The organism is Methylomonas sp. LWB (assembly GCF_001856095.1).
GTDB lineage: Bacteria > Pseudomonadota > Gammaproteobacteria > Methylococcales > Methylomonadaceae > Methylomonas > Methylomonas koyamae_A.
The window spans coordinates 1-57,671 of sequence record NZ_MKMC01000011.1 but is presented as its reverse complement, the minus strand read 5'-3'; the positions used below and the strand labels follow the sequence as shown (position 1 = coordinate 57,671).

The window sequence follows — 57,671 nt, the reverse complement described above, 5'->3', positions numbered from 1 at the left end:
ACGTTTCACGCTTGATTGCCGACGGCGACTTGGACGAGGCGTTGCGGAACACGCAACAACTCATCCGGCAAAACCCAGCGGAGCCTAAATCCCGCATCTTGCTGTTCCAGCTTTATTGCCTGATTGGTCAATGGGACAAAGCCCTGACCCAATTGAACGTGTTAAGGGACCTGGACAAGTCCACCCTGCTGATGGTCGGCACTTACGAACAAGTATTGCAATGCGAGGCATTGCGCAAGGACGTTTTCGCCGGACTGAAAACACCACTGATTTTTGGCGAGCCGCGGGAATGGCTGGCTTTGTTGCTGGAAGCGCTAAAGCTGGAAAATAACGGCAACTATCAACAGGCCGCCCAGATGCGCGGACAGGCCCTGGAGCAGGCGCCAGCCACCTCGGGGAGTGTCGACGGTACGCCGTTTGCGTGGATCGCCGACGCCGATAGCCGGCTTGGGCCGTGTTTGGAAGCGATCATGAATGGTCGCTATTACTGGATTCCGTTTATGCAAATCGGCAAGATTCAGTTGGAGCCGCCCACGGATTTACGCGATTTGGTTTGGGTCCCGGCCCACTTTACCTGGGTCAACGGCGGCGAGGCGGACGGTTTGATTCCGACCCGTTATTCCGGGTCGGACGCATCCGACGACCCGCGGATACGCCTGTCGCGGCTGACCGACTGGCAAGCGGTCGCCGACGGAATCGTTCACGGACTTGGGCAACGTTTGTTGGCCACCGATGTCGACGATTACGCGTTGCTGGACTTGCGCCTGATCGAATTGGCTAGCGAGTAGGGGCAAGCGAAATGGCTGAATTGTTGCACTCCGAGCGCCTGCAACCCTCGTTGCTGGATCGTCTGACCGACGATGCGCCGGAGAATCGGACCGAGGCGCGCGAGCAGCGGGTGATGTCGTTGCGTCAGTTGCGGCAAAGCGTGCTGCGCGATTTGAGTTGGTTGCTCAACACGGCGGCACTGGAGAGCATGGTGGATTTGTCCGAAGTGCCGCATGCCGCGCGTTCGGTGATCAATTTCGGTTCGCCGGTGTTTTCCGGCGTGGCGGTGACCGGCATCGACGTGCGTAAGGTCGAAACCAAGGTTCGGCAAGCCATCGCTCAGTTCGAACCGCGCATTTTGGCCGACAGCCTCAGCGTCGAATTGATTAAGGACAGCGAACAAATGAGCAATAAAGCGCTGTCGTTTCGAATAGAAGGCGATTTGTGGGCGCAACCGCTACCCGTGCATTTGTATATCCGTAGCGATCTGGATTTGGAAACCGGGGAAATCACCGTGAAGGATTGGGACGGTTAGGCGATGGACCCCAAGTTGCTGAAATATTACAACCGCGAGCTGCAATACGTGCGCGAGGTCGGTGCGGAATTCGCGGCCGAATATCCCAAGATTGCCAGCCGTCTTGGTTTAGACACTTTCGAATGCTCCGATCCCTATGTCGAACGCTTGTTCGAAGGCTTCGCCTTTATGGCGGCGCGGGTGCAGCTCAAGGTCGATGCCGAGTTTCCCAATTTTACTCAGCAATTGCTGCAAATCGTTTACCCGCATTATTTGTCGGCAACGCCGTCGATGGCGGTCGTCGAGTTCAAACCGGATTTTGCCGAAGCGGCCTTGGCCGACGGTGCGACGATTCCCAAGGGGACGGTGCTGCGTTCGCAAATTGCCAAGGGCGAACAGACGGCTTGCGAATATCGCACCTCGCAAGCGGTGGAATTGTTGCCGCTACAGATTGGCCAACTCGAATACCTGCCGACCCTGGCGGCGGTTTCGAGTCATGGCGTGTCGGCCGGCAAATATGCCGTGCCGGTCAAGGCGGCGTTGCGCATCGTGCTACGCAGCTTGGGCGGTGCCAAATTCAATAAAATCGCGCTCGACCGCTTGCCGCTGTTTCTGCGCGGGGCCGGCAATATTCCCTATCGGCTCTACGAACAATTGTTGGCCAATGTCGTCGGCATTGCCGGAAAACACACCCGAGCCAATGCTTCCACGGTGCGTTATTTGGACGGTGGTCGTCATTGGGTGCGAGGAATGGGCTTCGAGCCGGAAGAGGCCTTACTGCAACAAACGCCGAGGTCGTTCGACGGTTATCGGATTTTGCAGGAATATTTCGCGTTTCCGGAGCGGTATCTGTTTATCGAATTGGATGGCTTGACCGAACTGGCGGCGGCTTGCGACGGCGAGGAACTCGAATTGTTCGTGTTGCTGGACCGTAGCGACGCTCAGTTGATTAACGTGCTGGATCAAAACAATCTAGCCTTATTTTGCGCGCCGGCCATCAATCTGTTCCCGAAGCGGACAGATCGGTTGCAGATCGATCAGCGCCAATCCGAATATCACATTGTCGTCGACCGCAGTCGCCCGATGGATTACGAAGTCTACAGCGTCGCCGAAGTGACCGGTTATAGCAAGGATCAGGGCAGCGAACGCGCGTTCCTGCCGTTCTACGGCTCGAAAACCGCTTACCAGGGCCACGGCGAGACCGCCTTCTACTCGCTCAGGCGCGTGAAACGGGTGCTGTCATCGAGACAGCGGCGTAAGGGCGTGCGCTCCAGCTATATCGGCAGCGAGGTGTTCGTCGCGTTGGTGGACGCCGCCGAAGCGCCGTATGCCGGCAATTTGGCGCAATTGGGGCTGGAGACGCTATGCACCAATCGCGACTTGCCGTTGGTGATGCCGGTCGGTCTCGGCGATACCGATTTTACGTTGCAGATTAGCGCCCCGGTCAAGGCGATACGTTGCATCGTCGGGCCTACCCGGCCGTTGCCGGCGGCCTACGAAGCGGACTCGGTCTGGCGTTTGGTGAACCATTTATCGCTGAATTATCTGTCGCTGATCGATACCGATCCGAAAATCGGCGCCGGCGCGTTACGCGAACTATTAAGTCTGTACGCCGACCAGCGCGAGCCGGCCGTCAAAAAGCAGATCGAGGGGGTGATCTCGGTCAACGCTAAAAACGTGGTCAGGCGTATCGATGCCAACGGGCCGATGGTCTTCGGCCGCGGGCTGGAAATTACCGTGGTATTGGACGAGTCCGCCTTCGAGGGCGGCGGTTATTTTCTGCTGGGTACGGTACTGGAACGCTTCTTCAGCCGCTATGTGTCGATCAATTCGTTCGTCGAAACCGTGATTCGTAGCACCGATAGAGGCGAGGTGGCGCGTTGGCCAGCGAGGATGGGATGTCGTCACACGATTTAATGGCCGAATTGATCAAGGACGCGTCGCGATTCGATTTTTTCGAGGCGATGCGCTTGATCGAGTGCGCCAATCCCGACAAGCCTCGGCTGGGAACCAGCGTTAAAGCCGTGGACGATCCGGTGCATTTATCGCAAGAGCCGGAGTTGGAATTCCCGGCTTCGACGGTGGCTCGCTACCACGCCGACGGCGCCAAGCCGCGCTTGGCGGTGAATTTCATGGGGTTGTTCGGTCCCAACGGACCGTTACCCTTGCATTTGACCGAGTACGCCCGCGAACGTCTCCGCCATCATCACGACCCGACCTTCGCGCGCTTTGTCGACGTGTTTCACCACCGGATGATAGGCCTGTTCTACCGGGCCTGGGCCAATGCTCGGCCGGAGGTGAGCTACGACAGGCCCGAGACCGACCGCTTCGGTTTCTACGTGGCGGCCTTGCAAGGCACGGCCGGCAACGCTTTTCAGGATCGCGACGCGCTGCCGGATCGGGCTCGGCTATTTTATGCCGGCCATTTTTCGGGACAGGCCAAGCACCCGGATGGCTTGCGGTCTATTCTTTCCGATATTTTACGGGTTCCGGTGCGGATCGCCGAATTCGTCGGCGAATGGATGGATATACAGCCGCGCGAACAGACTCGTCTGGGCTTGAGCATGGTCACCGCCGCGCTGGGACAGTCCGCCGTGATCGGTGCCAGCGTGTTCGGTTGTCAGCACAAGTTCAGAGTCGTGCTGGGGCCGTTGCCGTTGGTTTTGTATTTGGCGCTGCTGCCGGGCGGGATCTTGCTGCCGCAACTGGTGGCCATCGTCCGGCAATACGCCGGCGACGAGTGGGTGTGGGATGCTCAACTGAGTTTGCAGGCCGATCAAGTGCCGGCCGAGCTCTGCTTGGGGCAACCGGCCCAGCCGGCCGTTCTGGCCGAGCGCGGTGGCGGGCAGCTGGGCTGGAGTCTGTGGTTGGGGCCGCGCTCGACCTGCGCCGATGCCGACGATTTAACGCTTAACCCGTTCATCGCCGCTGTCGGCGCCCGATGAGCGATACCTAAAACGATAACGATGGGAACCAACGATGGCGGAAATTAGCCGAGTCAAGCTGTTCGGGAAGTTAAATAAGGTTTGCTACAAAGCCGTGGAAAGCGCGACGGTGTTTTGCAAATTACGCGGTAACCCTTATGTCGAACTGGTGCATTGGTTGAGCCAGTTGCTGCAATTGCCGGACTCCGATATTCACCGTCTGCTCAAGCATTACGGCTTGGACGGTTCGGTGATCGCCAAGGAAGTGACAGCGGCGTTGGACAAATTGCCGCGCGGTTCCACCGCCATTTCCGACTTCTCGCCGCACATTGAGGACAGTGTCGAGCGCGGCTGGGTTTACGGCACCTTGCTGTATGGCGAAAATCAAGTGCGTAGCGGGCATCTGTTGATCGGCATGTTGAAAACCAAGGCGCTACGCAACGAATTAATCGGCATTTCCCGCGAGTTCGACAAACTGAAACCGGACACCGTTACCGACGAATTTCCGAAAATCACCGCCGGTTCCCCGGAAGAAGGTTTGGCGGCCAGCGACGGCTCGCATATCGCCGCGACGCCCGGCGAGGCCAGCGGCGCGATCGCGCCGGCGGCGATGGGCAAGCAAGAAGCATTGAAGCAGTTTACCGTCGATCTGACCGAACAGGCCCGTAACGGCAAGATCGATCCGATTGTCGGTCGCGACGAGGAAATCCGCCAGGTTATCGACATCCTGATGCGCCGCCGCCAGAACAACCCGATCCTGACCGGCGAGGCGGGCGTCGGCAAGACCGCCGTCGTCGAAGGCTTCGCGCTGAAAATCGTTGCCGGCGACGTGCCACCGTCGTTGCGGGACGTCAGTTTGCGCACCTTGGATGTCGGCTTGCTGCAAGCCGGCGCCAGCATGAAGGGCGAATTCGAAAACCGTTTGCGTCAAGTGATCGAAGAAGTTCAGGCTTCGCCGAAACCCATCATTTTGTTCATCGACGAAGCCCATACTCTGGTAGGCGCCGGCGGCGCGGCGGGTACCGGCGACGCGGCCAACCTGCTGAAACCGGCATTGGCGCGCGGCGCATTGCGTACCGTCGCGGCCACGACCTGGGCCGAATACAAAAAACATATCGAAAAAGATCCGGCCTTGACCCGCCGCTTTCAAGTCGTGCAAGTTCACGAACCCGACGAAGCCAAAGCCATCGGCATGATGCGCGGTGTCGTATCGGTGCAGGAGAAACATCATCAAGTCTTGATTCTGGACGAGGCGCTGGAAGCCGCCGTCAAACTGTCGCATCGCTACATTCCGGCTCGGCAATTGCCGGATAAGGCGGTCAGCTTGCTGGATACCGCCTGCGCCCGTGTCGGCGTCAGTCAACACGCGGTGCCTGCGGAAGTCGACGATTGCCGCAAGCGCATCGACGCGCTGGAAACCGAACTGGCGATCATCGGCCGCGAGAAAGCCGTCGGCGTCGAAGTGGCGGGGCGCGAGGAACTGGCCAACGAAAAACTGGCCGCCGAACGCGAGCGCCTAGTCGGTTTGGAAGAGCGCTGGAATGCGGAGAAAGCATTGGTCGAACAGATTCTGGCGCTGCGCGGCAAGCTACGCGCAGCCGGGCACGCGGTGGACGGGGCCAGTGACGCCGAGGCCGGCGGCGAGGATCGCGACGCGTTGCTCGCCGAATTGAAAGCCCTGCAAACCCAGTTGCACGAACAACAAGGCGAATCGCCGTTGATTTTGCCGACCGTCGATCACCAGGCCGTGGCTTCGGTGGTGCAGGATTGGACCGGCATTCCGGTCGGCCGGATGGTCAAAAACGAAATCGAGACCGTGCTGAAATTGGCGGACAATCTGGAGCAACGCATCATCGGCCAACGCCACGCGTTGGAGATGATCGCCAAGCGCATCCAGACCTCGCGCGCCGGTCTCGACAACCCCAACAAACCGATCGGCGTGTTCATGTTGGCGGGTACCTCCGGCGTCGGCAAGACCGAAACCGCGCTGGCGCTGGCCGAGGCCTTGTACGGCGGCGAGCAAAATGTCATCACGATCAACATGAGCGAATACCAGGAAGCGCACACGGTTTCCACGCTGAAAGGCGCGCCTCCCGGCTACGTCGGTTACGGTGAAGGTGGCGTATTGACCGAAGCGGTCCGGCGGCGGCCCTACAGCGTCGTGTTGCTGGACGAGGTGGAAAAAGCCCATCCGGACGTACATGAAATCTTCTTCCAAGTGTTCGATAAGGGCTGGATGGAAGACGGCGAGGGCCGGGTCATCGACTTCAAAAACACGCTGATCCTGCTCACCACCAACGCCGGTACCGATTTGATCGCGAACCTGTGCAAGGACCCGGATCTGATGCCGGAACCGGAAGGCATCGCCAAAGCCTTGCGCGAGCCCTTGTTGAAAATGTTCCCGCCCGCGCTGCTGGGCCGTCTGGTCGTGATTCCGTACTACCCGCTCAGCGACGAAATGATAGGCGCGATCGCTCGCTTGCAGCTGAATCGCATCAAAAAACGCGTCGAGGAATCCCACAAAGTACCGTTTAGCTACGACGACGACGTGATCAAACTGATCGCCAGCCGCTGCACAGAACTGGAAAGCGGCGGCCGGATGATAGACGCGATCCTGACCAATACCGTGCTACCGAAAATCAGCGAGGAATTTTTGATCCGGATGATGGAAGGCACGCCGATCGAGCGGGTGCATGTCAAGGTCGAGGACGGGGAGTTTGGGTATGGGTTTGAATAAAGGCAGGCTGTCGTCATCTATCTTGCTTTAATCTAATTCGGAATACGGCTATGAGAATCATCTATACCAGCAATCTAGTAGCGCAACAGGGTGTTTACATCGATCAACTGCCTACCATAAATAGCTTCCCTGTTTTGGACCTATCACCCACCGCGTGGCCACGGCATGAAAAAAAAATGATGGAGTTGAAGAAACGTGAGGAGAGCGATGACGTGTGGATGGGCTCTCCGGATACCTCAGGCCGAGCACTTTGGACGTGCTGGGCGACTGGCGGTTGCGTACCTGTGGCGGCGGCGGAAGTCGATCCGGGGTTTCCGCGTAAGGTCCGCTGGATTTCGTTAACCCATTGTACTGGCGGTAATTTACCAAGTACCCTGACTCAGGGGGCGACAAACTGGGCTCGCGTCTATGTGATATTTGTAGTCAACAGCGGATCCCATTCGGGCCACAATGTGGAGATGCACGTGGAGGCTTATATCGACGCTTTGCCGGGGAAAGATCAAATTCCGCCTAATAATATCTTTGTGGTATACGGCCCACATGCCAGTCTAGCAATTTCGCCAACCGGGCTGGTTGGGGTCTTACCCGACGATCAGCCTCCAACCGCCTTGGCGCAACAAAACGGTAGTAGTTGCTGCAAATGTTACATAGCAACCGCAACCTGCTTGGCATTGGGATTACCAGACGATTGCGAAGAGTTGAAGACGTTGCGATGGTTTCGCGACAACGTTTTGCTCAAGACTGTCGATGGTACGCAGGATGTGGAAGCATATTATCGCGATGCGCCAAGTATCGTTGCCGAGATTGATCGGCGCACGAATTCATCGGACATTTACCTGGGAATTTTTCGCCAAGTTGTCCAGCCTGCCGTGGAAGCCATACGGCACCAGGATTACGAGGGTGCAAACGCCATTTTCAAACGTATACTAGGCGAGCACTGTCATCGGCGTGGGTCCCACTTTGGATCAACGGAAAGTATGGCGGACACGCTTGCTGCGCGAGATCATATTTAATAACGAATTTATATATGAATTCAACGGTTGGAGTAAACGGCGTACCCGGTGCGGGCCGGGGTTTGTAAACCGGCCAAGACTGTTTTAGGTTGGTTTAAAAATAATAGTGGTATACCCGCGTTACAAGGTGATTTGATTTTTTTAGCAAAGGATAAATATTATGATTAAAGATAGAGATTACAATTTGGCAAAAGCTAAATTAGTGGCAAATGGGAGCATGACTGCCGCTAAATCACACAATAAACACACGCAAGGAAAGGGTAGTCCCGAAGGTCATGGAAGATCTCTCCTCCATGAAGCGCAGGACGAATGGGGCGCGAATATTACACTAGCCCAAACTCAAGCTCTTGCCGATGCCGCTTACCAGATGGGTATTGATTGGCCATGATTAATATAATTCGTTTGCCGAAAATCTAGTAAATTTTACTCAAACTTTCGGCGGTGTTCATGTACAAAAGACGATTGATCAACTGATATTGGAGTGTGATAGAGCACTTGCAAAAGTTAAAATGTCGCCGCTTAGTGCCAAGGATAAGGTAACGGAATAGGGATGGGGTATTGCTATGTTTAAAGAGGCTTTATTGGCTTACATCACTTGGATTGGGGCAAAAGCGCCGGAAATCCCGCATAACGGAGTTTGGAGTCAGGCTAGTTAAGGGGGTAAATACTTCTAATCAATTCTGGAAATCTCAATTGGAGTTCAGTTCTGGGAGTATGAAATTTCGAATTGGATACAGTCTCCCTGTCGTAGCTCTGTGCGTTTTTCATCCATTCATGAGTCTTGTCAATGAGTTCTGATTCGTATTTAAAATAATGAATGACTTAGGGTTAATTTCACAATTGATATAGTGGGACGGGATTAAATGACTACCTGCCTAGACTACGCAAAAATCGCCATCGCCGCTTATTACAAAAGCGCCAACCAGTATTACGCCGAGCCTCCCGGTCATATGGTGGACGATTGGCAGGTTCAGAAATGGGAATCGGGGACTTGGTACGGTGACGGCTTTCAAGGCGGTATTTGGTGCAACAGCACCGACGTCGTGGTCGGTTGCTGTGGCACGAATCCGGGGCAAAAAGGAAAACTATTCTCCGATATTGGGGCGGACCTGAGAATCGGTTTGCGCATCCTGCCCAACCAATGTTCGTCGGCGCGGCAGATGTTGAAGGCCGCCAAGCAAATCGCCAACGGCCGGCGGTTGTCCTTAACCGGCCATTCGTTGGGCGGCGGTTTGGCGCAAGTGGTTGGCGTTTGGGAAGGCGTGCCGTTCGTGACGTTCAATGCGCCGGCGATGGCGCAAGTGATTAAGGCCGCGCACGTGAATATTCTAAAACCGCAAATGATGATTCGGACTTGGCAATCGAAAAGTGCGTCCGATTGCCCCGGCGTCAATTTTCGGATCGCCGGCGATCTAGTCAGCATCGAAGGTCTGGCCGGCGATCATGTCGGCATGGTGGTCGATTTGCCCAACGCCACCGGCGGCGGCGCTCATGGCAAAACCAATTGCTGGCAGGCGGTTTTGCAGACCGATTGGGCGAATATCGATCCTTTCGAAGCGCTGTAATGTTCGGCGCCCGCTAAGCGTATCCGGAGTCGCTTGAGAAATGCCAAGCACGTTTAGATTTCACTTGCTGGGATGACTTTTTGCAATCATTCGCCATCGGATTAGATCGACGTCGGCGACAGGAGACAACATGACAGGTGCGGTTACTTTACAAAAAGTGACGATACCCAAGGCGGTGCAAATCTGCCAGGATATTCAGCTCGACCCGGCGGCGATGCAATGCCTGGCGGCCGACACGACGCCGGTGGCGTTTTTGTTGGCTTTGATCGAACTGAAACTATTTCCGGACGCCGTACGTTTTCTGGCCCGGGCCTTGCCCAAGCGCGAGGCGGCCTGGTGGGCCTGTGTCTGCGCGCGTAGCTCGATTGACGACAAAACGCCGCCTGAAGTCGTAAAGGCTCTGGAGGCCGCCGAGCTTTGGGTTTACAAACCGACCGAGCCCAACCGGCGCAACGCGAACGCGGCCGCTCACAGCGCGTCATTTGAGAATCCGGCAGCTTGGGCGGCGATGGCCGCGTTCTGGAGCGACGGCAGCATGGCGCCGGAAGACGCGCCGTCGGTTCCGCCCGCCGATAACTTGACCGCCAAGGCCGTCGCCGGAGCGGTGATGCTGGCGGCGGTGCTCACTTATCCAGAGAAGGCCCAGGAGAAATACCGGTTTTTCCTGGAACAAGGCATCGACATCGCCAACGGCGGCAACGGCCGCATTTGGCAACCGACTTAATCAGGAGTAAAACCATGGGTCAGCCCGCCGCGCGCATCACCGATATGCATGTTTGTCCGATGTTTACCGGTCCGGTGCCGCACGTCGGCGGTCCGATATTGCCGCCGGGCGCGCCTACCGTGTTGATCGGCAAGATGCCGGCGGCGCGCGCGACCGACATGGCCGTCTGCGTCGGTCCGCCCGATACCATTGTCAAGGGCTCGGCGACGGTGATGATTGCCAACATGCCGGCCGCCCGGATGGGCGATAGTTGCGCTCACGGCGGAACGATCATCCTAGGTTGTCCAACGGTATTGATTGGCGGTTGATTCGCGCTCCAACCATTAAAACAGCGTTAGTTTTAGGATTTCAACATGGCTCTCATACAATCTCAACGTGCCGCAAAGGTGACTACCGCGCTCGGCGAAGGGGCCTTCGTGCTTTACCGGATGACCGGCACCGAACCGGTCAGCCGGTTGTTCGAATACGAGCTGGAATTACTGAGCGAAAGCGAAACTCTGGATTCTCAGGCCTTACTCGGTACCGGAGTGACGGTCGAACTGGCGCTGGAAGACAATGCCAGCCGGATCTTCAACGGTATCGTTACCCGGGTAAATCAGTTCGGCATGATAGGCGATTTGTATTACTACCGAGCCACCGTGCATCCCAAGCTATGGTTGCTGACGCGGGCCGCCAATTGTCGGGTGTTATCGCCGGCCATCGACGCCGATAGCGGTGCCAGCGAAGCCGCGCCGACCACGGTGCCGGAGATTGTCAAGAAAGTCTTGGCCCAGCACCAAGTCACCGATGTAATCCTGGATTTGCAGGAGACCTATCAGCCGCGCGAATTTTGCGTGCAATATCGGGAGACCGATTTCAATTTCATCAGCCGACTTCTGGAAGAAGAGGGTATCTATTACTACCACCGGCATAGCGTCGCCGGCCATACCCTGGTGTTATGCGACAACATGCTCGCCCACTTGCCCAGGCCGGTTAGCGCGACCGTCAAATACTACCCGCTGGCGAATCAAGGGGGGCGCGACGAGGAACACATGTTCGAATGGAGCATTAGCCGGCAAATCCAAACCGGCAAGTACTCGTTGAACGACTACAACTTCGAGACCCCCTCCGCCGATTTAAAAAACTCGACCACCATTGCGGGGACGCATGCCGGCGCGGACAAGGAGGTTTACGATTACCCCGGCGAATTTGCCGTGGGATCGGCCGGCGAGCGCTATTCCAAATTGCGGATGGAAGAAGTCCGCGCCGAACATGAACAAATCGTCGCCAGGGGCAATGTGCGAAATTTGGCGACCGGCTTGACCTTTACCTTGTCGCAATTCCCGCGCGACGATCAAAACCGCGAATATCTGGTTTTGGCCACGCAATTTCAGATTCAGAACAACGATTTCGGCGCGGGCGGCGGTGGCGATCCCGAAGAGTTTCAATGCACGTACACCTTGATCCCGACCAGCTACGTGTACCGTCCGCCCAGGATGACCAGAGTCCCCGTGGTACAGGGCGTGCAGACCGCCGTGGTGGTCGGCGCGGAGGGAGACGAAATCCTGACCGACTCGTATGGTCGGGTCAAAATCCAGTTTTATTGGGATAGATTGGGTGTCAGGAACGAAAACAGCTCTTGCTGGGTTAGGGTCGCGCAAATCTGGGCGGGGAAGAACTGGGGTGGAATATTCATCCCGCGGGTTGGTCAGGAAGTGATCGTCGATTTTCTGGAAGGCAACCCGGACGCGCCGATCATTACCGGCCGGGTGTATAACAACGAAAATATGCCGCCCTACGCTCTGGATGCCAACAAGACGCAGAGCGGCATCAAAACGCGCAGCACGCCGGGAGGCTCCGACCAAAACTTTAACGAAATCCGCTTCGAGGACAAGAAAGACGAAGAAGAACTTTACGTCCACGCCGAGAAGAATTGTACCCGCATCGTCGAGAACAACGATGTCCAAAAAATCGGCTTCGAAAAGACAGACGCCGGCGACCAGACGATAGACATCTACAATCACCGCACCGTCACGCTGGATCAAGGCAACGATACGCTGACGATCAAAACCGGCAACCGCGTGGTCGAGGTCAAGCAAGGTAACGATAATTTGACCATCAGCACCGGCAATCGAACCGTCAAGCTCGATCAAGGTAACGATGATCTGACGATTAGTTCGGGAAATCGGACCGTATCGCTGGGCACGGGCAATCTGACGGTGAAATTGGATGGCGGTAGTATTTCGAACGAGGCCGCGCAGGCCATCGAGCTCAAGGTGGGGTCCAACAGCGTTAAGATCGATCAGAGCGGCGTGACGATCAAGGGTGTGATGGTTAAGATTGAAGCCGATGCGCAGGCCGAACTGAAAAGCCCGATGACGACGGTCAGTGGCGACGGCATGATGACGGTCAAGGGCGGCATGGTGATGATCAACTGAGGCGGTCGCCGGCAACCTTGTTCGGTTCCGTTCGGAAATGGTTGCGCCAATTCATACTCACGATCATGAAAATACGGCATCGTCCCGGAACATGAAAGCCAGTGGAGTGGGAGCGGCTTTAGCCGCGATTGACAGGGCTCCGACCCTGGATTCGGTAGCGGCTCATCTGACTTTTATATTACCGCTCGGGCGAGACGGAATACCCGCAATGCATACATCGGTAACGGACCGCCAAAACCCCTCAATGTTGAAATTCGATCCCATCCAGGCTCTGTCGTGTTTCGCTCGACAAGCGAGGAGCTTCGTCCGTGACTAGCTCTCGCGATCCTCGACCAACCGGCGCGGAACTCAGGCTCCGCAATTTGAACGACGGTACCACGACTCGCGACTTGTCGCCGCGGCCATTACCGGTCGGCGTCAAGTCGGCCAAACCCGGCGCTAGCCTTAAGTCTCCCCGCGTCCGCGCCGCGAAATCCGCGCCACCGACGCTCAAGCAGGGCCAGCAAGGCGACGACGTTCGCCGCCTGCAACGATTACTTAATGCCTGTCTGAAGCCCAGTCCGCAGTTGGACGATGGCATTTTTAATTTGGCCACGCTGCAAGCCGTGCGGCAATTTCAAACCGGCGTTGGCCTGACCGCCGACGGCATTGTCGGCATCGACACCTGGTTTTATTTGCTCAAGGGCGAATCGGTTCAAGGCGCGGCGTTGGCGGCGCCCAAGCCGGTTGCTCCCGGCAACGTGACGGCCGTATCGGCGGTGCCGGTCAAGCCCGGCGTCGCGGACTGGCCGCTGGCCGATAAATTTGCCGAGGTACTGCGCCGCACCTTGCCGTTGTTGCCGGCCGGCGTGCGTGGCGAATTCGAGGCGATGATTAGCCCGCAAAATTTGGGGATTACCGCCGGTGTATTGGTGGTTTGGGCGGGCTCCCATGCGTTTGGCGTTGGCGAGGTGGTCGATGTCGTGATGCTGATCGGCGGCGCGTTTTTCCTGGGAATGGCGGTATTCGACGTGGCGGCCGATATTGGCGACTTCTTGACGTTGACGATAGACGCCGGCAGCGACCGCGAACTCGACGAAGCCGCCCGTCACCTAGCGAGCGTGATCGCGGTGATCGGCGTCGCGGCGTTCTTTGCGCTGTTGGCGAAGGTGCGGGCCATGAAAGGACGTAAGGGGCAGGCAAGGGTGTCGGCGTCCGAGTCGCCCGGCAACGCCGTCACGCCCTCGGAAGCCGCACGCGGATCGGGCGGTACCGGCAACGCGAAGAGCCGAAGCCCAGCGCCACCGGCCGATGCGAATTCAGGACCGCCGACGTCCAATCAGACGGCCAATACTCCGAGCAATTTATGCAAGAAAGAAGGTTGCCCGATCAGCATGGTCACCGGCGAGGAAATGCTGGAAAAGGTCGACTTTACCTGGGAAGGTCCGCTACCTCTCGACTGGCGACGGTTTTACCGTAGCGGCCAGTCCGACATCGACCGGCAACTGGGTTACGGTTGGCTGACGCCGCTGGACGAATGGCTGGAAATCGGCCAACGCGCAACCTTTTGCAATGCCGACGGCCAACGCATCGATTTGCCGCTGCCAGCGGTGGGTGGCTACAGCATCAATCTGCCGGAACAATTGCGCTTGTACCGGGAAAATGATCATTTTCGCCTGGTCGAGCAAAGCGGATTGGCGAAAACCTTCACCGGTCGGTCTGGCCGTTGCCCTCTGCGGGCCTGGCACAACAGCCAGGGCCAAAGCCTGTATTTTCATCGCGACGCCAACGGTGATGTCGAGCGCATCTCCTCTAGCTGGAACAAACATTTACTGTTCGAGCGCCAAGGCCGGCGCATTGTCGGGATTCGTCCCGGCAAACGACACGGAAGCGGATTCGCAGCGGCCGGCGAGCCGCTGGTGAGCTATCGGTATAGCGACGCAGGCGATTTAATCGGTGCTCGCGACCGGCTCGAGCAAGGCGAAACCTACGCTTATCGCAATCATGTCATCGCCCGCCGCACCCTGGCCAGCGGCTTTAACTTTTATTTCGAATGGGATCAAGACACGCCGCAAGGCCAATGCTTGCACAACTGGGGCGATAACGGCGTTTACGACTACCGCTTCGAATGGTTGCCGGACGGCGTTAGCCACGCCATCGACTCGCGCGGCGGCGTCGCGATTTATCGGCACGATCCGCAAGGCCTGTTGCTTTCCGAGCGTAGCCCGGAAGGTCGGGAAACCCGCCACAGTTACAATGTCGATAACCAACTGGCGCAAACCGTGGCGCCGGACGGCGGTATCACGCGTTTTAGTTACGATAAGGAAGGCCGCTTGACCGGTGTCTCCGATGCGCTGGGTTTTAGTCAGCGCGTCAAGTACGACAAACAAGGCAACCCGGTCGAGTTAATCGATGCCTTGGATCAACGTTGGCTGCGCCGCTACGACGCCGGCGGTCGTTTGGAAGAAACCGTCGCCGCTAACGGCGCGGTCACCCAATACCAATACAATGCTCAAGGCGTACCGGTACGCATCACCGATGCGCTGGGCCGGACTCGCTCGCTGTTGTGGGACGAACAGTTACGCCTGGTCGGCGAGATCGGCTTCGACGGCATCAAGACCCGCTACCAATACGACGATGACGATCGTATCGTCGCCATCGTCGATCAGGACAAACGCACCACGCGTTACGGCTACGATGCCGCCGGCCGGGTCACGGCCGTGCAACACGCGGACGGCAGCACTGTGCAATTGCGTTACAACGCTGCCGGCTTGTTGACCCATTACATCGACGGCCTGGGCAACACCACCGAATATCGCTACGACGACGGCCTGTCCCAGCCCACCGCCCGCATCGATCCGCTGGGTCATGAAATGCGTTATCGCTATGACAGCGAACGCAACCTGATCGGCCTGATCAACCCGAAAGGCGAAACCTACAGCATCAACTACGACCGCGACGAAAATCTGATCGAAGAAATCGGCTTCGACGGCCGTATCCAGCGTTACCGCTACAACGCCGCCGGCGCGCTGGAAGCCTACCTGCAACCCGGCGCCGACGGCGATTGGAGCGTCACCCGCTTCGAACGCGACCGTCTCGGCCGGCTGCTAAAAAAGCATGCCGCCGACGGCAGCCTGAGCCAATACGGCTACGATCCGCTGGGCCGCTTGCAACTGGCCAAAAATGCCGACAGCCTGGTGCTGTTGGGGTACAACGCCCTGGGTCAGATCAACCAGGAAAACCAGAACGGTGCCATCGTCCGCCACAAATACGACCTGCTGGGCCGGCGCATCCACACCGAAACCCCGGACCGGCATCGCATCGACTACCGTTTCGGCGAGCGCTACCTGGACAGCATCGAATTCGACGGCCAAACCCTCACCAGTCACCGCTACGACGAACTGGGCCGTGAAATCGGCCGTAGCCAAGGTCAACTCAACACCGACTACGACTACGATCCGCTGGGGCGCTTGTTGCGGCAACGCGTCGCCGGCAAAGGCCAAGCGCCACTGATCGGTCGCCAGTACAGCTACGATACGGCCGGCAAACTACGCGAATTGGACGACCTGCGCCAAGGCCGCAGCCAATACCACTACGACCCCGCCGCCCGCCTGATACGCAGCGAAGGCCTCAGCCCGGAAAGCTTCGTCCACGATCCGGCCGGCAACCTGTTGGGTGCCAGCGTGGAAGGTGGCCGAGTCGAAGGCGACCGCTTGGTGATGATGGGCGACCGCCACTACAGCTACGACGCCGCCGGCAACCTGATCGAAGAAAAACGCGGCAAGGCCGGCCAAATCGTCACCCGCTACCAATACGATAGCGACAACCGTCTGATTCGCGCCGAAACCCCGCAAGGCACCGCCCAATACCGCTACGACGCCCTGGGCCGGCGCATCGCCAAACGCACCGCGCAAGGCGAAACCCGTTTTCAATACGACGGCCCGCGCCTGCTCGCAGAAACCGATAGCCAGCGCAGCCGTATCTACCTATTCGAACCCGGCAGCTTCCGGCCCTTGTTGCTGCACGAACAGGACAACACCCAAGCCAGCGGCACCACCTACCACTACCACCTGGATCATCTCGGCACGCCCAGGGAACTGACCGATACCGATGGCAGAATCGTCTGGTCCGCCCGCTACCGCGCCTACGGCAACCTGGCCCTGGCCGACGTCGAAGCCATCGACAACCCCCTGCGCTTTCAAGGCCAGTATTACGACGCAGAAACCGGCTTGCACTACAACCTGAACCGGTATTACGATCCAAATGCCGGGAGGTTTATTCATCAGGACCCGATTGGGTTGAAAGGCGGGGCCAACGTTTACCGGTATGCGCCTAATCCGGTGAATTGGATTGATCCGCTGGGCTTGACCGGGAAGGATTGTTCGGCCGTATCTAATACTTCGAGCCCGACCATCGCCAGGATTACTCCTGGTTCTTTACCTCCAGCCGAAGAAGTAGCGGTATTAGATACTTTAAAACATATAGATGCTGGCACGACACCGACGGGGCCTCTTGCTAAGAAATGGGGTACTCAGTTCAAGAACTGGGCTGGGGATTTACCAGGTGCGAAAGGAGCATCGTCACCATATCTTGAATATCGAGTAGCTCCATCTGCAGGAACAACCGGCGCAGGTGCGAATCGTATTGTCGCAAACAGTCAAACAGGAGAGATGTACTACACATGGACTCACTATGGAGACGCTGGAAATCCGGCGTTTGTGCAAATCAGGTAATTACGATGTCAGATACCCAAGGATTTATTACTGCTGATTCAATAAACGCCGAATTAATAGTTTGCGAGTGTCAGCAAAATGGGTGGCTGATTTACACGCTTCCTTCCAACATTTACTCTAAAGATCAGTTCTTTAAAGCGGTCCGTGACAATTTACCATTGGACCCTCCACTACAAAGCAATAAGAGCTGGGATGCGCTCGCCGATTCATTGTGGTCGGGGCTAGATAGCCTACCGGATAGTAACATTCTTATCATATGGCCGGATACCACAACCATGAAAACAAAAGCACCTGAAGATTTTGCTATTGCAATGGAGATATTGATGGATCTGCCGCATTCCCTCGCGAACGCAAAACTAACTTTAGGAAAAACAAAAAATCTCTTAATATTATGCGTTATTTGAAGCCTGTGTAGGTACGATTAGCGTCAGCGTAATCGTACGCATGGAAGCGCTGATTGCAGTGACGTCCTGAATCAGAAAGCCTCGTCCACGGTCTGATCGAAGAAAAACGCGGCAAAGCCGGCCAAATCGTCACCCGCTACCAATACGACGCCGACAACCGCCTGATTCGCGCCGACACTCCGCAAGGCATCACCCAATACCGCTACGACGCCCTGGGCCGGCGCATCGCCAAACACAGCCCGCGTAGGTACGATTAGCGTCAGCGTAATCGTACGCTGGGAAGCGTCGCCAAATCCCAAATCAGATAGTTTCTTCCTCGCCTGTGTGGCAACCTGACCGAAGAAAAACGCGGCAAGGCCAGCCACATCGTCACCCGCTACCAATAGGACGCCGACAACCGCCTAGTCCGCGCCGAAACGCCGCGAGGCCAAACCCGCTTTCAATACGACGGCCCGCGCCTGCTGGCGGAAACCGATAGCCAGCGTAGCCGTACCTATCTGTTCGAACCCGGTAGTTTCCGGCCCTTGGCGCTGCACGAGCAAGACAACGTCCAAGCCAGCGGCGCCACCTACCACTACCACCTGGATCATCTCGGCACGCCTAGGGAATTGACCGACAGCACCGGTAAAATAGTCTGGTCCGCCCGCTACCGCGCCTACGGCAACCTGGCCCTGGCCGACGTCGAAGCCATCGACAACCCCCTGCGCTTTCAAGGCCAGTATTACGACGCAGAAACCGGTTTGCACTACAACCTGAACCGGTATTACGATCCGAATGCCGGAAGGTTTATTCATCAGGATCCGATTGGGTTGGAGGGTGGCACTAACGTTTATCGGTATGCGCCTAATCCTTTGAATTGGGTTGATCCTTTAGGCCTAGTTAATTTAAACACCAACTCGGCAACGGGAAATTTTGGAGTTTATGAAATTCAGATTGATGATGTGCTTTACAAATATGGGAAAGCTGACTTGAGTAGGGTAACGCAAAGCTCCGGCCTCCCTACTAGGTTGCATCAGCAAGTTGTAAAATTGGGAAAACAAAACCCCGATTCTGAGGTGGTTGGTAGAGTTATTGATAAAGGTATGTCTACGACAAAAGAGGCAAAGGCCGTGGAGACTAAGAAATTACAAGAGTATTTTGATCAGACTGGTAATATACCGGAAGGTAATAAGAAAAGCTTTAAGCCGACAAAAACTAAGGATTGTTGAAGCAATGAATATATCTACATGTCAAGTTTATCCGGAAGTTGATGTCAGTTATAAAATTCCTAGTTTTCTTATGAAAGAGTTGCGTAAAGGATTAAACTCCTTGGGTAAGGAAATAACTTCTTTTAACGAAAAATTCAAAGGACAAGATTTTGAGCTTGGCATTGTTATTTCGGCAACGCGTGAAAAAGATAAGCCTTTAGTCATGGGGCCTACATTTTTTAATCGATATAGGCGTGTTGATTTTGTATTACATATTCCTTATAAAAAATTCGATAGCTCTTATGATGAGTTTTCTTATATTGTCGAAAACCTGCGAAGTGGATTGGTGAGTATTTTTGACAAATATAGTGAGGATAGCTCTGGTATAAATGAAGTCTTGCAGGGTATATTGGAAATGGCGCCGCATCCCTAAATCGGAATAGCCCGAATAGAAAGTGTTAGCGTCAGCCTAATCGCAGGCCTGGAAGTGTACTGATTCGCTGCAAAGTCCTGAATCAGAAAGTTTCGTCCTCGCTGGGCCGGCAACCTGATCGAAGAAAAGCGCGGCAAGGCCGGCCAAATCGTCACCCGCTACCAATACGACAGCGACAATCGCCTGATCTGCGCGGAAACCCCGCAAGGGACCGCCCGGTACCGCTACGACGCCCTGGGCCGGCGCATCGCCAAACACACCGCGCAAGGCGAAGCCCGTTTTCAATACGACGGCTCGCGCCTGCTGGCGGAAACCGATAGCCAGCGCAGCCGTACCTATCTATTCGAACCCGGCTGCTTCCGGCCCTTGGCGCTGCACGAACAAGACAACACCCAAGCCAGCGGCAGCACCTACCGCTACCACCAGGACCATCTCGGCACGCCTAGGGAACTGACCAACAACCAAGGCCACATCGTCTGGTCCGCCCGCTACCGCGCCTACGGCAACCTTCCTGGCAGCCGTCGAAGCCATCGACAACCCGCTACGTATCCAAGGCAAGTATTACGACCAAGAAACCGGTTTGCAGGACACGCTTACGCGGATGGGGTTTTGCCGGCGCGGCGGATATTCGAAACCGATCCGTCTGTATCGCTCCGAGAGCCGACTCGTAACGTGTTTTACGGTTAAAATACCTGTTCTGTTTTCAATGCAAGCTGATCCGACACACCTCATGGACAAAACCTATTCCCCGCACGCGATCGAACAACGCTGGTACCAACATTGGGAAGACAGCGGCTATTTTGCCGCCAAGCGCGAAGGCGCATCGTATTGCATCATGATTCCGCCGCCCAACGTCACCGGCAGCTTGCACATGGGGCATGCGTTTCAGGACACCATTATGGACGCCTTGACCCGTTACCACCGAATGAAGGGTTGCAACGCGTTGTGGCAGCCGGGTACCGACCATGCCGGTATCGCCACGCAAATGGTGGTGGAGCGCATCATTAACGCCGACGGCAAGACCCGCCACGATTACGGTCGCGACGCCTTCATCGAGAAAGTCTGGGAATGGAAGGAACAATCCGGCGGCACCATTACCCGCCAATTGCGGCGGATGGGTTCGTCGCTGGATTGGGAAAAAGAACGCTTCACGATGGACGACGGCATGTCGGCCGCGGTGCAGGAAGTGTTCATCAAATTGTACGAAGAGGGTTTGATCTATCGCGGTAAGCGTCTGGTGAACTGGGATCCGGTGTTGCACACCGCCGTCTCCGATCTGGAAGTATTGTCGGAAGAAGAAGCCGGCTCGATGTGGCATATGCGCTATCCGCTGTCCAACGGCACCGGTTATTTGATCGTAGCGACCACGCGCCCGGAAACCCTGCTCGGCGATGCGGCGGTGGCGGTGCATCCGGACGACGAGCGTTACAAACATTTGATCGGCGAGTTGGTGGAACTGCCGCTGACCGGCCGCTTGATCCCGATCATCGCCGACGATTATGTCGATCCCGAATTCGGTACCGGTTGCGTCAAGATTACCCCGGCCCACGACTTCAACGACTACGAAGTTTGGTCGCGGCACAAGCAGATGACCGTCATCGCCGATCAGCCGCACGGCGGCTTGATCAACATCTTCACCGTCGACGCGGCGATCAGAACCAACGATGATGGTTTTGCAATCCTTCCGGAAGCTTACGTCGGCCTGGACCGCTTCGAAGCCCGCAAACGCATCGTGGCCGATCTGGACGCCCAAGGTCTGCTGGAAAAAATCGCCGATCATAAGTTGATGGTGCCGCGCGGCGACCGCACCGGCGCGGTGATCGAACCGTTTTTGACCAATCAGTGGTACGTCAAAATCGCACCATTAGCCAAGCCGGCCATCGAAGCCGTCGAAACCGGCGCGATCAAATTCGTGCCGGACAATTGGAAAAACACTTATTTCGAGTGGATGCGCAATATCCAGGATTGGTGTATCTCCCGGCAAATCTGGTGGGGCCACCGCATTCCGGCCTGGTACGACGATAAGGGCAATACATACGTTGGCCATAACGAAGCGGAAATCCGCGCCAAGCACGGCCTGGCTGCCGATTATCCCCTGTTTCAGGATGAAGACGTGTTGGACACCTGGTTCTCGTCGGCGCTGTGGCCGTTCTCGACGCTGGGCTGGCCGGACAAAACGCCGGAACTGGCCGCCCATTATCCGACCAGCGTGTTGGTCACCGGTTTTGACATCATCTTCTTCTGGGTGGCGCGGATGATTATGATGGGTCTGAAGTTCATGGGCGACGTACCGTTCAAGGAAGTCTACATCCACGGTCTGGTGCGCGACGCCGAGGGCCAGAAGATGTCCAAATCCAAGGGCAACGTGCTGGACCCTATCGACATCATCGACGGCATCGAACTGGATGCCTTGGTCGAAAAACGCGTGTCGGGCATGATGCAACCGCATCTGGCCAAGAAAATCGAGCAAGCCACCCGCAAACAATTTCCGGACGGCATTCCGTCCTACGGCACCGATGCACTGCGCTTCACCTTTGCGTCGCTGGCATCCACCGGCCGCGACATTCGCTTTGATTTGCAGCGTACCGAAGGCTACCGCAATTTCTGCAACAAGCTGTGGAACGCGGCCCGTTACGTGTTGATGAACACCGAAGGCCAGGACAACGGCGTCGATTGCGCCGAATGCCGTTATAGCCAGGCAGACTTTTGGATTTTGTCGCGGTTGAACAAAACGATAGCCGCAACCACGGATGCCATCGACGGCTACCGCTTCGATCTGGCCGCGCAAGCGATCTACGAGTTCACCTGGAACGAATACTGCGACTGGTATCTGGAGCTGGCGAAAATCTCGTTGCAAAGCGACGATGCGCTATTGCAGCGTGGTACCCGGCAGACCCTGGTCAGGGTTCTGGAGACCGTGCTGCGCTTGGCGCACCCGATCATGCCGTTCATCACCGAGGAAATCTGGCAACGCGTAGCGCCGTTGGCCGGTGTCACCGCCGCGACTATCATGTTGCAATCCTATCCGGAAACGGATGCCGAAGCGGTTAACGCCGCCGCCGAAACTCAGGTGCAATGGGCGATGGCCTTCATTCTCGGCATCCGCCGTATCCGCGGTGAAATGAACATCGCACCGGGCAAGCCGCTGAACGTGTTGCTGCAAAACGGCTCGGCAACCGACCAAACCAATCTTAAAGAGCTGGAAAGCTATCTGTTAAAACTGGGCCGCCTGGAAAGCATCACTTGGTTGAACGCCGGCGACAATGCGCCGGAATCGGCGATTGCGCTGGTCGGCGATATGAAAATCCTGATCCCGATGGCCGGCTTGATCGACAAGGACGCCGAACTGGCAAGACTGGATAAAGAAATCCAGCGCATCGAAAAAGAACTGCCGCGCATCGAAGGTAAATTGGGCAACGCCGCCTTCGTCGACAAGGCGCCTGCCGACGTGATTGCCAAGGAACGGGAAAAACTGGCCGGTTTGCGATCATCGTTAACGAATCTGAAGGAACAGTACGCGAAGATCAACGCGCTGTAGCGGATGCCCGGCAACATGCCAACGCCGCCTAAAACCCTGGACGAATGGGCCGAAATGCTCCGAGTCCAGGAAATGCCGATCTTTTCCAATACCGCCAGCCATATCTACGCTTATCTGGACGATCGCAATAAGGGGGCGATGGAGTTGGCGGCCATCATCCTGCAAGATCCCAATTTGACCGCGAAATTGCTCAAGGTCGGCAATAGCCCTTATTACAACCCGTCCAAGCAGAAAATGAACACGATCTCGCGCGCCATCGTGGTGTTGGGCGCCGAGGTGATTCGCGAGCTGACCTTAGCTTGTTCGTTTTTCGAAGCGATACTGACGTCGTCCAACAAGGAGCGCGCCAACCGGGAAATCGCGTTGGCGCTGCACGCCGCCGTGCAGGCACGGGAGCTGGCGGTCATCGTCGGCGATACTTCGCCGGAAGAAGTGTTCATCGCGGCGCTGTTGCACAACATTGGTCACATTGCGTTTTGGTGTTCGAATAATCCGCAGGCACGCAAAATTCACGAATTGATCGAGCGTAGCGGTTTGCGGTCGAGTGAAGCGGAAAAGCAGGTGCTGGGCTTTTCATTACGCGATTTGGGCAAGCGCCTGGGCAAGTCCTGGCACTTAGGCGGACTGATAGAGGAGGCGATGAGCCGGCCGGAGGCGGCCGATTCGCGCATTCGTGCCGTAACGATGGGGCATAAGATCTGCGAAGCCTTGAAAGCCGGCGGCGATTCGGCATCGATGCGCGATTGTCTGAGTAAACTGGCCGGCATGACCGGTAAAACCACCGACGAACTTAGCGAACGCATCGAGAAAAGCACTCGGCAAGCGATACAGATTGCCCGCCAGTTCGGCGCCAACGATGCGTCGCGCTTTATCGGCGGCGGGTTGGCGGTCGCCCGGGCCGCCGACGAAGAAGCCGACGCCAAGCCTGACAAGAAACAACTGCAAATTCAAATTTTGCAAGACATCAGCAGCCACATCAGCGGCGCCATTGATTTGAACGTGTTGTTTCAGATGGTCTTGGAAGGCATACACCGCGGCGTCGAAATGGATAGAACGCTGTTTATGTTGCTGACGCCGGACAAGCACACGCTGAAGGAGAAGTTTTCGCTGGGATGGCAAAAGCCGGTCGGCGGCGAGAAAATCCAAGTGCACAACAGCGAAGCCCAGGCCAATTTGCTGTTCGGCGCGCTGAATCAATCCGAAGGCGTCTGGCAGTATCCGGATCAACAGCCCACCTTGTACACGGCGCAAATCGTCGAGCGTATCGGTCGCCATCCGTGCTTTGTTTTTCCGGTCCATGCCGAAAACAAAGCCATAGGCTTGATTTATTGCGACCGTTCGATTAATGGACTACCCTTATCCGGCGAAGATTTTACCGCCGCCAAGCACTTCGCCAAACAGGCTCATATCGGCCTTACGCTTTATCGGATGAAAGCCCATTAGCGAATGAACAGTCCAATACTCAGCAACTTGCGCGTCTTTCTGGTCGAGCCTTCCCACACTCAGCAGCACATTATTGTTCAGTATCTCAACCGTTGCGATATTCACGATATCGACATGATAGGCAGCGGTGCCGAGCTGTTCGAACGCCTGCGTCAGGAACGGCCGGATTTAATCATCAGCGCGATGTATTTACCGGATATGACCGGGGTCGAACTGGTTCACGAACTGCGGCAGGACTCGGCGTCCTACGAAATGGCTTTCTTGCTGATTTCCAGCGAAACCAACATCAAGTACTTGGAACCGATCCGGCAGGCCGGCGCGATTGCCATATTGCCCAAACCGTTCACGCTGCAAGCCTTGTCAACGGCTTTGCATTCGACGCTGGATTATGTCCATCCGGAAAAAGCGGCGTTGGAACATCTCGATATCGAGGACTTGCGAGTATTGCTGGTGGACGACAGCGAGTTCTCGTTGAAATATCTGACCAAGGTTTTCAACAACATCGGCATCGATCAAATCAGCACCGCGACCGACGGTCGTGAAGCGCTGGACTTGTTCAACCAGCAATATTTCGATTTGATCGTTACCGATCTGAACATGCCGGACATGGATGGCTTGCAGCTCGTCGATCATGTCCGCAAGCATCCGGAGCGCGGTAGCGTGCCGATTCTGATGGTCACCAGCGAGCAAAACCAGAATCGGCTCGCCGCCATTGAAAAATCGGAGGTTTCGGCAATACTGGACAAGCCGTTCGAGCCAATGTCGATAAAACGCCTACTGATCAATTTGCTGAATTAGATCGCGCATTTGGCGGCCGCGCCTTTGCGGAGGGCGTGGCATCAAATAATAACATTACAAATTTCGAGGCATTTTCAGCCTTCAGGCACGGTCAAATGAAACCAGCGATCACCCCGATCAATCAAGAACGCAAACTTGCCGAAGACGACTTTATCGTTTCCAAGACCGATACGGCGGGACGCATCACCTATGCCAACCGGATCTTCATGGAAATCGCCGGCTACCCCGAGCAAGAATTACTCGGGGTGCAGCACAACATCATCCGTCATCCCGAGATGCCGCGCGGCGTATTCCGGTTTATGTGGAATACCTTAAAAGCCGGCAACGAATTCTTTGGGTTCGCCAAAAACCTGTGCTCCGATGGTAGCTTTTATTGGGTTTTTGCCAATATCACGCCGGATTACGACAAGAATGGCAAATTGCAGGGCTACTATTCCGTGCGCCGTAATCCGCCGCGTTCGGCGCTCGAGGCGTTGATCCCAGTATACCAAGCGATGTTGGCGATCGAGAAAGCCAGTTCCGTAAAGGACGCTCCGGACAAATCGTTGGAATATCTACTGGATTTCGTTCAACAAACCGGTGCGAAGAATTATGACAGCCTGGTTCTGAGCCTCTACAAACCGCACGGAGTTTAAGTCATGAAGAAAAGGGCCAATTCCAACGCGAATATTCCGTTTCTGCGTACTCGCCTCAATTTTGCGGTAGCGATTATCCTGGTTTCGTCGATCGGACTTTTTCTCTACCACCTGCTTAGCGACGGATTCTCGATAGTCACGCTCGGTTTGACGCTGCCTTTACCGGCGGTGGCTTACTATCTTTGGAAAACCGGCAAGCAAAGTTTGACGGTGCTGGAACGGATAGAAGACGTGTTGCGACTGACCAATAACGGCGAACTTTATCATCGCGTCACTCAAGTCCACGGCATGGGTGAAATCGGTAAGGTGGCCTGGGAGTTGAATGAAGCGCTGGATTTGATGGAAGCCTATTTCAAGGAGGTCAATTCCTGCTTCAAACATTCGGCGGAAGGCAATCACGGCCGTTATGCGTTGGTGGATGGCTTTCCGGGCCTGTTGAAGCAGTCGGCGGTTAGCGTTAACGACGCTATCAAACACATGCGGGAAAACGAGCGCTTGATGATTCGGCGGCGCTTGTCCGCTGGACTGCACGCCTTGAATACCACTAACTTGCTGGGCAATCTGAAGGGTAATCAAAGCGATTTGCTCAATATCACCGAACAGCTGGAAAAGGTCGAGATCATTGCCGCCGACACCGGCCGCAATGCCGATGCCAGCTTGTCGACCGTCGAAACCATCAGCGGGTCGCTGACCGACATCAACGCCAACGTCCACTCGGTGTCGGAAGTGATCGGCGCCTTGATCGCCGATAGCAAGAAAATCACCGAATCGCTGTCAATGATTACCGGCATTGCGGATCAAACCAACTTGTTGGCGCTGAACGCCTCTATCGAAGCCGCGCGTGCCGGCGAGCACGGTCGAGGCTTCGCGGTGGTGGCCGACGAAGTGAAGAATTTGTCCGAGCATACCAAGAATGCCGCGCTGGAGGTGTCGAAAACTTTGAACGCCTTCAACAAGCGGGTGCAACAGATGCACGCTGAAGCCGAAAATTCGGCAGGCCTGTCCCAGCAAATTCTCGAGCAGGTCAGCGCGTTTCGTCACCAATTCTCGAATCTGTCCGAATCCGCCAAGGCTTCCGTCGGCTACATAGCTTATGCCAAGGATAAATCTTTCGGGCTACTGACCAAGCTCGATCATATCGTTTACAAACAAAACGGTTACATTTCGATCGAAGCCTCCGGCGAATGTCCGCAGCAGCAAGCCATCCTGGTCGACCATCACAATTGCCGTTTGGGCAAGTGGTATTACGAGGGCATGGGCCATCAAAGCTTCCGGACTACCCAAGCCTACGCGAAATTGTCGTTGCCGCACGGCGATGTCCATGACGCAACGCAAGCCGCTTTCAAAATTTCCAGGGATCGCTGGATGGAAGATCCCAGGCTACTCGACGAAATTATCAATCAAATGCGCCGAGCCGAGGACGCCAGCGCCATCGTGATGCAATGCATAGATGAAATGGTTCGCGAAAAACACGTCGACGATAAATATTAAAAAACCGTTGAGGCTTGCGAGAAAACTCGGCGGGCAAATACATTCGGTCGCGCGGACGGATACGCCTATTCGCCTGCTCCGCGCCAAATCCCCCCAACGGACCAACACAACCAAGCCCAACGCAGCCAGTTGAGCAAGGCTCTGGCCAGCCACAGCGCCCAGGCCAGCATCAGCAGATGGTAGGTGAAAATCGGTAGGCTGACCACGCCGGCCGTCGGCAATCGTGCTGGATTGCGGTCTTGATACCAGTTCAGTCGATAGGCGTCGGAGTGATTTCCGGCAATTTGCATGTCAGGGGTGCCCAGCAATCCCTGCCGCACCGCTAGGCCTAGCAGGGTCAGCGTCAGCAAGCCTAACAAGGCCAAGCCGATCTGGCTGGCGTTAAAGGCCAGTCGGGAATGGGCCGGCCGTCGGGCGCGCCAATCCAGTGCAAACAAGCAAGCGACCACGGTCAGCGCGGCGGCGATATGTAGCTGGCTTAAGCCCACCAGCAACAAAAACCAGGCGCCGCCGCCGAGCGGCACGCGGCCAATTTTCGCTAAGCCCCAGGCCGCGCAGGCCAGCACGACCAATAAGCCCCAAATCAGCGCGGCCGGTCCGAAACGCGGTCCAACCGTCCAGACTGGCCAGTGATCACGAGGTATAGTCATATGGATATCGCTGTTGACGCTAGGCGTGCCCAAGTCCATCGGCGGGGTTTCCAACCAAAAGCCGGGCTCGGCGGCGGCTTGCCAATGGACTTCGATCCGTTGTTCGCCCGGATGAATCGGCAGACTCAGCGTCGCGCCTTGTTGGCGTATCGGTTGACTGGCGCCGTCTATCGTCACGCCTTGCAATTCAGCGCCGGCCGGCAGCGTCAGCTTATGCTGGCCGCCCTTGGAGCTACGTAAGTGCAGACTTAAGCGGCTATCGACGCCGCGTTGGCCAGGCGTAACCTCCAGATCGCTATGATCGATCGTCAGCGTATCGCCCGCTAGGGCCGCCGGCCTGTCTATGCTCAATTCGACCGTTTCGCCCGGCCACGGCCGCCACTCCGGCAGCCAGACGCCGGCATCGCCGTGATGAACCACCGCGATGCCGGCGATTCGTAAATGCCAAACCGGGCTGACGTCGGCTCGCCAGACTTCGGTCCATTGAGTCGTGTCCGGCGCCTTCAGCGTCAAATGCGCGGATTTTTCCAACAGTGATTCCCAAACCAAACCCTCTTGGCCGGCGGCCATATTGATCAGTACCTTGCCGTCCTTGACGCGGACCTCCGAGCTGGTGACCGCTTCGCCCGGCAATAGCGGCAACTCCAGCAAAACCGGCTGACCACTGGCAACCAATGGCTCGATGCGGGTGGTGACGCGCCAATCCAAGCCCAGATGCAAGGTCCGTTCGACGCGGACGAAAGCCGGTAGCGGTTTGGCCGCTTTTTGGCCTGGTTCGCCGGACTCGCGCGGCTCACGGCTAAATTCCAACTGCGGTCCGGCCAAGCCGTCTTCATAGACGCCGCCGATCGTCCAGCCTAGGGCTTCCAGCGTGACATGGCGCGGCGCCAACGGTAGTGGTAGCGCGAACTTGTCCAGGTTGGCGTAGCGACCTTGCAATTTGAAAACATGCACGCCGGCCGGCACCAGTACGCTCAAGCCGCCATCGTCGCGGCGAATTGCTGCCCGGGCGGGGCTGCCGTCGACATCAATGCGTTCGGGAAACCAGATGCCCAACTTGGCGGGCAGCGGCACGGCCACTTCGCGCTCGGCGGCGATTCGCAGTTCGATGGTCAAGGTGTCCTGGCGGGCAAACACCTGCATCTCGGCAATCTGCGCGCATTGCGGGACGCAGGCTGGCGGCTCCAGCAGGCGAGTTTTCAGTTGTTCCAGCAAGGCCTGATCCGGCCAATCAGCGGCATGGACCGGTGGGTGAGGGGCGATCAGCAGGATCAAGATCAATGACGCGACCGAGCCTTTGCCCAGGCGCCAGGCGGGCAGTGTGAAGCCGGCCAGACGTAGGACCAATAAGGCCGCGATAGCCGTTTGCAGCACGCGTAGCAGCGCGGTGGCCCACGGCGGTAGATACCAGAACCGCAAGTGCTCGGTGCTATCGACCGGACCGTTCCAGTTTAAACGGACCCGTTGCCAATGCCAATTCGGCAAACCGGGGCCGGTTTGTAGATTGGCGTCCGGATCGATGCGGTCCAGGCCGGCGGCCGACGAGAGTGGCGCCGACATCGGCAAGGCTTTGCTCAAATACGCGCGCCTCGGCGCCTGCTCGGCAGCGGCGGTTTCGGCCAGTTCGGCGGGCGCCGCGGCCGTTATCGCGTCGGCGCCGGCCGGCACCTCGGAGTAGCCGAAATCATTGAAGGCCGCCGGCTCGGCCAGTTGGGGATAGACGGCCGCGCGCAATTGGTCAATCGCGAACGGCACCGCGACAATCACCAGAGCCGCCAAGCTGGCGCCGCGATACCAAGTCAGCCAGCGGGCCAAGCGTCCGCTCGGTACCACGCGAAGGAGTCCGGCGATGGCCAGACCGTTCAGCCACAACCAGCGGGGTGCATCGGCTTCGTGCCAGATCAAGATCAAGCCGAGCAAGGCCAAGCCGCCCCAAGCCGGCGACCAGAGCCTGCCGGCCGCGATCGCGGCCAGCGCGACCAGAAACAAGTCCAGCAAAGTCCAGCGCGCCAGCCAGGTGTCCGAGCTGTTGTCGACGCCGGTCACGGCCAATAGTCGCCAACCCGGCGGCAGGTTGAGTTCGGCGCGCAGCGATTGAAACCGTTGCTGCCAGCCGTCGGCGGCTATTTCAGAGATGCCGTTTTCGATGCGGCTATCCGCGCTGAGCTCGATCGCGCCGCGCCGGACTTCGATGCCGTCGGATTGATCGAGCCGGGTCAGCAGTTGGTTTTGGCCGTTCAATTGCACCTGCCCGAGCCGGGTTTCCGGCAGCGCGTTCAGCCGCCAATCTCGGCTCATCGTGCCGCTGATCTTGTCGTTAACGGTGTAGCCGCCGCCGTCGAAATCCAGCCACAAGGTCCGGACCAGGGACAGTTGATTGGGTTCCGGCTCCGGATCGCCTCGACGCAGCAGTTTGAAATGCAGACTTTGCCCCGGTGTTACTTGATAGGTCGGCAAGTGCCGCCAGTCTTCGGGTAAATTGGTCTGGCTGCCGTCGATCGCCGGCAGATTGTCGATTTCCACCAGGCGCAGGGCAGGCATGGCTTGAAAGGTCCACAGTTCGGCGCTCGGCCATGAGGCTTCGCCGGTCGGCAAGGCTATCTCTTCGACGGGGCCGGGATGGCGGGCGAGCAATTCGACGCGCCAGCGTCCAGGGCGCAGTTGTAGCCAAAGCCGGCCGTCGCCGTCCAGCCGGGCCGGCAACGGGCTAGTCAGCTCGACGGGAATTAGGCCGGGCAGCAAGGCCAGCGGCAGCGCGATTTCCCGGGCGGCGCCGGACACTTCCAGATCGAGGCGAGTGAGCACTTGCAAGGGGATATCGTCGATGATTTGGCGGAATACTTGCACGTCCAAGCGATCCTGACCGGTGCCGCCGGCATCGGCGCGCGGCCAAACCGCGCCTTGCTCGATGGTCGGATAAGGAATGGTTAGTCCTGCCACGCTGAGTTGCAGCGGACCCACAATCTCCGGTAGCGCTAACTGTTCGGGTAGCTGTTGCCAGCGAAACTCGCCGGCGATCCGATAGCGTCCGGCCGGCAGATAGACCGCCGGCTTGCCGTTGCGAATCAATACCGGCAAGGCTTGCCGGTCGGCGCTTACCGCTTGCGGCCAATGGCGTTCGTCGCCGGGCAGTTCCAGCCAGTCGCGGCGATACAGGGTCCAGTCGCCGGCGAACCGGCCGCCGCCGCTTTCCAGTTGCAATTGCAACGGTCCCGGCCAGACGCAATGCTTGGATTGAAAGTCGTCGTGGCCGAACGGACAGCCGTGTTCGGGCTGGTCGTGCAGCACCCACTCGGCCCAGGGTACCAATGGGGCTGGCAGCGCATCGGGCGGGATGGCGCCGGCCGTACGCCAGAACCAGAGTCCGAAACATAACACCACGTACATCAATCGCCACATTCTTGCCTCCCGAATCGATTCCCGCTCAAGCGCCGGTAACGGCGTCATTATGCGGCATGGATTGGTGCTTGTGAAAATCCGCGGTCGGTTTCAGAATGCCCAGCTTGTTTCCACTCTCCGCAAGGCAATTTCCGCGATGGCAAGTACGCTACTGGTAGTCGACGACCTTTCCGACTGGGGACCTTATTATCCCAGCGAACATGTCATCACTTTCGAAACCTATCTGGCAACCGCGCATGCCGATCCGGATCGGCGGATGCGGATCATCAATTTGTGCGGCGACTATGCCTATCTATCGGACGGGTACTACTGTTCGCTGCTCGCGGAAGCGCGCAATCACCATGTGATTCCGTCGGTAAAAGTCATCAACGATTTGGGCAAGAATGCCTTGTACCGTCTGCAACTGGAAGATTTTACCGAGCCTTTGCTGCGAGCATTCAAGAAGCAGAACAAGGATGGCGAGTTCGCGCTGTACAGCTATTTCGGCACCACACCCGATCCGGCGTTTCAGGAATTGGCGCGCTTGTTGTTCGAGCGTTTTCCCTGCCCGATTCTCAAGATTACGCTCCGCCCGCAACAGCAATGGGAAATCACCGATTTGACCGCGGTATCGCCGCGCCAGTTGAACGACGACATGCAAACCTTGTTCGCCGACGCGCTGGACAAATTCAGCAAGAAGGTCTGGCGTAAGAGTCGGGCTCGCAAGTCAGCGCGATTCGATTTGGCGGTGCTGATCAACCCTGCCGAAACCTTGCCGCCCAGCAATCGCGGCGCGCTAAAGAAATTCATTCACGTGGGCCGGCGGATGGGCATCGACGTGGAGTTGATTACCCAGAACCATTACGGCCGTATCCCAGAGTTCGACGGCCTGTTCATCCGTGAAACCACCGCGATAGACCATCATACTTACCGCTTCGCGAAAAAAGCCGAGGCCGAAGGTTTGGTGGTGATCGACGATCCTAATTCGATTTTGCGTTGCGCCAACAAGGTGTATTTGGCCGATTTATTCCGTACCCACCGCGTGCCGTCGCCGCGCACGTGGATTTTGCACAAGGGCAATGCGGCACATCTGGACCAATTGGAAGCCGCCGCCGGTTTCCCGGTGGTGATCAAGATTCCGGACGGTTCGTTCTCGCGGGGTATCGTCAAGGTGAATAATCGGGCGGAATTGGATCAAAAAGTCGCGGAACTATTTCAGCAATCGGCGTTGCTGTTGGCGCAGGAATTTTTGTATACCGATTTCGACTGGCGTATCGGCGTGTTTAACCACAAGGCTTTGTACGCTTGCCGTTATTTCATGGTGAAAAATCATTGGCAGATTTACCGGCACGGCGCTAACCGCACCGATAGCGGCAGTTTCGCGACGTTACCGACCTTCGAAGTACCGAGGGTGGTGCTGGAGGCCGCGCTGAAAGCCACCCAGCCGATAGGCAACGGATTGTACGGCGTGGATGTCAAGGAAGTGGCCGGCAAGGGCTATGTCATCGAGGTCAACGACAATCCCAGCATCGACAGCGGCGTCGAGGACCAGTATCTGGGCGACGAACTTTACCGCGCCATCATGGCGGAATTTCTGCGGCGGATGGAAAACCGCGGTAAGGGTTTGGCGTGAATGCCCTGCTCGGCTTATTGGCGAGGCAGGGCTACGTAGAGTTAACCGCAAGTTAAAAAAGGCGGGAATAAAATCGATTCAGACAGGCTTCAATACCGTCCGTTGTTAACGTTTCTTCGCCACAATTCTCGCCCAGCGTGCAACTCAGGTTGCGCCAGCGATGCTTTTTGCTATAGGACTCTCCAGTCTGGGTTTTGATCCAGTCTAGAAAGCTAATACCTTCTAACGCCGACGTATAAAACTCACTGTAGCTTAATATCGTATGGTCACAACCGGGGTCGATATAGCTGCGATAATTGTGTGGCAGGTTGGTTTGATTAGCTACAGTCATTTCCAGCATACGAGTGCTCCAGGTCGCCAGGTCTGGTAAAGGTTGCGGGATTGGTTGCATAAGATTCCAAAATATTGCTTGAACATAATCGTATGCGTTGGTGTATTGGCTGAATCGATCTTCGGGATATTGATTAGCGAGTATCCTCAGTGCTGAAGGTATAAAATTTAAACCTTCAGTTACCTTCGATAATCGCCTCAATGCGGGGTGCAAGGTTTGCTCTATCGACCAGGATGTATTTGTTCCAAACAGTGAGTCTTGGATGAATTCATCGGTCAGTACTCCGATACTGCCGTCACTGACCAGAGAAGTTTTCGCATTGCGGCCCAGAATTTTCTTAATCCAGGGATAGTTCAGCGTACTACCGTATCCGCCAGCACTGGAGCCGGATACCAAAATTTTATCAAGATGTCTGTATCGGCTATCCAGGTAGTTCATCACGTACAGGAAGTTATCGAAACCGCGGTGATGAACAGTAAACACATCGGGAACGGCGTTGTTCGGACTGAGCTGCGGGTTGCTGTAAACGGTTTCTTTCGCCCCGATGAACACGTCGCCCGTACAGTAAGGTAGAAAGACTATTGTCCAGTCCTTGTATGGGTTGCTAGGGTTGTCTATCGCAAGAAGGCCATCCCAAGTTGCCGGATTATTGGCGAGATTGGTGCTCGGTATAAAAGTTGCCTGACTCGGATCGTTGCCGAATGCGGTGGAACAGGTGCTGTAATTCCAGCAAGCGCCACCTCCGTTGAAATACACCACCAACTTTTCAGAGTTGCCTGGCTTCAAATAAAACTTGTACCCATCCTCAAACGCGCAGCTCGGATGAATTCGCCGCGCTTGGCCGGTTACATTAACCCGATAGTCTCCAGGAGCAACGACAACTTCTTGCCAAGTGTCCTTGGCTTGCACACAGGTGGTGGCCAATAATGCGGCGGCACCAAAATAGCGCCAAAACTTCGAATTCATAGTTTTTCCTCGTAGTCATTGAACAAATTAAGAAACACCCCGATTCGCATCGAGTGGTTATAGGTTCGGTTCGACAAGTCATTCCGCCGGCTTGACCGCTAGCGCGGGCGGCGGCTCGGCGGATGCATCGGCAGCCAGTGTATTCCCCTTGATTTTCAAAGTCACCATGTTGTTTTGATGCGCGACCACCGGCGCGACGGCGCGCCATTGAGCGTTATCCAGCTTTCGAAAAGCCGCGAAAAACCCTAGTGAGCGAGTGTCGCCGGCGGGTTCGATATGTATCGCTTTGTTCTCGCCGGGTTTGATCAGCAATTCCTGCTTACGGACCAAATCGGCGGCCAGCGTGGCCTGATCTTTATCGAACAGTGCAAAAAAGTCCGCGCCATTGAACGAGCTTTGTTCACGCAGCTCGTAAACCCGCAGCAAAACCGGGGCGGCCTTGCTGTCGGCGTCGGGGTTGATCATCGGCGCGCTTTCGATCTTCAGATCGACCTGAGTCGGCGGTAAGGGCGCCGGTTGCTCCGGGGTTTCGGCACATCCGAGAACCAGGAGTAAGGGCAAGTTGAACAACAGTCTGGTTAACCACATATTGAAAGTCTCATCGGTGTTGGTAGACGCCGAACGCCGCTTAGGATACGGCGTCAGGGTTTGCGGACAGTATAGTCCTATCCGGTGTTTCGGTGGATGGTAGGCGTCGGAGCCGGTTAGGCGAATCGCGCGCGGAAAATTTCTCTGCAACGGTCTGCAATCGCGGCACACTGGCGGAAACTTTTGCGGTGCTTTTGTCATCGCTGGCGCAAAGGACAAGGTTGCTGGCGAGGTTCGGACTGAGGGAAGAATGGAGGTTTCAAACGAGTGTCGTCTCAGTACTCGGTAGACCAATTTGCCGATATCAATGCCTGAACGCCTAGCAATGCGCAGGTTTTGTCGCGGGAACCTCTCCCTCCCTGGTGTCGCCGTTCGCGACGTATGTTAGTGGGTCGCGACGCCACCAAATCTCTAAGGACATCGAATGAAAACGATGAACACTCACTTGTTACTGGTCGCGCACGGCAGTCGCCGAGAACAAGCTAACGACGAGATTCGTCGATTGGCGGACATCTTGGCCATCGGCAGCCGTTATGCCGGTGTCGCGTGCGCATTCCTGGAAATTGCCGAACCGAGCATCTCGGACGGTTTACGTAGGCAAATTGCGGCCGGCGCGCGGCGTATTGTCGTCTTACCTTACTTTTTGGCGGCCGGTCGTCATGTTGGCATCGATATTCCGGCGCAAGTAGAGGGCATGCGCTGTCAGGCGCCGGAGGTCGAAATTCTGATTGCCGAGCATTTAGGCAGCGCGGCCGCGATGCGGCCAGTGTTACTCGATTTGGCGTTCGATTGTCTGGGCGAGCTTTCGTGAAAATATAGCGGATGAGAACAGCGACTTCGGTCGTTCCGGCGCGCCAGCGATGCTCTCTTTTTCACTGAATGTGCTTTGGGCATAAAAAAGCCCGCATATCGCGGGCTTCGTCCGGTTTATTATTGTGTTTTGGACGTCTGTCGAATCGATTTCGACAGCTTAACTTGCTGCGCTTATTGTTGTTGTTTTACCAGCGAACTGGCCGCTCTCCTCCCCCGTTGAAAGATGACGATTCTTGCCAATCGCATCGACCTAATTCAAGGTAGGTGCATTCTAAGAGATTAAAACCGGGTTGTCCAGAAAAACTGCGACAAATTGCCGCAGTTTTTTCCCGATTCCTCGCGGTCAATAGGCGGCGTCGTGATAAACGTTTTGCACGTCATCCAGTTCGTTCAACAGATCTAAAAATTTTTCGAATAACACTGCGTCGTCGCCCGCGATCGGCGTTGAACCCTTCGGTAAAAACTGAATTTCATCGACTTCGAAATCGATTTCACCTAGCAAGTCGGTCAGCGCCTGCTTGGCTTTGAAATAGTCGGCTTGCGGCGTGAATACCGTTAACTTGCCTTCGTCGTTTTCAATATCGCTGACATCGACGTCGGCGCTCAGCAGGGCTTCGAGAACGCTGTCTTCGTCATCGTGGCGAAACGCCAGAATCGCGGCGTGATCGAACATGTGGCTGACGGTGCCCTGCGTGCCTATCTTACATTTGGTTTTGGTAAAACACAGGCGTACGTCGCCGAACGTGCGATTCGGATTATCGGTCAAGCAATCGACGATTACCATGCAACCGCCCGGGCCAAAACCTTCGTAGCGAGCCGGCGCGAAATCCTCGCCGCCGCCGCCCTTGGCTTTGTCTAGGGCTTTGTCGATGACGTGGCCGGGAACCTGATCCTTTTTAGCCCGGTCGATAAGTCCGCGTAAGGTCAAATTGCCGGACGGGTCGACGCCGCCGGACTTGGCGCAGACATAAATTTCGCGGCCGTATTTGCTGTATACCTTGGTCTTCGCATCGGCCGTTTTGGCCATCGACACCTTTCTGTTCTGGTAGGCTCTACCCATCGGACTGCTGCTCCATAGACAACGCGGTTAAAGGCGCGGATTTTAACGCCAAGTATTTTTTCGCGGGAAACTTTTCGCTGTCGGCGGGTCAGCGCGACGCAGTCGAGCCGATTGGCGAGGATGGCCTTGATGAATCTTCTTTGTATCCGACTCCGGCAAAAATGCCGCAATCCGGTCCGGCGTAGCCGAAAATCGGAAAACTTCCGCGAGATGTTGAAATTTAATTTACTTTAACAATGAATTTTAACGGCTTGTTTTAAATTGTATTGTTGTTGTACTTCATTGATTGTGTTGCCAAAACCTCTGAAAGGGGCTATTGAGTTTTATCGGGAAAGTGGCAAACTCGCCAAACGGGAGGCTTTAATTGGGAGGTACTATGAAAATACTAGCTATCTTGATCTTGGCGGGGCTCGGCTACGGCGCGGTCAGATTTATTCTTACAGTGGTGAAAGAACTGGCGTTGTTTGCCGTCGAAGCTTGGCGCGATATCGAGGTTGAGCAATAACGCTAACCAAAAATCAATTCATACAAAAGGGCTACGGGCCTATTATTGCAGATCAGCAAACAGCCGGGTGAAACCGGCTTTTTTGTGCCCTAGAGTCCGAGAAAGCCGAGCTTGGCTGCTAAAGGAAGACGTAGCGCAAAACAGCGGTCGTAGCGTTGTTGGTGGTCAATTGCCGGTGAGATGTGGGTAGGCCCTGACAAAATTGAAACCGCTAGTCGTCCGAGATGTATTGGTACGCGGCCTACTCGCCGAACGATATACTTTGCATTTTCCGTCGGCATGCGAGGTCGTCGCCATCAGTCTGTCCGAGTAGTTAGCCGGTTATAATGCGCGGCCAGTATTCGCCCTTTCCGTTGCCATGTCCGAAGATTATTACTTTTCTCCCGATCAAGCCGTCGAGTCCCTGAAAGTCCCGCCGCATTCGATCCAGGCCGAGCAATCCGTGCTGGGTGGCCTGCTGCTGGATAATCGCACCTGGGATTCGGTGGCCGATAAAATCGTCGAGGGCGATTTCTATCGGCGCGATCACCGTTTGATCTTTCGCGCGATTGCTCAATTGGCCGAGAAACAGGATCCGTTCGATGTCGTGACGATTTCGGAAGTCTTGGAAGCCACCGGCGAACTGCAGGACGGCGGCGGCCTCGCGTATCTGGCTTCACTGGCGCGCGACACGCCCAGCGCCGCCAATATCGTCGCCTATGCCAACATCGTCCGCGACCGCTCGGTCTTGCGGCAGCTGATTCATGTCGGTACCGAAATTTCCGACTCGGCCTTCACCACCGAAGGCCGGGAAACCGCCGATTTGTTGGAAAACGCCGAGCGCAAGGTATTCGAAATCGCCGAGCAACGCCAACGCGGTCAAGGCGGTTTTGCGTCGATCAAATCCTTGCTGGCCAAGGCGGTGGACAAGATCGAAATGCTGTACGAGCAGGACGGCGACATCACCGGCGCCAGTACCGGCTTCACCGATCTCGACGAAAAAACCTCCGGTTTGCAACCGTCCGATTTGATTATCGTCGCCGGCAGGCCGTCGATGGGCAAATGTTTCGGCAAAGGCACGCGAATTTTAATGTATTCCGGCGAATTGAAAGCCGTCGAAGACATTCAAGTCGGTGATTTGCTAATGGGCGACGACTCCACTGCCAGGGGGGTATTATCGTTGGCGCGCGGCCGGGAAGAGATGTATTGGGTGCGCCAGAACAAAGGCCTGGATTACCGAGTCAACGCCTCGCACATTTTGTCGTTAAAACGCAGCCGCAATGAAGGCAAGCATCGAAATGGCGATGTACTGAATCTGCCGTTGCTCGATTACCTGTCTGCATCGGCGAAATTCCGCTCCAATTACAAAGGCTACAAAGTTGCGATAGATTTTGCCGAACACGAGTTGCCGCTCGACCCTTATTTTCTCGGCTTGTGGCTGGGCGACGGTGTCAGCGCGGCGGTCGATATTGCCACCACCGACGCCGAAGTCGTCGAATATTTAAGATGTTACGCCGTGCAGTTGAACCTGCATTTGACCGAAAAACAGGCCCAAGACCAACACGGCAAGGATAAATGTCCGCTGTACAGCATTAGTTCGCAACAACGCGGTAACCATCAAAACACCTTCTCCTTGCAAAAGGTGATGCGCGAACTGGACTTGCTGGGCAATAAACACATTCCACGAGCATTTCTGGCAAATTCCCGCGCCAATCGCTTAAAACTGCTGGCAGGCTTGATCGATAGCGATGGCCATTATGCTGCGAAGTACAAAATGTACGAAATCACCCAGAAAAACTCCGCCCTGGCCGGGCAAATCAAGTTCTTATGCGACAGCCTGGGCTTTAGAACTTCGTTGATAGCCAAGCAGGCCAGCATCAAGGAGACGGGCTTTTCGACAACCGTGTATCGAGTGCGTTTTAGCGGCAACGTCGACGAAATCCCGGTAAAAATCGCTCACAAGAAAGCGGCTCCCTGGACCTCGAACCGAACCTGGCAACAAACCGGCATCCAGGTCGAATATGACAAAGTCGATGATTACTTCGGCTTCGTCTGCGACGGCAACCGGCTGTTTTTGTTGGAAGACATGACTGTCGTTCACAACACCACCATCGCAATGAACATGGCCGAAAACGTGGCTTTGAAAAGCGGGATGCCGGTCGCCGTATTCAGTATGGAGATGCCGGGCGAAGCGCTGGCGATGCGGATGATGTCGTCGCTGGGCCGGATCGACCAGCACAAGGTACGGACCGGCAAACTGGACGACGACGACTGGCCGCGCTTGACCTCTGCGATCAATCTGTTGGCCGAGACCAAAATGTTTATCGACGACACCCCGGCGCTGACGCCAACCGAGGTGCGTTCCCGTGCCCGCCGGCTGACTCGCGAGCATGGTCAACTGGGTTTGATCGTGCTCGATTACTTGCAGTTAATGCAATCGCCGTCCAGCGGCGATAACCGCGTCCAGCAGATTTCGGACATCTCGCGCGGCCTGAAGGCGCTGGCCAAGGAGTTGAATGTGCCGGTGATCGCGCTATCGCAGCTCAACCGGAATCTGGAGCAACGCCCGAACAAGCGGCCGGTGATGTCGGACTTGCGCGAATCCGGCGCGATCGAGCAGGACGCCGACTTGATCATTTTCGTGTATCGCGACGAGGTGTATCACGAGGACAGTCCGGACAAAGGTATAGCCGAAGTTATCATCGGCAAGCAGCGGAACGGTCCGCTCGGCACGGTGCGACTGACCTTCCTCGGCCAATACACCCGCTTCGAAAACTTCGCGGGCGTTTATACCGGTAGCGAGGATTACGAATGACGCCGGCCGCTTACGTGCATCTGGATCTGGACGCCGCCCGCCACAATCTGGCCCAGGTTAAACGCTATGCGCCGAACAACCGGATCATGGCGGTCATCAAGGCCAACGGCTACGGCCACGGTATGGATAGAGTGGCGGCGGCGTTGGCCGAGGCCGACGGTTTCGCGGTGGCGCGGGTCGACGAAGGCGTGCGCTTGCGCGAGGCCGGCTTCACGCAAGCGATTACGGTCTTGCAGGGCTTCGTATGCCTGGACGAGCTGCGTTTGATGGTACGCCACAAACTAGCGGCGGTGATTCATACGCCACAGCAAATCGGCATTTTGCGGCAACTGGCGCCGGAATCCGAAAAATTACCGGTTTGGTTGAAAATGGATACCGGTATGAACCGCCTGGGTTTCAAGGGCGGCGACTTTTTGGCCGCTTATCAGGCGCTGGCCGATTGTGTCGCCGTCGCGCAACCGATCAATCTGATTACCCATTTCGCCAACGCCGACGACTTGCTCGACGACAAAACCCGCCGCCAGATCGACGTATTCAACCATGCGGTCAAAGACTTCCCCGGTCAGCGTAGTATCGCTAATTCGGCCGGCATCATTGGCTGGCCCAACGTGTCTTCCAACTCGGCACAGGTTAGGGGGGGGGATTGGGTCAGGCCGGGATTGATGCTTTACGGCTGCTCGCCGTTTGCCGGTAAAACCGGCGCGGATTTCGGTCTACGGCCGGTGATGAGTCTGCATTCGCGGTTGATCGCGGTCAAGTATGTCGCCGCCGGCGAGTCCGTCGGTTACAGCGGTACCTGGACTTGCCGGCAACCAACCCGGCTGGGCGTGGCGTCGATAGGCTATGGCGATGGCTATCACCGTCACACCCAAAGCGGCGCGCCGGTATTGGTCAATGGTCGGCGTGTGCCGTTGATAGGCCGGGTGTCGATGGACATGATCACCGTCGATCTTAATAGCCAGCCGGACGCCCAGCCCGGCGATCCGGTCACGTTGTGGGGCGAGGCCTTGCCGGTCGAGGAAATCGCCCGTCACGCCGACACGATACCTTATACCTTACTCTGCGGGATTACCCAGCGGGTGCAAGTGATAGAACGAAGCCCGGCGGAAACTTTTGTCTCCGCGACGACCATGGCCGGTTGAGTTGGCCGTTGCATCGTGGACAGCCAGGCTTAACGCTGCTTATGCCCTTTGAAAAACGCCAGCGCGCTGGTCGGACCCGGTGCGCGAGGTAGCTCGCGATGTGCCGACACGAGGCGGTGCGGCTTGGCGAGGCTGTGGGTAGTGATCGCCGCCTGTATTCTCAACGGCAGATGATCTGAGTTTCAGGTAGCCGAGATTCTCTCGATTCAAGTTTCAAGCGATCAAAGCATGTCTTACAAACAGGGGAGTGCCGGCGGCGAGAACTGTCCGAACCGGTTCAGTTCGATTGCGAACGACCGGTTCTAGACTAACGGGCTCTTGACCAGCCTGATTCACGCTGCCGTCGCTAAGCGGCAATCCCGTTATGCCGTAGCAAGGCGTCAATCCGCGGTTCGCGGCCGCGGAAGTTTTTAAATAAAGTCATCGCGTCGCTGCTGCCGCCTTGTTCCAGGATATTGCGCAGGAAGGATTCGCCGGTCGCGCGGTCGAAAATACCCTTTTCCTCGAACAGCGAGAAGGCGTCGGCCGACAGGACTTCGGCCCATTTATAGCTGTAATAACCGGCGGCGTAACCGCCCGCGAAGATATGCGAGAAGCTGTGGGCGAAGCGGTTGAATTCGGGGGGCTTGACCACCGCGACTTGCTCGCGCACTTGCTGCAAGGTCTGATATATCCGTCCGCCCTTGGCCGGGTCGTAGTGCTGGTGAATTTTGAAGTCGAACAGGCTGAATTCCAGTTGCCGCACCATCATCATGCCGGCCTGAAAGTTTTTCGCGGCCAGCATCTTATCGTACAGCGCATCCGGCAATGCCTCTCCGGTTTGGTGACGGCCGGAAATCAGGCCCAGGGCTTCCCTGTCCCAGCACCAGTTTTCCATGAACTGGCTGGGCAGTTCCACTGCGTCCCATTCCACGCCGTTGATGCCGGACACGCCGAGGTGGTCGATCTGAGTCAGCATGTGATGCAGACCGTGGCCGAATTCGTGGAACAGGGTTTCCACTTCGTCGTGAGTTAGCAGGGCGGGGTCGTTGCCGGACGGCGGTACGAGTTCCATACTCGTTACCGCACCCCCACCATCCCTGGCGATCGGCGGCGTGAAGTTGCAGGTCAGGTAGGCGACTGGCGTTTGCAGGCCGGTCGAGGTTTTCTTGCGGCAGACGCAATCGTCCATCCAGGCGCCGCCGCGCTTCTTGGCGCGGGCGTACAAGTCCAGGAAGAAGCGGCCGCGTAGTGCGCCGTCCTTGTCGACAATTTGATAAAAGCGCACATCCGGGTGCCAGGCGTCGAACTCCCGGATTTCGCTGATTTGCAGACCATACAGGCGTTCGACGATCGCGAACAAGCCGGGTACGACTTTATTGTCCGGAAAGTAGGTCTTCACTTCTTCTTGCGACAACTGATAGTAGTGCTGGCGCATTTTTTCCGAGTAGTAGCCGATGTCCCAGGCTTGCAGGTCGTGCAGGCCGTGTTCCTGGGCGGCGTATTCCTTCAGCTCGGTCAGGTCGCGGCGCGCCTGACGCCAGGATTTGTCGGCCAGGTCTTCCAGAAATTTGACCACATCGTCGGTGGACTTGGCCATTTTGGTGGCCAGTGAATATTCCGCGTAATTGCTGAATCCCAGCAATTGGGCCTTTTCGTGGCGCAGAGCCAAAATCTGCTCCATGATGTCGGTGTTGTCCCATTGGCCGGCGTGTGGACCTTGGTCGGATGCGCGGGTGCAGAAGGCTTCGTAATGCTCGCGCCGCAGTTCCCGATTGTCGGCGTAGGTCATGATCGCCAGATAGGACGGAAATTGTAGATTGATCAACCAGCCGTCCTTGCCTTCGGCTTCGGCAGCCTGTTTCGCTTGGGCAATGGCCGACTCGGGCAGGCCGGCCAAATCGTCGAGATGGGTAATTTGCTTGTGCCAGGCGTTGGTGGCGTCGAGCAGGTTTTCCTCGAACTGGCTGGCCAACTTGGACAGTTGCTGACTGATCTCCTTGTAGCGCGCTTGTTGCTCGGCTGGAAGGTCGACACCGGACAAATGAAAATCGCGTAGTGCGTTATCGATAATCTTTTGTTGGGCGGGTTCGAGATTGGCGAATTCATCGCTGTCGCGAATGGCTTTGTAGGCTTGTTGCAGCGCCTTGTTTTGGCCGGTTTCGGTGGCGTAGGCGCTGAGTTTGCCAAGGCAGGCGTTGTAGGCGTCGCGCATGGCGTCGCTGTTCACGACCGAATTCATGTGGCTGACCGGCGACCAGGCCTTGTTCAGGCGATCTTCGGCTTCCTCGATGGGCTCGATCAGGTTATGCCAGGTGTAGGGGCCGCCGCCTGCTAGCTGGGTATCAATGGCGGCGCGAGCATTGGTCAGTAATTGATCGATTGCCGGTTCGACATGTTCGGGCAGAATTTTGGAAAATTGCGGGAGTTCGGTACGTTCTAATAAAGGATTGGTCATTACGGTAGCCGGAAAGTAATCGGAAAAAATCAGGATAACAGTTGCATCGCCGCCTGCACGCGGGCCTGAGCCTTTTGTAACACGGAAAGCGAAAAATCGGGGTTGAGCTTGCCCTCGCTGAGTTTGGCGTAGGCCGGTATCGAGCAAATATAGGGTAGGTCGCGGGATTTGCCGCTACCGAAATAGCTGTGTAATTTGGCTAGCATGACAATGTCGCTCAGCGTCAGTTCCGAGCCGCTGTCATACAGCCAATTTTCGGCGAGCGGCGGAATGCCGGTTAGGGTTTCCGAGAAGCCCAAGGTATGCAGTACCAGAGTGCCGACCGGAGCGCGCAGATAGGTTAGCGAGGCTTGTAACTCCTCCAGGCTGGGGCTGGCGTCCGGGAAGTGTTCGGCAAAATGCAGTAGCGGTATCGCGCCAATGTCGGCGACCAAACCGGCCAGCAAGGCGTCTTCCGGGTTGATGCGGCTGCACGCCTGGGCCAGCACGAAGCTGAGGCTGGAGACGTACAAACTGCTCCGCCACAGCGCTTGCATGGCTTTCATCAGCGCTGGGTCCTTGCAATGGAACAGTTGCTTCAAGCTGATGCCCAGAACCAAGTTGCGAGTCGCGTTGAGGCCGATGCGCGATACCGCGTCGTGGCAATTGTGGATCGTGTTGCCGGTGGAATACAGAGCGCTGTTGGCAACCTGAATCAGTTTGGCGACGATGGGCGGATCGAGTTGGATAATTTCGACGGCGTCGGCTATCCCTATCTCCTTGCGCATCGCTTCCTTGAGTTTAAGCGCGACGTCGGGTAACGAGGGCAACCTTAACTGATTTTCCCGGTAGGCTTGGGCAAAGCTGACAAAGAACTGGTGGCCGTTCAACGACTCGGGGAGTTCGATATCCACCAGTTCAACACAGCTGGTCGATTCTCGGCAGTGGTCGGACCATAGCCGGTTCAGCTCTATCGAGACTTCCAGGATCAAGACGTCGTCGAGCGCGGTGGCGGTGGCGCCGCAACGCGTGGCGCTGTTTAACGGCAGATGGGCTCGCGGGGTGTCGGCAACGATTTCGTAGCTGCTGTCGCTGTCGGGTTGCATGCTGAGCCGCCCTCGCACTAAATAAAACACGCTGTCGGTGCGCTGGTCGAAGGTGAAAATCACCGAATGTTTGGCGTAGCGGAGGGTTTGGCGCGGCAGCGCGGCCAAATGGGCATCGTCGAGATTGCGTAGCGGAACGAATTGCTTGAGTTCCACCGGAGGCAGGGATTGTTTGAGCCGCGACATCGGCGGTGTCACGCCCGGTATTTCCACCGGTATGTTTGCGTTTTTCGCGGCGATGTTGGTTGGCGCCGAAGACGTTGGCGGCGGCGTTTTTTTGAAGAGGCGCGTGAACCAGTTCATGTCAGGCCCGGAAAAATGCCAAGGCCTCGGCGATTTGCTGTTTGGCGTCCTGCAGTACTTGCAGGGACATGTCGGGCGTTAAAGCGCAGTCGTCCAGTTTATGAAACGCCGGCAAGGTGTTCAGAGGCGGCAATTTGTGCATCCGGATGCCCCCCAACTGACTGTGAAATTTGGCCAACAATACAATGTCGTGCAATTGCAGGCCCTCGCCGGCGTCGTAATACCAGTTTCCGGTTTGCGCCGGAATTTGGATCAGCGTGTCCGGAAAATGCCATTTTTTCAGGATGAAAGTGCCGAACAGCCCCTGTAGGTAGTCGATGCAAGCGTCGAGTTCGGCCTCGGTGTACTCTGAAGCGGGCAGGCTACCAGCCAATGTAATGATAGGCAAGACGCCGATATTGTGAGTCAGGCCGGCAAGCAAGGCTTCGTCGGCGTTGATCTTTTTACCGAGACCGGCCAAGGTACAACTCAAACTGGCGATTTGTATGCTCTGCTTCCAGGCTTGCTGGGATTTTTGCTGAAGCACTTTATTGGTGCTGCGGAACAATTGGTGTAGGCTGACGCTGGTGACCAGATTTTGAGTAATTTTGAAGCCCAGATGATTGACCGCATCGTGGCTATTGCTGACCGGCTTTAAGCCTCGGTAGATCGGACTGTTGGCGACCTGTACCAGTTTGGACGAAATCGCCGGATCCAGATTAACGATTTTCACCGCATCGGCGACGCTGATGTCTTTTTGCAATGCACTACGCAGCCTTAAGGCGACGTCGGGCAGGCTGGGGACTTGCAGCGCGTCGGCGTCGTAGGCCGCGCAAAGTTTCGCGAATAGCGGGCTATTACGCAGTTCGGCGGGCGGATTGGCGCGGTTTGCCAGCGGATTGTGTGGCTGAGCACTGCTTTGTCGCAGTAACGATAGTGGTAGGTAAATCAGCTGGGATGGGGTTTGGGCAATGGCGCTGACGCTATGTTCGCCGTGAGCCGCCAACGGATAGCAGGCCTTGAAGGTATTCTCTTCAACCGTGTATCCGCCGTTGGCCGACTCCAGAAACACTTTGCCGCTGTAGAGATAAATCAAGGTGTCGGAGGCTTCGCCGCGATTGAAGACGATGTCCCCGGCATTGAACTGGCATAACGCAATCGGCAGTTTTATCAGTTCTTTGCTGTCCTGCTCGCCGATCGGGATCAGTTTGCGTAAAAACTCGATGGGCAGACGGTGGGCCGGACGTTCGCCGTTGCTTGCCGCGGCGACGGGTTTGGTCGCCGCCCGTTTAAATAACTTGCCGAACATATCAAGTGATGAAGGTGTTCAAAGCTTCCTGAATCTTGGCTTTGGCGTCGTGCAGGATCGCCAGCGTGTTTTCCGGCGACAGCGAAAAGGTTTTCAGTTTGGCCGCCGCCGGGATCGCGCTGATTGCCGGCAGATCGGCGTTGGCCTTTTTGCCGATCAAGGCATGTAGTCGAGAGAGCACGACAATGTCGGTCAGTGTTAACGTGTCACCGCTAGCGTGAAACCAATCGCTGGAATGTTTGGCCGCCTGAATGAACTCATCGGCAAAATCCCATTCCTTGAGCACGACCGCGCCGACCGGCGCTCTGACGACGGGGATCGCTTGTTCGATTTCGGTCTCATTGTGGTACTCGAGCGGCAAGTCCGCCACGAAGCTGAGAAATGGAATCACGCCGATGTCGCAGGTTAACCCGGCCAACAGCGCATCTTCCGGATTTTGTTGCTGGCTGTGGCTGGCCAGCACGTGACAAAGGCTGGACAAATACAGGCTTTGTTTCCACAAATCTTCGAGGTAAGTCTTCAGCAGCGGCGATTTGGATTTGAAAATCTGCTTGATACTCAGCGCCGTGACCAAACTGCGCGTGGCGTTCAGGCCGATGCGGATCACCGCATCCTTACAGTTTTTGGCGGGGACAGTGGTCAAGTACAACGGGCAGTTGGCCACTTCGATCAGTTTGGCCGAGATAGCCGGGTCGAGTTGAATGATCTTGACCGCGTCATCGATATTGACGTCTTTTTGGATGGCTTGGCGCAACTTGATCGCCACTTCCGGCAGCGACGGAATTTCCAGTTCGTGGTGGTGGTGCTGGAAATGGTCGGCGAACAGCGATAACAGGCGGTTACCTTGCAAGTCTTCCGGTACGTCCAGTTTGCCGTGGTCGAAGCGGCCGGAGGTGAGCATGATTTTTAACGACACCCGCAGAATACTAATGTCGGTTTTGGCGGTGGCCGTCGCGGTTTGTTTGGCGCCGCTACAGATCGGAAACTTGGCTTGCGCGCTGCCGGCGCTGATTTCGTAACCTTTACCGTGCTGATCGGCCAAAATCACGGTTCCGTCAAGCAAGAAAATCGCGCAGGTCGAAGGCTCGTTGACCGAAAACAGGGTTCGACCGGCTGAGTAGGTTTCGACGTGGTTCTCGGCCGCGAAGGTTTGCAGGATTTCTTCGCTCAGGTTTCTGATTGGGAAGAGTTGCCGCAAGGTTTCGGTCGTGATGGGCTGTGTTCCCAGCGGGGCTGGGGATTTGCCGGAGACTTTGCCGAATAATGATTTGATGGCCTTCATGTTGGTCCGTTAAGCAATGATGGATCGTGGAAGAGTGATTGTCGTTGGGGTGGACGGAGGTCAATCGTTTCGAAGCGGAGGCAGCGTTCGCTCGCGGTTCAGCAAATCGATGACCGGACGGGTGTCCGGTCTGACGCCCCGCCAAAGATAGAAGGCCTCGGCGGCCTGCTCCACCAGCATGCCCAAGCCGTCGAGGCAGAGCGAGGCGCCGTGCCGAAGGCCCCAGTTTACGAATGCGGTAGGCTGGTTGGCATAAGCCAAATCGTAGCAGCAGCCGCCGTCGGCGAGAATATCGTCGGCCAGCGGCGGCAGGTCGCCGCCCAAACTGGCGGAGGTTGCATTCAAAATGACGTCGAAGCGGCTGTTCAAATCAGCGTAGCCGCAGGCGTGCAACTCTCCAAGATCGGCAAACTCATCGGCAATGGCCTCGGCTTTTTCGAGTGTCCGATTGGCGATGACGAGCTGCGCCGGTGCCTGTTCCAGCAGCGGCGCGACGATACCGCGTGTCGCGCCGCCGGCCCCGAGCACTAAGATACGGCTGGCGCGCAACGGAATACGATGGTTGATGGTCAGGTCGTTGAGCAGGCCGACGCCGTCGGTATTATCGCCGAGGATGCGGCCGTCGGCCTGGCGCGCCAGGGTATTGACGGCTTTGGCGAGCAGGGCGCGGTCGCCGAGGCGGTCCGCGAATTGCCAGGCGAGTTCCTTGAGCGGCACCGTGCAATTGAGACCCTTGCCGCCGTCGGCAAAGAAGGTCTCGACAGCGGAACGAAATTGCTCGGCCGGTACGTCCGCCGCCCGGTATTGCAGACGTTGACCGGTTTGTTCGGCGAACAGGCCGTGGATGCGCGGCGATTTGCTGTGGTTAATCGGGTGGCCGAATACGGCGTATTGGTCGATGGCTGTCATTGGTCGGCTTGTTTGCGGGATTTGAATTCCCAATACAGGGTGACGATGACGAGCAGGCCGGCGAGCACGCTGACGGGTAACATGAACTGTTCAACGTAGGCGATAATAATCGCGCATGCGCCGAGAAACAGGCCGATCAAACCCAGTTGCCAGCCGATACGGATGCCGTCCAGCATCGTGGCCAACGACAGAATCAGCAACACCACCAGCGTCGCGGCGTTTTCGTCGATACGGCCCGATTTCTGCAGTAGAAACGCGCCGCCGGCGACCAAAACCGCACTGGCCCAGTGCAGCAATTGTTCCTTGAACGCAGCGGCGAAGTCGAACGTGTGGTTTTTGGCTTTCATCCGGCCGATGGCGATCGAAATGCCGGCGAATACGGTGACCATGAACAACCAGAAAGCGTAACCGTCTTCCGGCGAAAAGCGGGTGACGGCGATACCCAGCATGGACAGCAGCAGGAGCAGAATGAATACACCTTCCTCCAGCCGTGATTGCCGACGCTGTTCGGCATTGCGGATGTCGCGCGCGGTCGCCATGGCTTGTCGATCTAGGTTTGTTGCAGCCATTGTGCCGCCGGTTTGGCGAAGTAAGTCAAAATTGCGTCGCAGCCGGCCCGTTTGAAGGCGAGTAAGGATTCCAGCACGACCTGACGTTCGTCTAGCCAGCCGTTTTGGGCGGCGGCTTTCAGCATCGCGTATTCGCCGCTGACTTGGTAAGCGAACGTCGGAACGCCGAAACGATCCTTGGTGCGGCGAATGATGTCCAGATAGGGCATGCCCGGTTTGATCATGATCATGTCGGCGCCTTCTTGTAAATCGAGCGCGATTTCTCGGATCGCTTCGTCGGAATTGGCGGGGTCCATTTGGTAGCTGTATTTGTTGCCTCCGCCCAGATTGCCGGCCGAGCCGACCGCGTCGCGGAACGGGCCGTAGAAACTGGAGGCATATTTGGCCGAATAGGCCAGAATGCGGGTGTTTGGGTGGCTCTGGGACTCCAGGACGTTGCGGATCGCACCGATTCTGCCGTCCATCATGTCGGACGGCGCGACGATGTCGGCACCGGCCTCGGCATGGGATAGGGCTTGTTTGCACAGCACGTCGACGGTGGCGTCGTTGACGACGTATCCGTCAGCGTCAATCAGGCCGTCCTGGCCGTGCGTGGTGAACGGGTCGAGCGCGACGTCGGTAATTACGCCGAGGTCCGGAAATTCAGATTTCAACGCTCGCGTACAACGTTGCGCCAGGCCGTCGGGATTGTAGGCTTCTTCTGCGTTCAGCGATTTTTGACCGGGGTCGACGACTGGAAAGAGCGCGACGGCGGGGATACCCAACTTGACTAAGGATTCGGCTTCCCGCAACAGCTGGTCGATGGACAGGCGGCTGATGCCGGGCATCGACGCCACGGCTTGTTGGACGGATTGGCCTTCGACGACAAATAATGGGCAGATCAAGTCGTCGGTAGTCAGGTGGTTTTCCCGCATTAACCGGCGGGAAAAATTCTGGGAGCGCATGCGGCGCATCCGGGTGGTTGGGAAAAAGTCGTTAGGGGTAGACATCTTTTCCATAGTAAAATAGTGAGGTGTTTGCCGATCCTCCGCGGGTTGGTCGAGCCTGAGGCTGGGTTTTCCGCTTCGGACCTTAATTGTAGCAGTGTATGGTTTGGGAAGGCTGAAATTAGCGCCCTGTATCCTTATTAAGAGATGGTTTATATGTATATCAAACGTTATTTGCAGTTTTTATTGATGGCGATTTGGGCGGCGACGGCGTTGGGCTGGGCTTCCGGCGCGGCGGCGGAAGGCGAGCCGCAGAAGATTATCGAGGACGCCTCGAACAAGCTGAAGCAACGCATGCAGGAGCCTGGGTTTACGCAGGATTTCAAAAAAATCACGGTGTTCGTACACGACGTGATCTACCCGCATGTCGATTTCGACCTAATTTCGACGTTGGTGCTCGGCAAAATGTGGAAAGACGCTACGCCGGCCGAGAAGGACGGTTTTAAGAAGGAGTTCCAAACCCTGTTGATTCGCACCTATTCCAGAGCGTTTGTCGAGTTCAAGGACTGGTCGGTGCGTTTTCTGCCGGTTAGCAGCGAAGGCGACGATAAAAAGGTATTGATCAAAACCGAAATCTTGCAACCTGGCTTGCAACCGATTGCGGTCAACTACCGTATGCTGAACGAGAAAGGGGCTTGGAAAGTCTACGACATCCTGATCGAGGGTGTTAGCTTGGTCACCAACTATCGGACCAGCTTTAAAAACGAGGTCGAACGTTCCGGATCGTTGCAGGAAGTGATCAATCAGTTGGCCAAGCGCAATACCGAGGCGCTCAGCAACAACAACGTCCCCAACAATTCTTAAGTATTCGCCAGTCTTGCTTGGCCGCGCTTGTTCAAACCAGCGCGGCCGCTCCTCATGCCAGCTTCGAAAGATTCTTTATACGCCAGTCCGCTAGGCGAAATCGCGGCATTTAGCTTCGACGAGAACGTCGTCAAGGTCTTTCCGGACATGATTCGACGCTCGGTGCCGGGCTACGGCACGATGATTTCCGCAATTGGTTTGTTGGCCGGCCGTTACGCCCGCGAAAACAGTCGATGTTACGACTTGGGGTGTTCGTTAGGTGCGGCGGCATTGGCCATGCGCGCCAACATTGCTGTCCGAAACTGCAAAATCGTGGCGGTCGACTGTTCGGAGGCGATGATCGAGCAATGTCGGCGCGATATTGAGCTGGCCCCGGCGGAGGTCGACATCGAATGGCGTTGCGCCGATATTCGCGATATTGAAATTCGCGATGCATCGGTGGTTGTGCTGAATTTCACGCTGCAATTCATACCTCTCGAAGACCGTGGTCGCTTTATCGCTGGGCTTTACGACGGCCTACTCCCTGGCGGCGTGTTGATCTTGTCCGAGAAGCTGGCGTTCGATGACAAGCGTCAGCAGGATCTGCAAACCGAAATGCACCATCTGTTTAAGAAGGCGCAAGGGTATAGCGAACTGGAGATCAGTCAAAAGCGAACTGCGTTGGAGAACGTCTTGATACCGGAGACTTTCTCCGAGCATCGCGCGCGCCTGGAAGCAGCGGGGTTTTCCAGTGTCGAGGTTTGGTTCCAGTACTTCAATTTCGCGTCAATGATCGCGTTGAAATGATCGATTACCGGCCTTTATTCAACTTGCTTGTCGAGGCGGGAGGTCAGCGCTGGGCGGCATTATTGCTGGGGCAGTTAGCTACGGCATTCGATGAAACCGGGCATGGCGATTTGCGACGCTGGCGGAGCGTGGTCGATGCATTGCCGCCTCTGACACCGAGCGTTTGCGACTTGCTCGATCAAGTACAAATCGGCGGCGACTCGGACATTTCCGAAACGGCACGCTCCGAGTTACGCGAGCGGTTGATGGCCTTGCATCCTTGGCGGAAGGGGCCGTATCGTCTTTTCGGTATCGAGATCGACACCGAATGGCGCTCCGATTGGAAGTGGCGTCGTGTTAAAGATGCCATTGCGCCGTTGCGCAACCGATTGGTACTGGATGTCGGTTGCGGAAACGGTTACTACGCCTGGCGGATGTGGGGCGCCGGCGCCAGAATGGTGATCGGTATCGATCCGACTCTGTTGAGCGTGATGCAATTTCAGGCGGTTCGTCGTCTGCACGGCGGCGATGCGCCAGTCTTCGTTTTGCCGCTGGGTATAGAGGATGTGCCGGCGGACTTGGGAATTTTCGATACGGTATTTTCGATGGGGGTTTTATATCACCGGCGTTCGCCGATCGATCATTTGCTGGAATTGAAAGGTTGCCTGAGGTCGGGTGGCGAGTTGGTGTTGGAAACCTTGGTGATCGACGGCGGGCCGGACCGCGTACTGTTGCCGGAACGACGTTATGCCAGCATGCGCAATGTTTGGTTTTTGCCGAGTTGTGAAGCAATGTTGGTTTGGTTGCGTCGTTGCGGTTTTCGAGACGTGCGATTAACGAGCGTTGAAAAAACGCGTGTGGAAGAGCAGCGTTCGACCGATTGGATGCGCTTTCAGTCGCTGACGGACTTTTTGGATCCTAACGACTCGGATAAGACTATCGAAGGCCTGCCGGCTCCTGTCAGAGCTGTGTTTGTCGCCACGGCATAGGGGTTAGTTATTTTCGGAATTTCGTATTGAAAAAATAGGTTTAGCTTCTACAATCGACTAGCTTTTCAAGTCATTCTTAATGGAATGAGCCGATTAAGCCTAATCTCTAACTAAATTACGAGGTCGAATTATGAAAAAGCTATTTCTGGTTCTATTGCTTTGTTCGTTTTGGGTGAATGCTGAACCCATCAATATCAATCAGGCAGACGCGGAAGCAATTTCCACTGCCTTAACCGGAGTCGGCCCGAAAAAAGCCGAGGCCATCGTGCAGTATCGCAAGGAGCATGGTGATTTTAAAAGTTTGAAGGATTTAGAGGCGGTCAAAGGCATTGGCGAAAAAACCGCTATGGCGAACGAGAAAAATATTCTGTTCGGCGATGGTGTGCCAGTTCCATCTGATACTAAAACGGAAAAAACGGAAAAAGCCGGTAAGGCAGCAAGCGCCGAGAAGCCGGACAAGGGTAAATCCGAAGTTAAGCCTAAATAACGCGACTGAACCGGCGCGCTTGCGCGCCGGATTTTGCGCTGTCAGCCGAACGTCGAGCTGTTCCAGCCCCAAAACTCAGCCGGACAATTACTGAACTCAATGTAAATTCGGTCGCCAGCGATGCCGAGTTCCTCGGACAATATTTGGCAGAGGGACGCTGAAAGCTTTGTGGCTTGGCTGGCGCTGAGCCCTATGCTTTTGCACTCCAAATAAGCTAAAGGAGAATCGCTGCCGGCAAACAGCATGAAGTGATTTCCGGAAATGTCGATCATGACATAGCGTTCCGGTTTTCCGGTCTCCTGGGCTAGCAAGCGCGAGAAGGCTTTCAGCAGGTTAGGAGATTGTTCGGCGGTAATAGGGATGTTAGTGCGCAGTTTCAGCATGGGCATGGTCGGTTCTCCTCAGATTTGTATCGGCTGCTTATGACAATGATGGCCACTCCTCAAGAACCCGATATTGGCGGCGTCCGGAGTTTGATACCGACTCGGCCAGGCAAAAGCCGGTGGCGCGCCAAGTTATCGGTTCGAATTCGGTATCGAGTGGGCGTTTGATTTTACGACATAGCGTGATGTGTGGAGTGAAGGGGCGGTTGTCGATTGGTATGTCCAGCCCCTTGCTGATTCTGGTCAATTGTTCGGAAAGTTCGCTCACGGCAGTTAATCCGTCGGTGGACGTCAGGCAAAGTATGCTGGGTTTTTGCCAAAAATCGAGCCGGTCGAACGTCAGTTCGGCGCCGTGAAATTTGATGGTGTTGGCTCGTCTGCGCAGTTCCCGTTCTTGTTTGGGATTTACGGTGCCTAAAAACACCAACGTAACGTGCAAGTTGGAGATAGCCAGAGGAGTTATTGGGCGATCAAGGTGTTGAATTAGCTGCTGGAGTTTGGCTAGGGCGTCAAGTGGTGGCCAGAGCGCGAAAAATAAGCGTTTCATAGACAGTGCTAGGGTGAGCGGGTTGGTGTTTTAGAGTCAACTATCGTCCTGAAAAGGCGATTTCCCATCGGGAAATTTCGCGGTTTGCGATGTTGGGTTTTTCGGCCGATAAAATCTTGGTCCGAGTGCCCTGAAGCTTTGTATTTGGCGGCAGTCAAGCATTGACAGCCGTGCTATTTCTATCTTACAGTTACAGATGCATCACACGTACGTGACTAGCCTAGCGGGTTGTGGCAATTTGCGAGAATCAGCTATCAATAAAATAAAACTTTTCGGAGCACATCACATGGCAAGACCATTAATTCAAATGGCGTTGGACTCACTGGATTTCAACCAAACCGTCGCGCTGGCCGACCAGGTAGCCCCTTACGTCGACATTTTCGAAATTGGCACCCCTTGCATCAAATACAACGGTGTCAATTTGGTCAAAGAACTGAGACAACGTTACCCCGATAAATTGTTGTTGGTTGACCTGAAAACCATGGATGCCGGCGAATACGAAGCTGGTGCTTTCTACGCTGCCGGCGCGGACATCTGCACCGTATTGGGTGTTTCCGGTCTGGCTACTATTGGTGGCGTGATCAAGGCGGCTAAAAAATATGCTGCCGAAGTGCAAGTCGACTTGATTAACGTGCCTAACAAAGGCGAGTGCGCTCGCGAATCCGCGAAGCTGGGCGCCCAAATCATGGGTGTACACACCGGTCTGGACGCACAAGCGGCCGGTCAAACGCCTTTCACCGACTTGGCCGAAGTCGCCAACCTGGGCTTGAACGTTCGCGTTTCCGTTGCCGGCGGTATCAAACCAGCCACTATCGATCAAACCGTTAAAGCTGGAGCCAATATTATAGTTGTCGGCGCGGCTATCTACGGCGCTCCGTCACCTGCCGAAGCGGCTCGTGAAATCCGTGAATTGGTCGACGTGGCGGCGGTGTAAGTCATGCATCAAGAGTTAGTCTTAAGCAAAATTTCCAGCATTCTGGAAGCGACACCCGATTCGCACGACAAAACTTTGGTCGACATGTTGGACCAGGCCAAGCGCGTGTTCATTTCTGGTGCTGGTCGCTCCAAATTGGTCGGTAATTTTTTCGCGATGCGGCTGATGCATGGTGGCTATGATGTCAGCGTTGTCGGTGAAATCGTCACGCCTAGTATTAAAGCCGGCGACTTGTTGATCATTATTTCCGGCTCCGGAGAAACTGAGCAGCTGGTGGCCTTCACCAAGAAAGCTAAAGAAGTGGGTGCGAAAATCGCGCTGATTTCGGCCAAAGACGATTCGACTATCGGCGATTTGGCCGACGTTACGTTGCAAATCGGTCGTGCCGAACAATACGGTAAAGTCAGAGGCATGCCTATGGGTACCGTATTTGAATTGTCTACTCTGCTTTTCCTCGAGGCTACGATTTCCCATGTCATTCATGAGAAGGGTATCCCGGAAGAAGAAATGAGATCGAGACACGCCAACTTGGAATAAGGACGGCGTCAAAGCCGCGGGCGTCACTTGTCGGTCGCGGCTTTGGACATTTACAAGGTATCAAGGTGATGCCAATTCCGGCAGTCTGTTAAACAGTAGCGTCGTGTTGGTTTTCCTTGCAATTACCAAGCCCCAGCCAGAGCGATGTTCTAGTTTACGGGCATCGTACCTAAAATAACAAAATAAAGGAGACCAACATGCCTTCGCGCCGAGACTTAGCGAACGCCATACGCGCACTTAGCATGGACGCCGTCCAAAAAGCCAACTCCGGCCACCCTGGTGCGCCGATGGGCATGGCCGACATCGCTGAAGTATTGTGGAACGATTTTCTGAGCCACAACCCCACCAACCCCAAATGGCCGAATCGCGACCGCTTTGTCCTGTCCAACGGTCACGGCTCCATGCTGATTTACTCGCTGTTGCACCTGAGCGGCTATAACCTGCCGATCGACCAGTTGAAACAGTTCCGGCAACTGCACTCCAAAACGCCGGGTCACCCGGAATACGGCTACACCGACGGCGTCGAAACCACCACCGGCCCCTTGGGCCAAGGCATCACCAATGCCGTCGGTTTCGCCATCGCCGAACGCGCGCTGGCCGGTCAATTCAACCGTCCCGGCCACGACATCGTCGACCACCACACCTACGTGTTCCTGGGCGACGGCTGCTTGATGGAAGGCATTTCCCACGAAGCCTGCTCGCTGGCCGGCTCCATGGGCCTGGGTAAACTGATCGCCATCTACGACGACAACAACATCTCCATCGACGGCGAAGTGCGCGGCCACGGCGACGTCCACGGCTGGTTCCTGGACGACACCCCGAAACGCTTCGAAGCCTACGGCTGGCACGTCATCCCCAAAGTCGACGGCCACGACCCGGAAGCCGTGAAGAAAGCCATCGAGGCCGCCAAAAGCGTCACCGATAAGCCCTCCATCCTCTGCTGCCAAACCATCATCGGTTTCGGCTCGCCGAACAAACAAGGCAAGGAAGAATGCCACGGAGCCGCCCTCGGTGAAGCCGAAGTCGCCGCCACCCGCGAAAAACTCGGTTGGCCGCACGCCCCGTTCGAAATCCCCGCCGACATCTACGCCGGATGGGACGCCAAAGCCAAGGGCGCCGAACGCGAAGCCGCCTGGAACGCCCAATTCGCCGCCTACCAAGCCGCGCATCCGGCCCTGGCCGCCGAATTCGAACGCCGCGTGGTCAAAGGCCAACTGCCCGGCGACTGGAGCGAAAAAGCCAATGCCTTCATCGCCGACGTCAATGCCAAAGCCGAAACCATCGCCAGCCGCAAAGCCTCGCAAAATACCCTGAACGGCTTCGGCCCGCTGTTGCCCGAACTCTTGGGCGGCTCCGCCGACCTGGCCGGTTCCAACCTGACCCTGTGGAAAGGCTGCAAAGACATCAACGCCAGCGGATACGACGGCAACTACGCCTACTACGGCGTCCGCGAATTCGGCATGAGCGCCATCATGAACGGCATCGCCCTGCACGGCGGCTTCAAGCCCTACGGCGCCACCTTCCTGATGTTCAGCGAATACGCCCGCAACGCGTTGCGGATGGCCGCACTGATGAAAGCGCCGACCATCTTCGTCTACACCCACGACTCCATCGGTCTGGGCGAAGACGGCCCGACCCACCAACCGATCGAACAAACCGCCACGCTGCGCATGATCCCCAACATGCAAGTCTGGCGTCCGTGCGACGCGGTGGAATCGGCGGTCAGCTGGAAAGCCGCGATCGAACGCACCGACGGCCCGAGCACCCTGATCTTCTCCCGGCAAAACCTGCCGCACATGCCGCGCAGCCAAGCCCAGATCGACGCGATCGCCAAAGGCGGCTACATCCTGAGCGGCGAAGGCAATCCGGACGCCATCATCATCGCCACCGGCTCCGAAGTCGAACTGGCGGCGAAAGCGGCCGAAGCGTTGAGCGCCAAAGGCAAAAACATCCGCGTGGTGTCCATGCCGTCGACCAACGTGTTCGAAGCGCAAGATCAGGCGTACAAAGACAGCGTACTGCCGCCGAGCGTGACCGCGCGCGTGGTAGTCGAAGCCGGCGTGACCGACAGCTGGTGGAAATACGCGGGCAGCCAAGGCCGAGTCGTGGGCCTGGACCGCTTCGGCGAATCGGCCCCGGCCGGCCAACTCTTCAAGGAGTTCGGCTTTACCGTGGATAATGTCGTCGCTAATGTGGAAGCCGT

47 protein-coding genes and 2 pseudogenes (1 of these 49 running past the window's edge) are annotated in these 57,671 nt (G+C 56.4%); 36 read left to right on the top strand and 13 right to left on the bottom strand.

Annotation, left to right across the window (positions count from 1 at the left end; genetic code table 11):
* The 24 genes and pseudogenes from BJL95_RS05750 to BJL95_RS05640 form a co-directional block, all read left to right on the top strand.
* Window positions 1-788 carry the 3' portion of a type VI secretion system accessory protein TagJ gene (locus tag BJL95_RS05750; RefSeq protein WP_071156200.1) on the top strand. It extends 7 nt beyond the left edge of the window, so only the last 788 of its 795 coding nucleotides appear in the window; its start codon lies off the left edge, out of view; the stop codon is at window positions 786-788.
* Window positions 789-799: 11 nt separating this feature from the next.
* On the top strand, window positions 800-1,303 hold the full coding sequence (gene tssE, locus BJL95_RS05745) for a type VI secretion system baseplate subunit TssE (protein WP_071156198.1): 504 nt from the start codon (window positions 800-802) through the stop codon (window positions 1,301-1,303).
* Between the two features lie 3 nt (window positions 1,304-1,306).
* The gene (tssF, locus tag BJL95_RS05740; RefSeq protein WP_064029994.1) at window positions 1,307-3,199 is read left to right on the top strand and encodes a type VI secretion system baseplate subunit TssF; all 1,893 of its coding nucleotides are present in this window, start codon (window positions 1,307-1,309) and stop codon (window positions 3,197-3,199) included.
* Window positions 3,181-4,227, top strand: coding sequence for a type VI secretion system baseplate subunit TssG (tssG, locus tag BJL95_RS05735; RefSeq protein WP_064029991.1), 1,047 nt, complete (start codon window positions 3,181-3,183; stop codon window positions 4,225-4,227). The genes tssF and tssG overlap by 19 nt, the downstream gene beginning before the upstream one ends.
* 34 nt (window positions 4,228-4,261) lie before the next feature.
* Entirely contained in the window at window positions 4,262-6,943 is a 2,682-nt protein-coding gene (gene tssH, locus BJL95_RS05730; protein WP_071156196.1) for a type VI secretion system ATPase TssH, read from the top strand.
* Between the two features lie 50 nt (window positions 6,944-6,993).
* Window positions 6,994-7,956, top strand: coding sequence for a CFI-box-CTERM domain-containing protein (locus BJL95_RS05725; protein ID WP_071156194.1), 963 nt, complete (start codon window positions 6,994-6,996; stop codon window positions 7,954-7,956).
* A gap of 160 nt (window positions 7,957-8,116) precedes the next feature.
* The gene (locus BJL95_RS05720; RefSeq protein WP_217631663.1) at window positions 8,117-8,344 is read left to right on the top strand and encodes a hypothetical protein; all 228 of its coding nucleotides are present in this window, start codon (window positions 8,117-8,119) and stop codon (window positions 8,342-8,344) included.
* Window positions 8,345-8,819: 475 nt separating this feature from the next.
* Window positions 8,820-9,521 carry a hypothetical protein gene (locus BJL95_RS05715; protein WP_071156190.1) on the top strand — a complete coding sequence of 234 codons (702 nt, stop codon included), beginning with the start codon at window positions 8,820-8,822 and terminating at the stop codon, window positions 9,519-9,521.
* A 130-nt stretch (window positions 9,522-9,651) separates the two neighbouring features.
* Window positions 9,652-10,245: a hypothetical protein gene (locus BJL95_RS05710; RefSeq protein ID WP_064029981.1), complete on the top strand. Its 594-nt coding sequence runs from the start codon at window positions 9,652-9,654 to the stop codon at window positions 10,243-10,245.
* Between the two features lie 14 nt (window positions 10,246-10,259).
* A complete protein-coding gene (locus tag BJL95_RS05705) occupies window positions 10,260-10,553 on the top strand; it encodes a PAAR domain-containing protein (protein WP_064029979.1) in 294 nt (97 codons plus the stop codon).
* Between the two features lie 45 nt (window positions 10,554-10,598).
* Window positions 10,599-12,662, top strand: a complete 2,064-nt coding sequence (locus tag BJL95_RS05700; protein WP_071156188.1) for a type VI secretion system Vgr family protein — start codon at window positions 10,599-10,601, stop codon at window positions 12,660-12,662.
* Window positions 12,663-12,970: 308 nt separating this feature from the next.
* Entirely contained in the window at window positions 12,971-17,374 is a 4,404-nt protein-coding gene (locus BJL95_RS05695; protein ID WP_254786694.1) for an RHS repeat-associated core domain-containing protein, read from the top strand.
* 5 nt (window positions 17,375-17,379) lie between these two features.
* Window positions 17,380-17,778: a barstar family protein gene (locus BJL95_RS05690; protein WP_064029975.1), complete on the top strand. Its 399-nt coding sequence runs from the start codon at window positions 17,380-17,382 to the stop codon at window positions 17,776-17,778.
* 92 nt (window positions 17,779-17,870) lie between these two features.
* The gene (locus tag BJL95_RS25645) at window positions 17,871-18,035 is read left to right on the top strand and encodes an RHS repeat domain-containing protein (protein WP_082885589.1); all 165 of its coding nucleotides are present in this window, start codon (window positions 17,871-17,873) and stop codon (window positions 18,033-18,035) included.
* A 141-nt stretch (window positions 18,036-18,176) separates the two neighbouring features.
* A pseudogene (locus tag BJL95_RS25880) lies at window positions 18,177-18,263 on the top strand (hypothetical protein); the annotation flags it as partial.
* A 39-nt stretch (window positions 18,264-18,302) separates the two neighbouring features.
* The gene (locus tag BJL95_RS25640) at window positions 18,303-18,986 is read left to right on the top strand and encodes an RHS repeat-associated core domain-containing protein (protein WP_071156186.1); all 684 of its coding nucleotides are present in this window, start codon (window positions 18,303-18,305) and stop codon (window positions 18,984-18,986) included.
* Between the two features lie 4 nt (window positions 18,987-18,990).
* Complete coding sequence (locus BJL95_RS05675; protein WP_139306146.1) at window positions 18,991-19,398, top strand: hypothetical protein; 408 nt, start codon at window positions 18,991-18,993, stop codon at window positions 19,396-19,398.
* Window positions 19,399-19,479: 81 nt separating this feature from the next.
* Window positions 19,480-19,683 (top strand): annotated as a pseudogene (locus BJL95_RS26000) (hypothetical protein); the annotation flags it as partial.
* 81 nt (window positions 19,684-19,764) lie between these two features.
* The gene (locus BJL95_RS25630) at window positions 19,765-20,085 is read left to right on the top strand and encodes an RHS domain-containing protein (RefSeq protein WP_231883694.1); all 321 of its coding nucleotides are present in this window, start codon (window positions 19,765-19,767) and stop codon (window positions 20,083-20,085) included.
* Between the two features lie 43 nt (window positions 20,086-20,128).
* Window positions 20,129-22,936, top strand: coding sequence for a valine--tRNA ligase (locus tag BJL95_RS05660; RefSeq protein WP_071156182.1), 2,808 nt, complete (start codon window positions 20,129-20,131; stop codon window positions 22,934-22,936).
* 15 nt (window positions 22,937-22,951) lie between these two features.
* The gene (locus tag BJL95_RS05655) at window positions 22,952-24,379 is read left to right on the top strand and encodes an HDOD domain-containing protein (RefSeq protein ID WP_231883693.1); all 1,428 of its coding nucleotides are present in this window, start codon (window positions 22,952-22,954) and stop codon (window positions 24,377-24,379) included.
* A gap of 3 nt (window positions 24,380-24,382) precedes the next feature.
* Window positions 24,383-25,177, top strand: coding sequence for a response regulator (locus BJL95_RS05650; protein ID WP_064029959.1), 795 nt, complete (start codon window positions 24,383-24,385; stop codon window positions 25,175-25,177).
* Window positions 25,178-25,272: 95 nt separating this feature from the next.
* Window positions 25,273-25,812, top strand: coding sequence for a PAS domain-containing protein (locus tag BJL95_RS05645; protein WP_064029957.1), 540 nt, complete (start codon window positions 25,273-25,275; stop codon window positions 25,810-25,812).
* 3 nt (window positions 25,813-25,815) lie between these two features.
* Complete coding sequence (locus BJL95_RS05640; protein WP_071156180.1) at window positions 25,816-27,303, top strand: methyl-accepting chemotaxis protein; 1,488 nt, start codon at window positions 25,816-25,818, stop codon at window positions 27,301-27,303.
* Window positions 27,304-27,368: 65 nt separating this feature from the next.
* On the opposite strand, the gene BJL95_RS05635 is transcribed toward BJL95_RS05640, so the two are convergent.
* Window positions 27,369-31,352 carry a hypothetical protein gene (locus BJL95_RS05635; protein ID WP_071156178.1) on the bottom strand — a complete coding sequence of 1,328 codons (3,984 nt, stop codon included), beginning with the start codon at window positions 31,350-31,352 and terminating at the stop codon, window positions 27,369-27,371.
* Window positions 31,353-31,488: 136 nt separating this feature from the next.
* Between BJL95_RS05635 and BJL95_RS05630 the strand changes: the two genes are divergently transcribed.
* Complete coding sequence (locus BJL95_RS05630) at window positions 31,489-32,964, top strand: RimK family protein (RefSeq protein WP_071156175.1); 1,476 nt, start codon at window positions 31,489-31,491, stop codon at window positions 32,962-32,964.
* Between the two features lie 52 nt (window positions 32,965-33,016).
* On the opposite strand, the gene BJL95_RS05625 is transcribed toward BJL95_RS05630, so the two are convergent.
* Complete coding sequence (locus tag BJL95_RS05625) at window positions 33,017-34,261, bottom strand: pectin acetylesterase-family hydrolase (protein ID WP_071156173.1); 1,245 nt, start codon at window positions 34,259-34,261, stop codon at window positions 33,017-33,019.
* A 78-nt stretch (window positions 34,262-34,339) separates the two neighbouring features.
* The gene (gene tssJ / locus BJL95_RS05620) at window positions 34,340-34,849 is read right to left on the bottom strand and encodes a type VI secretion system lipoprotein TssJ (RefSeq protein ID WP_071156171.1); all 510 of its coding nucleotides are present in this window, start codon (window positions 34,847-34,849) and stop codon (window positions 34,340-34,342) included.
* 424 nt (window positions 34,850-35,273) lie between these two features.
* On the opposite strand from tssJ, the gene BJL95_RS05615 reads away from it, so the two are divergent.
* Window positions 35,274-35,660, top strand: a complete 387-nt coding sequence (locus tag BJL95_RS05615) for a sirohydrochlorin chelatase (protein ID WP_254786693.1) — start codon at window positions 35,274-35,276, stop codon at window positions 35,658-35,660.
* A 345-nt stretch (window positions 35,661-36,005) separates the two neighbouring features.
* Here BJL95_RS05615 and BJL95_RS05610 read toward each other — a convergent pair whose 3' ends face one another.
* A complete protein-coding gene (locus BJL95_RS05610) occupies window positions 36,006-36,722 on the bottom strand; it encodes a YebC/PmpR family DNA-binding transcriptional regulator (protein WP_071156169.1) in 717 nt (238 codons plus the stop codon).
* A 376-nt stretch (window positions 36,723-37,098) separates the two neighbouring features.
* On the opposite strand from BJL95_RS05610, the gene BJL95_RS25875 reads away from it, so the two are divergent.
* The 3 genes from BJL95_RS25875 to alr all read left to right on the top strand — a co-directional run bounded on the left by BJL95_RS25875 (window position 37,099) and on the right by alr (window position 41,163).
* Window positions 37,099-37,227, top strand: a complete 129-nt coding sequence (locus BJL95_RS25875; RefSeq protein ID WP_269454764.1) for a hypothetical protein — start codon at window positions 37,099-37,101, stop codon at window positions 37,225-37,227.
* A 358-nt stretch (window positions 37,228-37,585) separates the two neighbouring features.
* Window positions 37,586-40,021: a replicative DNA helicase gene (gene dnaB, locus BJL95_RS05605; RefSeq protein WP_071156167.1), complete on the top strand. Its 2,436-nt coding sequence runs from the start codon at window positions 37,586-37,588 to the stop codon at window positions 40,019-40,021.
* Window positions 40,018-41,163 carry an alanine racemase gene (gene alr / locus BJL95_RS05600; RefSeq protein ID WP_071156165.1) on the top strand — a complete coding sequence of 382 codons (1,146 nt, stop codon included), beginning with the start codon at window positions 40,018-40,020 and terminating at the stop codon, window positions 41,161-41,163. Before dnaB ends, alr begins: the two co-directional genes overlap by 4 nt.
* Before the next feature lie 346 nt (window positions 41,164-41,509).
* Here alr and prlC read toward each other — a convergent pair whose 3' ends face one another.
* The 7 genes from prlC to hemB are packed head-to-tail and all read right to left on the bottom strand — an operon-like array spanning window position 41,510 to window position 50,025.
* On the bottom strand, window positions 41,510-43,600 hold the full coding sequence (gene prlC, locus BJL95_RS05595; protein ID WP_071156163.1) for an oligopeptidase A: 2,091 nt from the start codon (window positions 43,598-43,600) through the stop codon (window positions 41,510-41,512).
* Between the two features lie 29 nt (window positions 43,601-43,629).
* Window positions 43,630-44,988 carry an HDOD domain-containing protein gene (locus BJL95_RS05590; protein ID WP_071156161.1) on the bottom strand — a complete coding sequence of 453 codons (1,359 nt, stop codon included), beginning with the start codon at window positions 44,986-44,988 and terminating at the stop codon, window positions 43,630-43,632.
* A gap of 1 nt (window position 44,989) precedes the next feature.
* Window positions 44,990-46,276, bottom strand: a complete 1,287-nt coding sequence (locus BJL95_RS05585) for an HDOD domain-containing protein (RefSeq protein ID WP_071156159.1) — start codon at window positions 46,274-46,276, stop codon at window positions 44,990-44,992.
* A gap of 1 nt (window position 46,277) precedes the next feature.
* Window positions 46,278-47,558 (bottom strand): HDOD domain-containing protein, encoded by a 1,281-nt coding sequence (locus tag BJL95_RS05580; protein ID WP_071156157.1) that lies wholly within the window; start codon window positions 47,556-47,558, stop codon window positions 46,278-46,280.
* Between the two features lie 60 nt (window positions 47,559-47,618).
* Window positions 47,619-48,467 (bottom strand): shikimate dehydrogenase, encoded by an 849-nt coding sequence (aroE, locus tag BJL95_RS05575; protein ID WP_071156155.1) that lies wholly within the window; start codon window positions 48,465-48,467, stop codon window positions 47,619-47,621.
* The gene (locus BJL95_RS05570) at window positions 48,464-49,006 is read right to left on the bottom strand and encodes a hypothetical protein (RefSeq protein WP_064030015.1); all 543 of its coding nucleotides are present in this window, start codon (window positions 49,004-49,006) and stop codon (window positions 48,464-48,466) included. The genes aroE and BJL95_RS05570 overlap by 4 nt, the downstream gene beginning before the upstream one ends.
* An 11-nt stretch (window positions 49,007-49,017) precedes the next feature.
* Window positions 49,018-50,025, bottom strand: coding sequence for a porphobilinogen synthase (gene hemB / locus BJL95_RS05565; RefSeq protein WP_071156223.1), 1,008 nt, complete (start codon window positions 50,023-50,025; stop codon window positions 49,018-49,020).
* A gap of 153 nt (window positions 50,026-50,178) precedes the next feature.
* Here hemB and BJL95_RS05560 point away from each other — a divergent pair, with 153 nt between their 5' ends.
* The 4 genes from BJL95_RS05560 (at window position 50,179) to BJL95_RS05545 (ending at window position 53,067) form a co-directional block, all read left to right on the top strand.
* Window positions 50,179-50,826, top strand: a complete 648-nt coding sequence (locus BJL95_RS05560; protein WP_064029930.1) for a phospholipid-binding protein MlaC — start codon at window positions 50,179-50,181, stop codon at window positions 50,824-50,826.
* 54 nt (window positions 50,827-50,880) lie between these two features.
* A complete protein-coding gene (gene cmoA, locus BJL95_RS05555; RefSeq protein WP_064029928.1) occupies window positions 50,881-51,612 on the top strand; it encodes a carboxy-S-adenosyl-L-methionine synthase CmoA in 732 nt (243 codons plus the stop codon).
* Entirely contained in the window at window positions 51,609-52,580 is a 972-nt protein-coding gene (gene cmoB / locus BJL95_RS05550; protein ID WP_071156153.1) for a tRNA 5-methoxyuridine(34)/uridine 5-oxyacetic acid(34) synthase CmoB, read from the top strand. The genes cmoA and cmoB overlap by 4 nt, the downstream gene beginning before the upstream one ends.
* Before the next feature lie 130 nt (window positions 52,581-52,710).
* Window positions 52,711-53,067 carry a helix-hairpin-helix domain-containing protein gene (locus BJL95_RS05545; protein ID WP_071156151.1) on the top strand — a complete coding sequence of 119 codons (357 nt, stop codon included), beginning with the start codon at window positions 52,711-52,713 and terminating at the stop codon, window positions 53,065-53,067.
* Between the two features lie 41 nt (window positions 53,068-53,108).
* Here BJL95_RS05545 and BJL95_RS05540 read toward each other — a convergent pair whose 3' ends face one another.
* Together BJL95_RS05540 and thpR are read right to left on the bottom strand one after the other, a co-directional pair.
* Window positions 53,109-53,456: a phenylpyruvate tautomerase MIF-related protein gene (locus BJL95_RS05540; RefSeq protein ID WP_071156149.1), complete on the bottom strand. Its 348-nt coding sequence runs from the start codon at window positions 53,454-53,456 to the stop codon at window positions 53,109-53,111.
* Window positions 53,457-53,487: 31 nt separating this feature from the next.
* Window positions 53,488-53,997 (bottom strand): RNA 2',3'-cyclic phosphodiesterase, encoded by a 510-nt coding sequence (thpR, locus tag BJL95_RS05535; RefSeq protein WP_071156147.1) that lies wholly within the window; start codon window positions 53,995-53,997, stop codon window positions 53,488-53,490.
* A 286-nt stretch (window positions 53,998-54,283) separates the two neighbouring features.
* On the opposite strand from thpR, the gene hxlA reads away from it, so the two are divergent.
* The 3 genes from hxlA to tkt form a co-directional block, all read left to right on the top strand.
* Window positions 54,284-54,931, top strand: a complete 648-nt coding sequence (gene hxlA / locus BJL95_RS25625; protein WP_064029921.1) for a 3-hexulose-6-phosphate synthase — start codon at window positions 54,284-54,286, stop codon at window positions 54,929-54,931.
* 3 nt (window positions 54,932-54,934) lie between these two features.
* A complete protein-coding gene (hxlB, locus tag BJL95_RS25620) occupies window positions 54,935-55,468 on the top strand; it encodes a 6-phospho-3-hexuloisomerase (RefSeq protein ID WP_071156145.1) in 534 nt (177 codons plus the stop codon).
* Between the two features lie 197 nt (window positions 55,469-55,665).
* On the top strand, window positions 55,666-57,671 hold a 2,006-nt coding region (gene tkt, locus BJL95_RS05520; protein WP_071156221.1), incomplete at its 3' end, for a transketolase.

Coding starts and splice junctions, on each gene's coding strand:
- tssE (WP_071156198.1), top strand. CDS start 800: ATGGCTGAATTGTTGCACTCCGAGCGCCTGCAACCCTCGTTGCTGGAT.
- tssF (WP_064029994.1), top strand. CDS start 1,307: ATGGACCCCAAGTTGCTGAAATATTACAACCGCGAGCTGCAATACGTG.
- tssG (WP_064029991.1), top strand. CDS start 3,181: ATGTCGTCACACGATTTAATGGCCGAATTGATCAAGGACGCGTCGCGA.
- tssH (WP_071156196.1), top strand. CDS start 4,262: ATGGCGGAAATTAGCCGAGTCAAGCTGTTCGGGAAGTTAAATAAGGTT.
- BJL95_RS05725 (WP_071156194.1), top strand. CDS start 6,994: ATGAGAATCATCTATACCAGCAATCTAGTAGCGCAACAGGGTGTTTAC.
- BJL95_RS05720 (WP_217631663.1), top strand. CDS start 8,117: ATGATTAAAGATAGAGATTACAATTTGGCAAAAGCTAAATTAGTGGCA.
- BJL95_RS05715 (WP_071156190.1), top strand. CDS start 8,820: ATGACTACCTGCCTAGACTACGCAAAAATCGCCATCGCCGCTTATTAC.
- BJL95_RS05710 (WP_064029981.1), top strand. CDS start 9,652: ATGACAGGTGCGGTTACTTTACAAAAAGTGACGATACCCAAGGCGGTG.
- BJL95_RS05705 (WP_064029979.1), top strand. CDS start 10,260: ATGGGTCAGCCCGCCGCGCGCATCACCGATATGCATGTTTGTCCGATG.
- BJL95_RS05700 (WP_071156188.1), top strand. CDS start 10,599: ATGGCTCTCATACAATCTCAACGTGCCGCAAAGGTGACTACCGCGCTC.
- BJL95_RS05690 (WP_064029975.1), top strand. CDS start 17,380: ATGTCAGATACCCAAGGATTTATTACTGCTGATTCAATAAACGCCGAA.
- BJL95_RS05675 (WP_139306146.1), top strand. CDS start 18,991: ATGAATATATCTACATGTCAAGTTTATCCGGAAGTTGATGTCAGTTAT.
- BJL95_RS05660 (WP_071156182.1), top strand. CDS start 20,129: ATGGACAAAACCTATTCCCCGCACGCGATCGAACAACGCTGGTACCAA.
- BJL95_RS05655 (WP_231883693.1), top strand. CDS start 22,952: ATGCCAACGCCGCCTAAAACCCTGGACGAATGGGCCGAAATGCTCCGA.
- BJL95_RS05650 (WP_064029959.1), top strand. CDS start 24,383: ATGAACAGTCCAATACTCAGCAACTTGCGCGTCTTTCTGGTCGAGCCT.
- BJL95_RS05645 (WP_064029957.1), top strand. CDS start 25,273: ATGAAACCAGCGATCACCCCGATCAATCAAGAACGCAAACTTGCCGAA.
- BJL95_RS05640 (WP_071156180.1), top strand. CDS start 25,816: ATGAAGAAAAGGGCCAATTCCAACGCGAATATTCCGTTTCTGCGTACT.
- BJL95_RS05635 (WP_071156178.1), bottom strand. CDS start 31,352: ATGTGGCGATTGATGTACGTGGTGTTATGTTTCGGACTCTGGTTCTGG.
- BJL95_RS05630 (WP_071156175.1), top strand. CDS start 31,489: ATGGCAAGTACGCTACTGGTAGTCGACGACCTTTCCGACTGGGGACCT.
- BJL95_RS05625 (WP_071156173.1), bottom strand. CDS start 34,261: ATGAATTCGAAGTTTTGGCGCTATTTTGGTGCCGCCGCATTATTGGCC.
- tssJ (WP_071156171.1), bottom strand. CDS start 34,849: ATGTGGTTAACCAGACTGTTGTTCAACTTGCCCTTACTCCTGGTTCTC.
- BJL95_RS05615 (WP_254786693.1), top strand. CDS start 35,274: ATGAAAACGATGAACACTCACTTGTTACTGGTCGCGCACGGCAGTCGC.
- BJL95_RS05610 (WP_071156169.1), bottom strand. CDS start 36,722: ATGGGTAGAGCCTACCAGAACAGAAAGGTGTCGATGGCCAAAACGGCC.
- BJL95_RS25875 (WP_269454764.1), top strand. CDS start 37,099: ATGAAAATACTAGCTATCTTGATCTTGGCGGGGCTCGGCTACGGCGCG.
- dnaB (WP_071156167.1), top strand. CDS start 37,586: ATGTCCGAAGATTATTACTTTTCTCCCGATCAAGCCGTCGAGTCCCTG.
- alr (WP_071156165.1), top strand. CDS start 40,018: ATGACGCCGGCCGCTTACGTGCATCTGGATCTGGACGCCGCCCGCCAC.
- prlC (WP_071156163.1), bottom strand. CDS start 43,600: ATGACCAATCCTTTATTAGAACGTACCGAACTCCCGCAATTTTCCAAA.
- BJL95_RS05590 (WP_071156161.1), bottom strand. CDS start 44,988: ATGAACTGGTTCACGCGCCTCTTCAAAAAAACGCCGCCGCCAACGTCT.
- BJL95_RS05585 (WP_071156159.1), bottom strand. CDS start 46,276: ATGTTCGGCAAGTTATTTAAACGGGCGGCGACCAAACCCGTCGCCGCG.
- BJL95_RS05580 (WP_071156157.1), bottom strand. CDS start 47,558: ATGAAGGCCATCAAATCATTATTCGGCAAAGTCTCCGGCAAATCCCCA.
- aroE (WP_071156155.1), bottom strand. CDS start 48,467: ATGACAGCCATCGACCAATACGCCGTATTCGGCCACCCGATTAACCAC.
- BJL95_RS05570 (WP_064030015.1), bottom strand. CDS start 49,006: ATGGCGACCGCGCGCGACATCCGCAATGCCGAACAGCGTCGGCAATCA.
- hemB (WP_071156223.1), bottom strand. CDS start 50,025: ATGTCTACCCCTAACGACTTTTTCCCAACCACCCGGATGCGCCGCATG.
- BJL95_RS05560 (WP_064029930.1), top strand. CDS start 50,179: ATGTATATCAAACGTTATTTGCAGTTTTTATTGATGGCGATTTGGGCG.
- cmoA (WP_064029928.1), top strand. CDS start 50,881: ATGCCAGCTTCGAAAGATTCTTTATACGCCAGTCCGCTAGGCGAAATC.
- cmoB (WP_071156153.1), top strand. CDS start 51,609: ATGATCGATTACCGGCCTTTATTCAACTTGCTTGTCGAGGCGGGAGGT.
- BJL95_RS05545 (WP_071156151.1), top strand. CDS start 52,711: ATGAAAAAGCTATTTCTGGTTCTATTGCTTTGTTCGTTTTGGGTGAAT.
- BJL95_RS05540 (WP_071156149.1), bottom strand. CDS start 53,456: ATGCCCATGCTGAAACTGCGCACTAACATCCCTATTACCGCCGAACAA.
- thpR (WP_071156147.1), bottom strand. CDS start 53,997: ATGAAACGCTTATTTTTCGCGCTCTGGCCACCACTTGACGCCCTAGCC.
- hxlA (WP_064029921.1), top strand. CDS start 54,284: ATGGCAAGACCATTAATTCAAATGGCGTTGGACTCACTGGATTTCAAC.
- hxlB (WP_071156145.1), top strand. CDS start 54,935: ATGCATCAAGAGTTAGTCTTAAGCAAAATTTCCAGCATTCTGGAAGCG.